A 55,622-nucleotide genomic window follows, 5' to 3' on the forward strand; every position below is an offset into this window, starting at 1 on the left:
CCCCGCTGAGCGGGCCCCTCCCTCCCCCCCCCCCCCTCCCCCCCTCCCCTCCCCTCCCCCCCCCCCCCCCCCCCCCCCCCCCACCTCCCGACGACCGCCCGCACCGTCCGCCGCGTCTCCTGGCCTGACCCGTCGTGCGATCGCCGTGATCTCAGACTGCCTCCGTCGGGCCGAGCCCGCTGAGCGCTGTGGACGACCGGCCCCCTGTGGAAAACTCGGCCACCCGCGCGAGGGACGACCCGCACGAGTGACGACCGTCCGCCGATCCCGTCACCCACCCTCACCAGCCACTTCTCCCCACCTCGCCAGCCACGTCTCCCCACCTCACCAGCCACTTCTCTCCCAGCGTCACCAGCCGCTTATCCCCCGCGCCGGCCAAGCCCTCCTCACCTCACCCCGCTCCCGGTCCGCACGACCCTCCCGTACTGCTCCCGTACCTCCCGGTACCGCAGCAGCTCCGACGCCACCGGATCGAGGACCCGGGCCCGGCCGCAGCTCGCCGCCGCCTCCCGTAGCCGGCGTTCCGCCTCCTGGCCGTAGCGCCGCGCGGGGCCCCGGGCCGCCATCCGGCAGGCCCACTCCACCAGCGGCCCGCCGATGATCCCGCACACCATGAGCAGCACCGGAACGCCCAGGTTGGGCGCCATCACCCCGGCGATCTGGCCCACGAGCCACGCGCCACCGGCGATCTGCAACAGGGTCATCGCCGCCTGGACCAGTACGGCCACCGGCCACCAGCCCGGCCGGGGCGGGCGGCCCGGCGGCAGTCCGGCCCGGGCCGCCAGGTCGTCCAGCGCCTCGGACAGCCCGTGGGAGCCGCGTACGGCCGCCTCACGGACCGCCTGGGCCCAGGGGGCGGGCAGCCCGGCCGAGGCCCGGTCGGACACCGTACGCACCGCCTGTTCGACGCTCTGCCGGGCCGTGGCCTCCTCGTCGGCCTGGGCGCGCACCGCGTGGCGGCCCGTCGTGGAGTCGCCACGGCCCTGGTACCAGCGCCACAACCGCAGCCAGGGCGTGCCGCAGGCGCGGTTGGCGTTGCGCAGCCAGGCGCGCTCGGCGGCCTCGCCCGCCGCGGTGGCGCCCACGGCGTCCGCGAGGCGCGCGGCGAACTCCTCGCGCGCCTCCTCGCTGAGGCCGACCCGTCGTCCGGTGGCGTAGACGGGCCGTAGCTCGGCCGCGGCGGTGTCCACGTCGGCCGCCACCCGGCGGGCCGCCGCGCCGCGCTCCGCCACGAACTGGCCGAGGGCCTCGCGCAGGTCGCCGACTCCTTCGCCGGTGAGCGCGGACAGCGCGAGCACGGTGGCGCCCGGTTCGCCGTGCTCGCCGAGCGCGATGCCGTCCTCGTCCAGCAGTCGCCGCAGATCGTCGAGGACCTGGTCGGCGGCGTCCCCGGGCAGCCGGTCCACCTGGTTGAGGATGATGAACATGATCTCCGCGTGGCCGGCCATGGGCCGCAGATAACGCTCGTGCAGGACGGCGTCGGCGTACTTCTCCGGGTCGACCACCCAGATGACCGCGTCGACCAGTTTCAGGATGCGGTCGACCTGTTCGCGGTGCTGTACGGCGGCCGAGTCGTGGTCGGGCAGGTCGACCAGGACCAGCCCGCGCAACTGTCCCTCGGTGTCCGGGCCGTGCAGCGGTCGGCGGCGCAGCCGGCCCGGGATGCCCAGCCGGTCGATGAGGCCCGCCGCGCCGTCGCTCCAGCTGCACGCGATGGGTGCGGCGGTGGTCGGACGTCGTACGCCGGTCTCCGAGATGGCCACTCCGGCGAGCGCGTTGAACAGCTGGGACTTGCCGCTGCCGGTCGCGCCCGCGAGGGCTACGACGGTGTGCCGCCCGGAGAGTTTGCGGCGCGCGGCGGCCTCGTCCAGGACGCGGCCGGCCTCGGCGAGGGCGCGGCTGTCCAGTCGGGTCCGGGAGAGGCCGACGAGTTCGCGCAGGGCGTCCAGGCGGGAGCGCAGGGGGCCGTCGTACGCCAGCGGGGCCGGGGTATGGCTGCCGGGCCCCCGGTGCGCGGGCTCACTGGCGGAGGCGCGCTCGGCGGCGAGGGCGGCGGCGCTGGCCTCGGTGACGCGCCGCGCGATGAGACCGTCGTCCCAGGCGTCGGAGGAGTCGGGCTTGGCTTCGGTGCCGGTGGCGGTGCCAGCGCCGGTGCCAGTCGCGGTGTCGGAGTCGGTCGCGGTGGTGGTCTTGGGGGGCGTGGCGTCGGATGCGGGGCGGGGCTTGGGAGAGTGCGGCTGCGGCCGGGGGACGGAGATGCCGCCCTCCTCGGCGCTGTGCCCGCGCGCGGGACGGTCACGTTCGGCCGCGCGGTCGCGGTCGCCGTTCCGGTCGCGGTCGCGGTCGCGGTCGCCGTTACGGTCCCGGTCGCGGTCGCGGTCGCCGTTACGGTCCCGGTCGCGCTCGCCGTTCCCGTCCCGGTCGCTGTTACGGTCGCGCTCGGCGTTCCGGTTCCGGTCGCTGTTACGGTCGCGCTCGGCGTTCCGGTTCCGGTCGCGCTCGGCCGCGCGGTCGCGCTCGCCGTTACGGTCCCGGTCTGAGTTCTCGTCCTTCACGCGCGCGTGGCGCCCGCTGGCGGCGTCCGGACCCTTGCCGTCGCCCCTCTCCGAGCCATCGTCCTTATCGCTGTCACCCCCTTCGGCCTTCCCCTTGCTCTCGTCCCCGGAGAGGCTGAGGACGGCAGGCCGTGGCGCGTCCGCAGGGCGATCGGGGCCGGGGCCGGCGGCCCCGCGCTCCCCTTTCATGAGGCTCAGGCGCGCTTCCGGGAGGCCGGCCGCGCGCTCGACGCGGTCCGGGGCGCCCGAGCCGGGGTGACCGCCGTGCTCCCTGGACCCCGCGTCGCCGCTGTCGGTGCCGTGGTCGATGCGCCTCATGTGCTCGGTGTGATCCCTGTGGTCCTGGTCAGTGACGGCGGTCACCGGTCACCTCTCCTTCTGCAGTACGGACAGCGCGGCGATGAGTCCGGCCTGGGGCTCCGGGTGGACGTCCAGGGCGTCGAGCGGGGCGAGGCGCCGCTCGCGTTCGCGGTGCATGACGCGATCCACGTGCTCGATGAGCAGCCGGCCGGCCCGGTCGCGCAGCCGCAGCACACCGTGGGCGCCGAGCCGCTCGGCGAGCCCCTCGCCGGCGGTGCGTGCCCGGCGTCCGCCCAGCACGGCCGTGGCGACGAGGGCGGCGACGACCTCCGGGTCGGGTGCGCCGGTGCGCTCCAGCACGCGTACCTCGTCCTCGGCGTACTCCTCCAGCTCGCGCCGCCAGCGCCGGGCCGCGAGCCCGATGCGGTGCTCGGAGCTCTCCAGGGACGCGTCCCGGTCGGCGAGCCCCGGGGCGTCGGCGGCGGGTTCGCGCCGCCATGCGTCGTCGACGCGCTCGTCGGCGGCGGTCACGGCACACAGCAGCAGGGCGGCCAGGCTGTCCACGAGGGCGTCGAGGAGTTCCCCGGCGGTGCAGTCCAGGGGGAAGGCGCGCCAGCGCTTGAGAGCGTCCCCGGCTAGTACGGCACCGGACTGGAGGCGCGCCCGCACGCGCGCGTGCTCCTTGTCGTAGGCGGTCTCCACTGCGGAGGTGAGCCGGAGGGCCGCCGCGTACTGGGCGGCGGCGGCGCTGGCCAGCTCGGGCAGGCGGGACTTGAGCGAGTCGAGGACGCCGTAGGCCGTACGGGCCATGACGTGGTGGCGGGCGGCGGGGTCCTGGGCGTGGTGGACGAGCCAGCTCTTCAGGGGTGCGACGGCGGTGGCGGGCAGCAGGCCGGCGCCCCAGGCGGACTCGGGCAGCTCGGGCACGGTGAAGCGGGGTACGTCGCCGAGCCCGGCCTTGGTGAGCAGGGCCGCGTACTGCCGGGAGACCTCGGAGACGACCTGGTGGGGCACCCGGTCCAGGACGGTGACGAGGGTCGCGTCGTACTCCTTGGCGGTGCGCAGCAGGTGCCAGGGGACGGCGTCGGCGTAGCGGGCGGCCGTCGTGACCATGATCCAGATGTCGGCGGCGCAGATCAGCTCGGCGGCGAGGACACGGTTGTCGGCGATCAGGGAGTCGACGTCGGGGGCGTCGAGGAGGGCGAGCCCGCGCGGGAGGGTGTCCGCGGTCTCGACGCGCAGCACGCGCGCGGGGTCCTCGTCGGTGAGCAGAAGCTCGTCGGCGGGGTCCTGGTGGGGCACCCACACGCGGGTGAGCTGCGGGAGCACGCGCATGCCGCTGAACCAGTGATGATCCTCCGGATGGCAGACGAGGACCGGCGTCCGGGTGGTCGGCCGCAACACACCGGCCTCGCTCACCCGTCGGCCGACGAGGGAGTTCACGAGCGTGGACTTGCCCGCGCCGGTGGAGCCGCCGACGACGGCCAGCAGCGGCGCCTCCGGCTCTCGTAGGCGGGGTACCAGATAGTCGTCGAGTTGCGCGAGGAGCTCGTCGCGGTTGGCACGCGCGCGTGGCGCCCCCGCGAGGGGCAGCGGAAAGCGTGCGGCGGCGACACGGTCGCGCAGAGCGGAGAGTGTGTCGAGCAGCTGAGGCCGTACGTCCAAGGTCACCACATGCGAAGAATGCCCAATTTTAGGGGAATTCTGAAGCATATAGACATGTCTGCGCGCCGACAGGACAGAACGGACGGAAGGGATGACCGGGACACGGGCACAGTCCAGGCATAACGAGTGCACAACACCCGGTGCGTCGGGCGCCAAAAGCGGTGCACGATTCGTACCTGCCTGCGATTATCAGGACCGCTTCACCGAACCTCCACATCGAGCCACGGAGGGGAAGCGACAGGGTCAAGGAACCGGGAGCCCTATCCTTGACCCCGGCAACGTCACGGATCAGCCCCCACCAGGGCACCGGACACGAGGCCACCCCACCGGCCCCCGTAGCTCAGTGGATAGAGCAGGCGCCTTCTAAGCGCTTGGCCGCAGGTTCGAGTCCTGCCGGGGGCGCCAGTCTCCGCCCTCCCGATTGGGAGGGCTTTTTGCTGGTCAGAGCGGTTGTCGGCGGGTACGACGAAGCCCCGGACGCCCTCTCGATGATCAAGGGTGGGATCCGGGGCTGTCCGGCTGTCACCGGGTTTTCGCGGGTGGCCGTGTCGAATACGTGTCGAAGTTCTCGACCGGGGCAGATCAGCCAGCGCCCGGCACCTCCGCCTCCGGAAGGTCACCCGCGGCTTCCAGCCGCCGCTTCAGGTCCGGCAGCTGCCCGTCGATGCACCGGGCATAGGTCGCCAGCAGCAGGGCCACGCTGTTCCCGGCCCACTCGGCCACCTGAGCGGGCGGGATGCCGTCGTTGAGCCACTTCGTCAGACGCGTGTTGCGGTTGTCGTAAACGCGCCGTCCGGTGGGTGACTCAAAGACGTGCGGGGGCAGTACGGCCTTACGCGCGCTGCGCCACGCCCGGCGGATGACGGAGCCGGCGAGGATGCCACCGAACTCACCCTGGAAGAGCAGATCACCCGGCTGGAGCTGTTCATCCTCGATGTGCTGCCGCAGGATGCACGTGAGGGCCGGATGCCCCGGCACCGTGCGCGTCTCACCCTCAGCGCGGCCCTTCAGGTCATGTTGCTCGTGAATCTCCCCTGTGTCGGTCCACTGTTTCCCGATCTCCGGGGTAGCTGTGTGGATAAGGAGTTCGCACCACTGATCGTCAGCGTCGTGTTCCGGCAGGGTCACGTCCTCCACTCGCATGGCTACGGCTTCCTCGGCCGGGGGCCGCAGTAGTACAGCGTGGCGAAGAAGGCATGGAGCCGCTTGCCGCCGCGCGGCCGGCGCCGGATCCAGTGGCCTCAAGCGGATCCTGTTCCGGATCGATCGCTTGGTCGGTCAGGCTGCCGTGCTCGTCCTCCAGGTGCTCCCAGCTATATCGGTGGAGCTGGCCCGCCGCAGTCACCTCGGCCTGCTTGATGACGATCAACTCGCCGCGGTCGGGTACGGCCTCGATCACCAGAGGCCGCCTTCTTCGTCAGCGTGGTGGAAGTGGTGCCGCTGAGTGGCGCCCTCGTCGATTGCTCGGTAGTACGCCATGATCTCTGCTGCGATGCGCTTCAGATCGTCCACGGAACCATCGTGCCAACGAGCAAGCGCAGTTGGGCCGTTCTGACATCCACAAGTGACATCAACGGCGCCGGACACCAGCACTCTCAGGCGGTCTGGCATGGCCAGTCTGACCGGGTCGCTCCCCGATGGTGCGGAGGAACGATCGAACTCCCAATGCGGTGCTCATGCACGAGCGCCCTCCCGGGCCGCCCTCGGGCCGTGGAAGGGCGCTCAATGGTGACCAACGTCGACAGGTGCCGACAGCTCGCAGCAGGTCAGAGCGGTGATCGATGAGGCGACCGCAGGTCACGGCCGCCGATGGTCAGTTGTGGCTGTGCTGAGGGGCTGCCGCATGGGTGCTCGGGTTCACCAGGAATGAGATCGCGTTCGACCGCGGCCGAGAAGTCTCCGGATTAGCAGGAACGTGCCCACGGTGATCAGGGCCACGCCCATAAGGATCAAGGCCACCCCGATAGCGATCAGAAGGGTCCCGATAAGGACGAGAAGTGCCCCAATCAGGACCAAGAGCGTCCCGATGACGAGGAGAAAGATCGCGAGGGCGGTCACGGTTGTCTCCTGTCCTCCCTCCCGCTCTGACACCTTCCCCGCTCCCGTGGGAACATTCTGCTTCACGATCACTGACGCTTGCAGGCAGCCAAGAGGTCGGCCCACGGTCCGCTGGCTTCAATCAGGACCAGCGCTGGGCCGTCTCTGGGCCGTGCGAGGGTGCCCGAGGCCGACCAACGGCGACCGACAGTGACAGTCGAGCCTCCGCCGCCAGCCGCAAAGCACTAGGTCAGAGCCCCGTGACGATACTTGTTTCCGCCCAGGGGTGGCGGTCGGGCAAGATGGGGCGCTTCTTTCCGCCGGACGGCCGCGCTGTCTGGCATGTCCTGGGGGACTTCCGTGATCATCGCTGTTTCGGACGGGCACGACCCGGCCTACCAGCTCCAGACGAGCCTGCTCACGCTGATCTTTGGCATAGCGCTCATCAGTGTCGGGCGGATGCTGCGGCGGACCGGACGGCTACCTGCGTATCTCGACTTCAGGCAGAAGACGTTGGACTCGCTGCTCCCGCAAGAGGGCAGGAGTGCCGGCGTCGGGAGGCTCGGCGCAGCCATGATCGCGGTGGGTGGGTTCTTCCTCTTGGGTACCGTCTGCCTCATACTCGGCGCGCTGGACGTGCTCGGTCCCTGAGGGCAGGCTCTGCGGGAGCAGCGCCAGCCTTCAGGTGAGTGTCTAACTGCGTGGCAACGCCGACAGACAACGGCGGACAAGCGCGGACGCCTGCGGACTATCGCAGCAGGTGGGAGGCACAACAGCCCAAGGTAGAACACTCCGGCGAGTTGCTTCGGGACGAAGAGGTCGTGGGTTCAAATCCCGCCACCCCGATGGAAAAGTATCGGCTCAGGGCAGTGGGGCAGCCGATCTACGAAGTGGGTTGGCTCTGCATCAGTGTTTCCACCGTCAGGGTTCCTGCCAGCGTGCCGGTCAGCCATTCTGCGAGGTTCACGCCCTGGGGCCAGCACTCGCCTTCGTGGCTGCACCACATGGCACCCGCCGGATCGCGGAAGTCGACGAGCGACCAGATGGCGCAGCCCCAGTCGTAGATCAGCACCAGGCCGGCCGGGATGCGGCCGGAAGGATCCGGGCCGTCCTGGTACAGCTCGGCGATGTCCGCAAAGTTGCCCTGCGCGGCCCCACCGCTCACTCCCAGGACTCCTTCGTCCGGGCCGAATCCGCCGTTGGCGACTTCGGCGTACAGGCGCCGCAGGAGAGGGGGCAGCGGGAACCCGATGACTTCTTCCGCCGCGACGACGGCCTCCGGTGTTGCGGGCGGTGGCAAAGTCCCCGCCCGGGCTACGATCCGCAACGCCTCGACAACCTCATCGTCAGTCACCGGCTCAGCCTCTCAGCCCGGGTGGTCGTACGTGCCGGGTGTGTGCCAGATCGTGCGGGGAACCACGGGGAACACCGGGGAACCATTCAACCGCCCACCGGGCACCGCTCCTCCGCAGGTCAGCTCCGGAGCAAGCCCTAGATGCGCTTAGCTTCCCAAGCTGATGGCTCACCGCCGGCCTCGACCTGATCGACCCGCTTCCCTTCACCAGGTACCGAACCGATCATGGGCTCATGGTGTCAAGCATCGTCGTTCAGTACACCGACCTCCTGAGGACCAGCGACTACGACCTGTGGAGCCGGTTGCGGGAACTCCTGAAGGGCCAGGGACTCGATCCGGACCGAACGATCGTCGTCGACCTCTTGCAGGAGGGCCCCGACCACGAGGACGGCCAAGTCATCTCCGAAGACGGCAGGGTCTACAAGTTCACCCTCTTCTACGACCAAGCAGCAGAGCACGGCGCGCGCAGCGCCTACCTTCACGGCTGGACCGACATCACCGATTCCTGGCGGATCGGATCGCTGGCTACCCGAACAGCAGACGCCCTCGCTTGGATGTCTTCGCCCACCGAGTCGGGTTGACGCCGGCGCCGGGGCGGTCAATCGCTAGCCCGGCTGAGTGTCTAACTGCGTGACAACGCCCACGCACAACGGTGGACGCGCACGGACGCCGGCGGACCGTCGCCGCTGGTGAGAGGCGCTTTAGCCGCAGGTCGAGGCCTTATCCGACTTGCTTCGGGACGAGGCGGTCGCGCCCTTAAGGTGCGCTGTGTGACCACCGACACCCCGCCCTGTCCCGAGTGCAACCAACCCATGCGGTCCAGCGGCCTTGTTCTCTCCGACCGGGAGGACGACGGCCGGCGGACCTGCCGGACACTATGGAGGTGTAACGGTCGGCATGTCTGGTGGCGCTGGGCCGACCGGCCAGACGAGCCTTTGGAGGTTTGCCCAGTCCCAGGGTTGTTCCGCTGACGTCCAACGCTGACATCAGCGACCCTGGACAGCGGCAACCAGTCGTGGCTCCGGCTCGCGACGCAAGCCGTGGCCAGGGTGATGGCAAAGCGGAGACGCGCTGCGGCAGCCGAACCGTCTCCGGGCCGTCCGAGGCCGCCCAGCAATGGCAGAAGCCCACGGCATGGTGTTCAGAACCGTGGGCTTCGTCGGGCTTCTTGTTCGGCGGGACAGACAGTCAGGAGACCGGCATCTCAGGTCGCACGCAGCAGGTCGCAGCAGAGGAAGCTGCCTCAGCCTCTGAGGCGACGCAGCGACCCCCTTCAGGGTCGATGAGGGTCGCTCACCGCCAGGAGGTGACCGCGGCTGACCGCAACGCGGAGAACATCCCGCAATGCCCTGGTCAGCTCCCTCGCCAGCCGTTGCCAGTCCTCCGGGCCGGCGTCCTGGTCGTCGAGGATGTCGGAGGCATGCTCCGGCAACTCGGCCGCCGTCCCCAGCTGCACCGCTTCGATGTTGTCTGCCAGCCGGGAGATGTAGCCGGCCTTGTCGTCGGCGTCCAAGTAGCAGGGCTTGCCCTCCGGCCCCGACCACGGGAGGAGTCGCAGTTCGTTCGGTGCCGTCATCGTTGGGTGCCCTTCTCATCGGTCACGTCGTAGGTGGTGAGGACCGCGTCGACGCGATCCCCTGGGAACACAAGTAGCGCGGCCTCGACGACTCGACCGGTGGAGTCGGTCGCGACCCGTGTGATCGCGAGGGCTGCCGCCGTTGGGCCGATCCGGAGGGCGGATGCCTCGTCCGGTGTCGGTGGACGAGCACATACCGTCTCCCGGACAGTTGCCGGTGCCGAGCCGAGGACGGCGAATCGCGTGGCCGTGTCCCGCCACGAGGAGTCGTCGCCCACCACCCCGGCCGGCGCCAGGTCGCGCGGGATGTAGATGCGGGCCAGTCCGTGCGGTGAGTCTCCCTCGTGGCTGATGCAGAAGAACTCAGCGAGAGGGCTGCCCGTCGGCACCCTCAACAAGGACGTCAGATGGCCATCTGCCAGCACGGTGGTGGTGCGAACAGTGACACGCATGGCCGCTTCCGCGGCGGTCCATGGATCCAGCGTTCCCCATCCCCCGAACCTTTGTATCGGTCGGCGAGGTCTGCCTCGGACAGCAGGCGTTCACCCGGTTTGACTGCGCCGGTTGTGATCTGGCGCCGGAGATCGTCGGCGATGTCGTGATGGCGTGAAGGCACGGATCGGGTCACCGCCTTCTCTGCACGCGAACGGCGGCGAGCCGAGTTCGCGTGTGTATGGTCAGCAGCTCGCCCGACTCGAAGAGGAGTCGTTTGGCCCCTTGAGGGAGTTGGATGAGGTCCATGACCCGGCACGCTCTGCCTCCCAGTTGGATGACGTCGCCACGCTGAACGGTGGTCGCCGTGACCTCGACCGTGGAAACCAGCGCGCCGCCCGGTGCCCAGCCGCTCACCGCTGCACCTCCCTGGGCTTTGAGTGGCCCGGGATCGAGTGACACGGGCACGCGCACGTCTCGTAGACAACCGGCAGGTCGATCGGCGCGGAGACGGGAGAGGACTCCGTGCAGAGCGGGTGTGTGCCGATACTGCAGGCGGTCGACCGGTAGGGGACGGCCGAGGCGTCGGTGACGCGGAGCTGTTGGCGTGGAGACATCAGCGTGCCCCCGCCAGGGTCGACCAGGCTTCAGCCGGCAGATGGGAAGCGACGACCACCGCCCGTGGCCGTACTCGTTGCCCCCGGGCCAGCACGTAGGGGCGGACGAGTGCGTTGTCCTCCCCTGCGAGCGGGAGTCGGTGCTTGGCGATGTCGGGGACCCGGCCCAGTGGCCGCCTCGACGCATCGGCGGACGCCGGGCTGGCAGGGGCGACCGTTGACCGGGAGGGCGTTAAGGGGCGGCGGTGCCTGCCCTTGGGGGCGTACCGCGCTCTGGTGAGCGAGACGGCACGGCGGATACGGTTGAGCACGCTGCTCAGCTCCTATCGCTGACGGCTCGGTCCCCCGACATCGCCCGTCGCGGGGACCGCTTTGTGTACGACCGCCCAGAGGGTGCGGCCGTCCAGGCTGGTGGCGAGGAGGCCGAACCGATCTGCCTCGGCCACGACTTCCAGGGCCTCCCGCCATAAGTCAGCGGAGAGCGCTTCCGGTATCTCCGCTTCGACCGACGTGTAGCGGTCGTACTCCTCCACGCGCGTGGGAAGTCCGACGGCGGACAGCCGGGCGACGATGGCCGCCACGCGAGATCCCGAAGCGGGCACTGGGCAGCCTCCGTCAACCGGCGATCACTTTCAGTGAAGCTAGTTAACTAGGTTAGAGCTAGGGACTAGATTTTCCATATGCCTGAGCAGCCGCCCTATCTCCGCATCGCCGACGAACTCCGGCGCCGGATCGCGGAGCACGTATGGGAGCCCGGGGACCGTCTGCCGTCCCGCGCCCAGATCGGCCAGGAGTACGGGGTCGGCGAGAACGTTGTTCGCCGGGCTCAGGAGCTGCTGATCTCCCAGGGTGTGCTGGAGGGCCGCGCCGGTTCGGGCACGTACGTCGCCGAGCCCCGGCAGCGGGTACGGGTGGTCCGTTCGTCCGCCCGTGAGCGGCCCGACGGGTCGCCGTTCCGGGCGGACATGAAGGCCGTGGGCAGGCAAGGGGATTGGGAGAGCCGGACTGAGGCCAAGGTGCCGGCTCCGGCGGACATCGCGGCGCGACTCGGCATCGCCGAAGGTGACCTGTGCGTCCGGACGACGTACGAGTTCCTGGCCGACGGCAGGCCAGTGCAGTTGTCGACAAGTTGGGAGCCGTACGACCTCACCGCCGGCACTCTCGTCGTCCTCCCGGAGGGAGGGCCGCACGCCGGGGCAGGAGTCGTGAACCGCATGGCCGCTATCGGTGTCACCGTCAGCCACGCCGTCGAGCAGCCTGAGCCGAGGCAGGCTACCGCCGAGGAAGCGTCACTTCTGGGCATCCAGAAGGCCGCGCTCGTCACGCACATCCGGCGGACGTACTACAGCGACAAGGGACGGCCCGTGGAGACGGCCGACATCGTGGTGCCCGCCGCTCACTGCGAGATCGTCTACGAGATTCCGATCAACCGCTGATCGATCACCCCCTGCAAAACCTCATTGCGGGATGCATGATGACGGGCGTGGGGATCGATGTGGAACTGCACTCTGCTCGGCCGGCTCGCAACTGGAAGAAGTCTCGCGCGACGTTCTTGCGCGGGTGCCACGGGAACGCCGATGCGTTGGCCGACGCCTTGGGGGCGCTTCACTATCTCGGTGTCCCTGGTCGACTCACCGCTGTCGACCTCTACGGGGACACGATGATGAACGAGCAAGAGGCCGAAGCCGCCCTCGCCGAAGTGCCCGGTTTGAGGGAACAGTGCACGGACGAGCGGCAGCGCGCGGCGTTGGAAGATCTTGCCGCGGTCTTGCAAGAGTGCGTCTCCACCGCGGGCAGTTACGTGTGGTTCGCCGGAGACTGACTAGCACCCGGGTACCGAAGCGCTGTCCAATCCGTGTCGAAGGCCAGGCACGAGAAGAGGTGCAGGTAATCAAGGGTGCGCCGGTCGTCACACCAGGCGCCTTCTAAGCGCTTGGCCGCAGGTTCGAGTCCTGCCGGGGGCGCCACCTCCTCCCTGCAAAAACACCCCGGAGGGGATCTTCCCTCCAGGGCGTTTCGTGTCTTTGACGGCTACGCTGACGGTAACGAGCCCGTCACTCTTCGGCCGGGAGATCCCCCAGCCCTGTCGAGGGCAGCCCGCCTCTCGGTCATGTCGGCCACCGCGTAGATGTTCATGGTCACGTCCAGCGCGCTGTGACCGACGATGTCACGCACGATGTGCGGCGGGATGCCGACGCCGGGCAGCAGGGTCACGCAGTGTGCCGTAGATCATGGAAGCGCAGGTTCAGACCCAGCCGCTCGCGGATCGGGGAGAAGTGTTGGTTGAGGTTCCGCGGCTCGATGACCGTGCCGAGCCGCGTGGTGAACACGAGCCTGGTCTCACGCCGCGGCCCGCCGGCCCAGTGGAGACCGAGCAGCTCCCCACGCCGGCGTCCGAGGTGGAGGGCGAGGGCGTACGCGGCACCCAGACGGTCGTCATCCACCTCGGTGAGGAGCCGCCTGGCCTCCGCAACCGCCAGGCCCCGGCCGACGCGGTGCCGCGGAGTCCGGACCTGCACCGCTTGGCAAGGCGGTCAGCCGATGGCCGGCTGAGTGTCCACTGCGCGTCCACCGTCCTGGCGTGGCGAGTTTGCCGTTGATGTGAGCGGCAAGGCGATGTCCATGAGCCAATCGAACAGCGGCACGAATCAGAGTTCCGAATCCAAGCGGAGTGCGTCTGCCAAAGCCCGGCAGGCCACGGCGAAGGCGACTGCTCCCGCGTCGCAGGCGGCAGACAAGGCGGCCGACAAGGCCGGTGACGTGACGTCAGCGGCCATGGATGGGGCCGAGCGTACAGCCGGGGCGAGCACCACGGTCGTGCACAGCGCGGCCGAGCGTGTGCAAGCCGGCCGCCAAGCCGTCATCGCGGCCTCGGGACAGGCCGTGAACTTCACCAAGACGGCATGGACGCTGATCGCCCAACGAAAGCTCCTCGCCGCCGGTGTGGGTGCGGGCTTGTCGGCGTTGGGTGCCACGTCATACATGGTGGGTCGCCGCGCGGGGCGCCGCACGCTCGGTCCCCTTACCCGTCTGACCGGCGGGCGGATCTGAGCGGTGATCAGAAGTGCGGCGGGGCCGCGCGGGCTCTGACGTCTTTCGCGTCCCCCGCCCGGGCTTCCGGATGTCATCGGCGGCTCGGGGTGACAGGGAAGTGGCAGGGGCCAGAGGGCCGCACGCTACAGTCCCCGGCAGGGAGGGAGATCGCGTGCGACTTCGCTGTGTGGTGCTGGATGACTTCCAGGGTGTGGCCACCCGGTTGGCCGACTGGTCGGTGATCGAGGAGGACGTGGAGGTCGTCGCGCTGCGCGAGCACCTTGACGGAGAGGACGCCGTCGCCGCGGCGCTCGCCGACTACGACATCGTCGTCACCCTGCGCGAACGCGTCCCCTTCCCCGGCTCGCTGATCACCCGTCTCCCCCGGCTGAAGCTGCTCATCGCCTCCGGGATGCGCAACAGCGTCATCGACTACGCCGCCGCCGAGGCGCACGGCGTCACCGTGTGCGGTACGGCGAGTTCCAGCACCCCGCCGGTCGAGCTGACCTGGGCGCTGCTGCTCGGGCTCGCCCGTGGGATCGTCCAGGAGAGCAACGCGCTGCGCGGCAACGGGCCCTGGCAGTCGACCGTCGGCGCCGATCTGCACGGCCGCCGGCTGGGTCTGCTCGGGCTGGGGAAGATCGGCAGCCGCGTCGCCCAGGTCGGCCTCGCCTTCGGCATGCGCGTCAGCGCGTGGAGCCAGAACCTCACCGAGAAGCGCGCCGAGGAGGTGGGCGTCGAACTCGCCGCGTCCAAGGAGGAGTTGTTCCGCGCCAGCGACTTCGTGTCCGTCCACCTCGCCCTCGGCGACCGCACCCGCGGTCTCGTCGGCCCCGCGGAACTCGCCCTGATGAAGCCGACCGCCTACCTCGTCAACACCTCCCGCGCCGCGATCGTCGACCAGGACGCGCTGCTGGCCGCGCTGCACGAGGGTCGTATCGCCGGCGCCGGCGTCGACGTCTTCGACATCGAACCGCTGCCGGCCGATCATCCGATGCGCACCGCGCCGCGCCTCCTCCCCACGCCCCACCTCGGCTACGTCTCCCACGCCAACTACACGACGTACTACAGCCAGGCCGTGGAGGACATCCAGGCCTATCTGGCGGGCTCCCCCGTACGACGGCTGCCCTGAGGGCGGACCGGTCAGGACTACCGGGTCAGGACTACCAGGTCAGGACTACGGTCAGGCCGCCCGGCCCGGCACGCGTACGTACACGCCCTCGCTCCGGCGCAGCTCGTGCAGGTCGACGAGGTAACGCCGGAGCGTCACATGGTCGATCTCGTCGGAGCCCTCGCACCATGCCCGCAGGCGCTCGTTCACGACCCGCTCCGGGTAGGCGACCCCCGGCTCGAAGGTCCGTTCCGCGATGTGCCGCAGCACCTGCTGCTTACGGGTCCACTGGGCCGGCAGCCGGAGCAGACGGCCGTCCCGGACGAAGGTGTCTACCGCATCACCCACGGCCGGGCGCGCCGGGCGCTCCGGCCGGGCCAGTTCGCGCAGGAGGTCGTGGGCGACGGCCAGGCCGTCCTCCGGTCCGCCGGTCACGGCTCCCTGCTCGCGCAGTCTGAGCAGCGCGACGGCCGTGTCCTTGGGCGGCAGGCCCGCCGTCTCGGCGACCTGCCGGGTGTTCCGCGCGCCCAGCGCCACCGCCGCGAAGGCCCGCAACCTGTTCTCCTCGGCGAGCAGACCGATCAGCCGCCGCGACCGCTCACGCGCGTCGGGACCGGTGCCGGGAACGCTGTCGGGAACGTTGTCCGTGTCCATACCCGGAGCGTAGGGGCGGGCCCCGGCCGACGCCCGTGAATAAACACCGGCAGCCCGGCGGCGCCCACGTTAAACGAGTGATCCCCCGCTGGTCACCGTGACCAGCCTGATGCGGCGCCGTTGAACGGGAAGTGCGGTGGCTGCTCCGCCGTCGCACTTCCCGAGCTACAGAAGGAGAATGTGATGTCTCGCATCGCGAAGGCAGCCGGTGTCGCTCTCGGCACCGGTGCCGTGGTGGTCAGCGGGGCCGGACTGGCCCTGGCCGACGCGGGTGCCGAGGGTGCGGCCCTCGACTCGCCCGGCGTGGTCTCCGGCAATGCGATCCAGGTTCCGGTGCACATCCCGATCAACGTGTGCGGGAACACCGTGGACATCATCGGGCTGCTGAACCCGGCGTTCGGCAACGCCTGCGCCAACGACGGCAGCCACGGCAAGACCGGCAACCCCGGCCCTGGCGGCTACGGCAACTGAGCGGATCGACCCCCACAGACAAGAGCCCCGGCACTCCGAGCGCCGGGGCTCTTGCCGCATGCGGACACGTCCCCGTTCACACGTACCGGTAGATCCGGCTCACGTCCTCCAGCTCGTCCGGCGTCTCGTCCCACGGCGGCAGCTTCTCGTGCCGGGCGACGACCCGCCGGTGTTGCCGGTCGGAGGTGCCGGGCGGCTCGGCCGGGAGGTAGCGGTGGTTGCGGTGGGCCCGCTGCCAGCGGTACCACTGGAGGTCGAGGAAGGCGTGGTGGAGCCAGAACACCGGGTCGTTGACGGACGCGCCGCCGAGCATCGCCCCGCCGACCCAGCGGTGCACCCGGTTGTGGTTCTTCCAGGAGCCGCTGCCGCTGCCGGCCCCCCAGCCCTCCAGCTTGTTGCGGAAGCCCCTGCGGACGGTGGAGTCCCAGGGCCAGGCGTCGTAGACGGGGTCGTCCAGAGCCCACTGCAGCTCGCTCCGGGTGGGCAGTCGGAGAGGTGCGGCGGAGCGGCCGAGGTCCCGGGTGAGGAACGTGCCGTCGGTGACGCCCTCCTTGAGGGTCCAGTGGCCCGCCGCATAGGCGAACGGACCGGTCATCACCTGCCGGTCGGAGCGCCGGCCGTTCCCGCCGAGCAGGTCCTTCGTCCACGGCACGGAGGCCGTCGTACGGTCCCGGGTCCAGTCCCAGTACGGCACCGTCACCGACGAGTCGACACGGCGCAGCGCCCGCTCCAGTTCCAGCAGGAACCTGCGGTGCCAGGGCAGGAAGGACGGCGCCATGTGGGCGGTGCGCAGCCCGTGCTCGCCGTCGGTGGTGTAGAAGTCGATGTGCAGGCGCACGAACTCGTCGTACTCGCCCCGCCGTTTCAGCGTCAGCAGCGCGTTCACGAACCGTCGTCGCTCGCCCGCGGTGAGCGTGCTGACGTTCCTACGCACGTACGCCATGCGGGCCCCCCTGGTGCGCCTCTTCCCCGGTGCGTGCGCCGAAGTGTCCGACGAGTGGGCGCGGCGCCAGGTCGCGCAGCCGCCGGCCGGGCCCGATCTCGTCCACGGCCGCCCTGGTCGCCTCCAGCGGCGTCCGGTACGACGTGTAGTGGTCGATCATGCTCAGCCAGGTGCCGTCGGCCCGGCGCATCAGGTGCAGCGGCCTGCCGTCGATGGTGATCCGCCACTCGATGTCGGCCTCCTCGCGGCCCGCGGCGGGTACCAGGGCACCGCGGATACGGCGGCCCCGGTAGGTCTCGTCGAAAGAGCTGTCGCCGGGGCCTTGGGCCGGTGGCGCCGGCCGGGATGCGGCGACGAGCGGTGCCAGCGCCAGCGCGGTGGCGGAGGCCAGCAGCCCCCGCGCCATCTCCCGCCGGGACGGTCTGGCCGCCCCCGCCCCGGCCCGCCGCTCCGCACCGACCCCGACTCCGCCCATACCGACGACCATGCTCGCTCCTCGTCCGGTTCACATGTCCGTACCGGCTAACCGGCCGGGAGCGCGCGGAGTCACCGCCAAGGAGCCATACGGCGGGTACGGTCGTGCGCGGTCACAGTCCCGGACCCGTGCCCACGTTGCCGTCCGCGACGGTCCGCACGACCGGGGGGAGGACACCGGCCTGCGGGACCCTGACGCCCGGCAGACCGGCGTCGCCCCCGGCGGGTGCGGTCAGGGGGGCGTCCAAGGACAGGCCGGGAGTGAGGGCTCGCAGGTCGCCGGTGGGTGAGTCCACGTCGACGTGGTCGTAGCCGTCATCCAGGAGGTGCGGCAGCGGGGCCCTGGCGTCGAGGCCGGGCAGCCCGCTGCTCACCGGGAGCTGGGGCAGGGTCCGGTCGGGGAGGAGCCGGCCCGTGACGTACCGGGGCCCGTCGGGGGCGCCGGGCTTGAGCAGCGGCAGTTCGGCGCCGACCCTGGGCACCTCCATGCCGAGCGACCGGGCGGCGCCGCCCAGGGGCACGGGGACGGGGACCGTGCCGGATGCCGCGGCGGGGGCTGCGGCGCCCACGGTGACCGCGACGCCCGTGACGACGGCGGCAAGGGTTCCTCGGGTGGTCGGCTTCATGTCAGGTACGGTCCCTTCAGGAATTGCGGGGGTTCGAGGTCCGTACCGGGTAACGAGCGGAAAACGCCTTCATCTCGAAATTCCCCCGAGTGCCGTAATAGTCGGCTCGTCCAGAAGTCTCACCGACGGGTCGGCGACGGCGCCCCGACCACGCCGAGGTGCGAAACGCACTCGTCCGCGGCGACGACCAGCGAGGCGAGCAGGCCGGCGGCCCGGGTGAGGACGAGCGAGGGGGCGGGGCCGCGGCTTCCGTCCGCGTACCGGAGCGTCAGGCGCGCAGGCTGCGGGCGGGCAGGTAGACGTGCGCGGCGGAGTTCGTCGTTTCCGGGGCTCCCGCGAACGCGGCCAGCTCCGGGCCCGCGACCGGCCGGCGGGGGCCGGTCGTGGGGCAGACGCGCGTGGTGAACATGAAATAGGTGTAACCGAGGTTCCCGACCGCCTCCAGCCACTCGGCCGGCGGCGTGACCTGAGTGGTGACGTTCGGCATCTGCAGGACGATCTGGCCGGCGACGACCAGCATGCTGACCTTCAGACTCGGCCGGGTCGTGCCGTCGACGGGATCGCCGCCCACCGGCAGCCGCATGTCGTCCAGAAGCCGCGCCACGGCGGCGGACGCGCCCTCCGGGCCGCCCGGCCCGTCGCCCAGGGAGCAGGCGAGCAGGCAGGGGGTCCTGCCGGTACCCCCCTCGTTCCTGGCCATCCAGGCGAGCAGGGCGAGCGTCCCGAGGTCGGCGGCGCGGAAGGGGCGGATTTCGCTGGGTACTGAGGTCACCGCGCGACCCTATCGACGGGCCGTGGTGCGCCCTGACGGCTTGTCACCCTTCCGGAGCAGCGTCCGAAGCGACTCCACACGATCGGGGGACCTGCCCCCGTCATACGCCGACGGGCCGGTTCCGCGTGGCTGCGGGACCGGCCCGTCGGGGGCGGAGGGCGTCAGCGCTTCAGGGGCAGCCCGCCGAGCAGCGGCCGGCCGTTGACGGACGTGGTGACGTCCTTCAGGTGGCTCAGCACGGAGTCCTTGTTCTCGGTGTCGAGCGCCTTCGACTGGTGCTGTAGCGGCATCAGGTCCTTCACCTTGGGTGGCTTCTCCGCGAGCTGGGCGAGCGCGCCGTTGACGCTCATGGGCGGCAGGTGGTGGGCGTCGTAGGCGAACGCGGGTGCGGCGACGCCGGCAAGGGCCACGGAACCGGTGACTACGGCGGCGGCCTTCAGGGACTTCATCGTGTTCCTTTCTTCGGCAACTCACGTCACCCAGGGGTTTCTGACGCCGTGCCTAACGATGTCCGGCCGGGTCGGAAACTCCGCATCGAGAAGACATATGAAATTGCCGTGCAGCCGCCGGGAACCACACGCCTCAGCCGGTCGCCGACTGGCTCGGCTCCGCGGGGAGGCTGGGCAGTGAGGGCAGGGATTCGACGCTGGGGGCGGGCGTTTCCTCGCCGAGGAGGGTCGCACCCACAAGGTCGACCAGGCCGGACACCACGTCGGTGGCGGACGACAGGAGCTGGTCGAGCTGCCCGGTGACCGCCTTCACCAGATTGTCGATCGCGGTCTGCAACGCGGAGAGCGCGTCACCGGCCAGGTCACGGGACGAGGGCGGGCTGACGATGTCCGCGTGCCGCTTGGCCGCCTGCACGGTGAGGGCCGCCGGGACGCCGGAGACGGCGGGGGCGGAGGCTGACGCGGAGGCGGGCGGTGACGCGGGGGCCGACGGTGACGCGGGGGTGGTGGGGCTCGCGGGCTTGGCAGAGGCCGCCGGTGACGCAGGAGCGGTCGGGGACGCAGGAGCGGTCGGCGTGGCGGTGGTGACCGGCTTGGTGGGCTTCGGCGCCACCGGGGAAGTCGCCGGCACCGAAGGAGCCGCGGGTTTCGCGGTGGTCGCCGGAGAAGCGGGTGCCGCAGGCTTCGCCGCAGCCACGGGCTTCGCCGGTGCGGTAGGAGACGCGGATGCCGTCGGCGTCGCCTGAGCCGCGGGCTTGGACGCCGTCGCAGGAGACGCGGATGCCGTCGGCGTCGCCTGAGCAACGGGCTTGGACGCCGTCGCAGGAGACGCGGATGCCGTCGGCGTCGCCTGAGCCGCGGGCTTGGACGCCGTCGTAGGAGTCGCCGCCGTGGACGTCACGGGAGCCGCGGGCTGCGCGGACGCCGCCGGCTGAGTGGGCGCCGGCGGCCGGGAGGGGGCCGACGGGCGCACGGGGGCCGTCGCCTGGGCCGGAGCCGTCGGGGCGGCCGGTTTCGGGTCGGTGGCGGCCTTGACGATGGCCTGCTTCGCCGCCTCCCCCAGTCGTCTGGCCTCGTCGGCGGGCAGCTTGCCCTTCTCCAGCGACTGGTTGAGCAGGTCGACGACCGGATCGAGGACGGCCCCGGCGGTGCCGAGGGTCCTGACCTGTGCGAGCAGCTTCTCCTTCTCCGCTGCCGGGACAGGCGCCCGGGAGGCGGCACGGTCGTGCTCCCGGGACGCGTCGGCGGCGACCGCGATCGGGCCGGTGATGCCGACCAGAACGGACGCGCACAGGACGGTGGACGCGAGACGCCGGACAGGCAGATCACGCATGGGTGTTCCTTTCGGTGAACAGTGGGGACCTGTGCCCACCGTCGATTCACCGATCTCCGTGCGCAACCGCTCGCATACGGAATGTGATCCGTTCGGAGGAGCGCAAAACCGGCCGCCCGCCCCGCGACGAGCGCGCGAGGCGGACGGCCGGCCGAAGGGTTGCGCCCCGACGTCAGTCGTTGACGCAGGCGTTGCCGAACGCGGGGTTCAGCAGGGCGATGACGTCGACGGTGTTGCCGCACAGATTGATCGGGACGTGGATCGGGGCCTGGATGACGTTGCCCGACAGCACGCCCGGCGACTTGGCGGCGGCGGCGCCCGCACCGGCGTCGGCGGAGGCAACGCCGGCACCGCCGGCGACGGCCGCGACGGCGGCGGAGGTCAGGACCAGGCCCTTCGCGATACGCGACATGGAGAGGTGCTCCTTGGGATCGACACAACATCCGAGCGGACGCCCGGCGCAGTGTCAACGCACGGCACTGCCGGGGGTTGTGCCGCCAATGGGGTGATGTAAGGACGGGACGCCTTCACCTTTCCAACACACTTGCCAATCTTGTCCGCATTTGTAGGTATATCGACTAGAGTTGCGAATCTCTTCGGGACGTGCGAAAGGGCACCGCCGGTCATGCGCAATCTCCTGGGTCCGCTGCTGCGTACAACGGCGGGCGCCCTCGCCTCCACCACCCTCGCCGTCCTCCCGGTCCTGACGACCCCGGCCGCGGCCCGGACAGGCGCGGCACCCTCCCCCGAGGCCGCACGCCAGGTCTTCGCCCCGCGTCACCACGCCGTGCAGCACGGCGGCTTCGTCCGCGCGGCCAACGCCTCCGTCAGCTGCCGCGCGTCGGAGGCATCCGCATGCCAGGCGGTGCGGGCAGGACGGACCGCGGCGAACGGCGACTTCGACATGGTCTACGTCGACGTCGACAGCGACCCCCGCACCTACAACTCCTCCCGGGCCGAGCTCCGCGTCCCCGAGGGCGGCCGGGTGACGTACGCCCGGCTGTACTGGGGCGGCAATCCGCGCGCCGGCGAGCAGAATCCGCCGCGCGACAACGGGCGGGTACTGATCGCCGGACCGGACGGCACGTACAGGGAGGTCCTCGCCGACACGGTCGAGGGCCACCGGGAGGCAGCCGGCGCGGACGCCTTCCAGGCCTCGGCCGACGTCACCCGGCTGGTACGGGAAAGCGGTTCGGGACTGTACACCGTCGCCCAGATCAACATCGCCGGGGGCAGGCCCGCGGCCGGGGCGTGGGGCGGCTGGACCCTGGTGGTGGGGTACGAGAACCCCGCGGAACCGCTGCGCGAGCTGGCCCTCTGGGACGGCTTCGAGGCGCTGGACACCCCCGTTGACGTCCGGCTCACAGGGATGCGCGTACCGGCGGGGGCGGGCGGACGCGTCGGCCTGGTGGCGTACGACGGCGACCGGGGCAGCGTGGGCGAGACGCTCACGCTCTCCGTCGGCCCCCGGCGTACGCCCGTCGCACTGCGCGACTCCGCCAATCCCCCGGACGACGTACTCAACTCCACGATCAGCGAACCGGGTGACGTACCCGCCCGGCGGATCCCGGCCTACGACAACACGCTCGGCTACGACTCCGACGTGTTGGATCTCGGCCGGGCTCTGCGGCGCGGTGGTGACCAGCCTGGCTTCCGGCTCGTTTCCCACGCGGACGCGGCATGGGCCGGCGCGCTCTTCGCCGCCGTGGACGCCCGTAAGTAGGAGCCGCGTTCACGACCGCAGTCCCGAGCGTCCCCCCTGAGCGAGGTAACCCGCGCATGCACCAGCCAGCACCCGACCTTCGGCCCCGGCTCCTGCACCTCGCGCAACCCGTCGACGGCGGTGTCGCCCGGGTCGTGCTCGACCTGGCGCGGGCCCAGCTCGCGGCGGGCCTGCGGGTCACGGTGGCCTGCCCGGGCGGCGCACTGGCCGCCGGCCTGCGAGAACTGGGCGCCGACGTCCGGGACTGGCGGGCGGGCCGGTCCCCGGGTCCCGGACTGCCGGGCGAGGTACGACAACTCGTACGCCTGATCGACGAGGTACGGCCCGAACTGGTGCACGCGCACAGCGCCAAGGCCGGCCTGGCGGCGCGGCTCGCGGTCCGTGGGCGCGTCCCGACCGTGTTCCAGCCGCACGCCTGGTCCTTCGAGGCGGTCGGCGGCCTCACCGCGGCGCTCGCCCTGCGCTGGGAGCGGTGGGGGGCGCGCTGGGCGGACCGGGTGGTGTGCGTCAGCGAGGCGGAGCGCGCGACAGGTCTGCGTGCCGGGGTGCGCGCCGCGTACACGGTCATCCCGAACGGCATCGACACGGCCCGTTTCGCACCGGCCCCCGTCACCGACACACCGTCAACTTCCGCGCGCCGCGCCGGAGACGACCCCCTCGTCGTCTGCGTGGGCCGCCTCTGCCGGCAAAAGGGCCAGGACGTCCTGCTGCGCGCCTGGCACGACGTCCTCGGCGCGGTGCCACGGGCGAGACTGGTACTGGTCGGCGACGGCCCGGACCGGGAGGCCTTACGCCAACATGCGCCCCCGTCCGTGCGGTTCGCCGGCGCCGTCCCCGATCCCGTGCCCTGGTACCGGGCCGCCGACCTGGTGGTGCTGCCCTCGCGCTGGGAGGGCATGGCGCTCGCCCCGCTGGAGGCGCTGGGCTGCGGCACCCCCGTCGTCCTCACCGACGTCGACGGCGCCCGCGAGAGCCTGCCGCCCGCACTCGCCGCGCGGTGCCTGGTGCCGCCGGAGGACCCCGTGGCGCTGGCCGACGCGGTCACCGCACTGCTGTCCGACCCATCCCTGCGCGCGGCGCTCGGCGACCAGGGCCGCCGGCACGTCCTCTCCACACACGACGTACGGCACACAGCCGAACGGATGGCGACCCTCTACGCCGAACTCCTCGGCACCGCCGACACCAGCCCCAACGCCGGCGATCCAGGCCCCGGCGTCCCGGCGGCGGGCGCCGAATCAGCCCAGCTCGTGTCCTCCGAGTGCAGGGAGTCCATCCACTCGTGACTGCGGAAAGCACCGTTCCCTCCCCCGGCTCGCAGCCATGGGACCACGGATTCTCGCCCGTCTCGGTGCTGCCGGCCCGCGCCGCCGGCGGCTTCCGGTCCCCGGTGCGGCGCCCGCCCGCGCGGCCCGCCTCGTCGCTGCCGCTGCTCGCCGCCGACCTGTCCGCCGCGCTGGTGGGCGCGGTCGTGCTGGACGAGGCCGCCCGCCGACCGGTACTGGTCGCCGCGCTGGTGTCCGGCGCACTGCTGCTGCGCCCGCACTCCGCGCGCCCGGTGCCCGGTGTGCTCGACGAACTGCCCACGGTGTGCGGGCGGATCGCGGTGGTCTGGCTGGGCCTGGCCGCGCTGATCGCCGCGTACGACCCCGAGCGCGCCCTCACCACCCGGACCCTGTTGCTGGGCTGGGCGCTCCACGCGGCGGCGGCCGGTGCGGGCCGGGGCGCGGTCTACTGGCGGCGCCGGGTCCTACTGCGCCGCCACCCGCGTCCCGCCCTGGTGATCGGGCCCGCGGCGACCGCGCAGCGGGTGGCCGCCGCGCTGCTTCGGCAGCCGGGCTGCGGGGTGCGGCCGGTGGGCGTGGTCGCGGAACACCAGGACGGCGCCGGCGGGCTGCCGGTGCTCACCACCGGCGAGGAGGTGGAGCGGGCGCTCATCCAGAACGGGGTGCGGATCGTCCTCACCGTCCACCCGGCCGTGCGCACCGAGAAGGAGCCGCTGCTGCGGGCCCTCGCCGAGTCCGGCTGCACGCTGCGGGAGGTGGACGCGGACAGTCCGGCGTACGAGATGCGCGACCAGCTCGCCGGGTTCGCCGTGCGCCGTCTGGACCTGGGCGCGCGGCGGCGGACGAGCGTTGCCAAGCGGCTGCTGGACATCGTGGTGTCCGGGGCGCTGCTGGTGCTGGTCAGCCCGGTGCTGCTGGCCTGCGCGGTGGTGCTGCGGCTCACCGACGGGCCCGGGGTGGTGTTCCGGCAGGAGCGCATCGGCAAGGACGGCCGCCCCTTCACGCTGCTGAAGTTCCGCACCCACCGCCCGGTCGACGAGCACGAGGCGGCCACCCGGTGGAGCGTGGCCGGCGAACGGAGGATGAACCCGTTCTGCCGGTTCCTGCGGCAGGCCTCGCTGGACGAGCTGCTCCAGCTGTGGAACGTCGTGCGGGGCGACATGAGCCTGGTCGGCCCGCGCCCCGAACGGCCTTATTTCGTCGCCGAGTTCAGCCGGACCTACCCCGGTTACGCGGCCCGCCACCGGATGCAGACGGGCATCACCGGGCTCGCCCAGATCAACGGGCTGCGCGGCGACACCTCGATCGAGGACCGGGCCCGCTTCGACAACGCCTACATCGACAACTGGTCGCTGTGGCAGGACGTCTGCATCATGCTGCGCACCGCCGCCGCGCTCGTACGGTCCACGGGGAGCTGACCGATGGCCCTCAGCCTGCCGTTCCACCGCCCCGCGCGACCGTCGCCGTTGCTGCCGGTGCTGGCCGTGGTCGCGCTGCTCGCGCTGCCGGTCGCCTCCGGCGACGAGGGCGGTGCGGGTCCCGCCGACGCCTTGTCCGCGTTGGTCGTCCTCTTCTGCGCGGTACGGCTGCTGCGGGCGCGCCGCCGCCCGCTCACCCGCACCGCCGCGCTGGTCCTCGCGCTGCCGGTGGCCGGTCTCGCGCCGGCCGCGCTGCACGCGGTGGCGCCAGACGCCGCGATCACCGGGCTCGGCCGTTACCTCCAGGTCTTCGTCCTCGTTCCGGCCGCCGTCGTCCTCCTCGTCCGCGGCCGGGCCGACTTCCGGCTGCTGGCCTGGTCGGTGGTGGCCCTCGCGGGGTGGCAGGGGACTTTGGGCGTGCACCAGTACGTCACCGGCACCGGTGCCTCCTACCAGGGCCAGGACATCCGGGCGGTCGGCACCTTCGGGGCGACGGACGTGATGGGCATGGCGACGGTGGTCTCCTTCGGGCTGGTGTGCGCCGTGGGCCTGGCGCTCGGCCGGTCCATGGGACGGGAGCGGGCGTTCGCCGCGTGCTGCGCGCTCGCCCTCGCGGTTCCGCTCGCCCTGTCCTTCAGCCGGGGCGCCTGGATCGCGACCGCGGTCACCGTCACCGTCCAGCTGGTCCTGGCCGGCCTGCGCCGGGCACTGAAGGCGGGGGCTGCCGTGCTGGCCGCGGGTTTGGTACTGGTGGGCGGGTTCGGGGTGGGTACGACGATGCTCCAGGAACGGTTCGACAGCATCACCCAGGTCACCGACGCGCCCGACCAGTCGGTCACCGACCGGTACACGATGTGGGCCGCGGCCGTCGACATGTGGCGCGAACGCCCGCTGACCGGCGTCGGTCTGAAGGGCTTCCCCGAGCACCGCGACGGACACGCCTCGCTCGCGCTGTCCGCGGGCAGCGACATCGCGGGCGCGGGGGCCGCCTACCGTCGGCAGCCGCTGCTCTCACCGCACAACATGTACCTGCTGGTCCTCAGCGAACAGGGTCTGCTCGGACTGCTGTGCCTCGCGGGCTCCTGGCTCGCCCTGCTGGTGTGCGCGCTGCGCGGCCTGTGGCGGGCCCGGGCGGCCGGCGGCCGGAGCCTGGACTGCGCTCTGATCGCGTGCGGCCTGCTGGTGTGGCAGCTCGTGGACTTCGCGTATGCCGACATCGGCGGCCCGTCGACCGTCCTGACGGCGGTGTGTTTCGGTCTGGTCGCCTGGTGGGCGCTGGTCGGCGCGGACCGGGCCGTTTCCTGCGGCAGCACCCTCTCCCCCGTCACGCGGGAGAGGGTGACAGGGGAGGCGGCCCTGCGATGACGGTCATCCACCCGGCCCGAAGGCGACAGCCGACACCCCACCGGACGCTACCCCACCGCAACCGAAGGCCGATGAAATGACGCGCTCCGGAACCGGCGGCGCACCGGGGCCGCGGCCCGGTACGGCATACGGGCCGACGGTGGACGCGAGACCCGGGACGGGCGGTGTCGCTCTGCCGGTGGCCCGGTCGGCCGAACCCCCCACGGTGAACCCCGCCCCCACAACGGGCCAGGCCCACCTGCCGGCACACCCCGCCCCCACCGGGACGAACCCCGCGGCGACGCCGGTACCGCCGCCCCTCGACCCCACCCCCACGCAGCAGCCGCCTGCCCCGGCCCAGCCGCCGCTCCCCACTCCGGCCCCCACCCCCCCGGCCCGTGAACACGCCCCACCCACTGGGCGTTTCCTCGCTCACGCCACCCTCGTCACCGCCTGCCTCTCCATCGCCGCGGCGGTGCTCGGGCTGGTGCGGGACCAGTCACTGGCCCGGCTGTTCGGGGCCGGGCCGGACACGGACGCCTTCCTGGTCGCGTGGACCGTGCCGGAGTTCGCGGCCACGCTGCTGATCGAGGACGGGCTGGCCTTCGCGCTGATCCCGGCGTTCAGCATGGCCCTGGCCCGCCGCGCGCGGGGCGCCCCGGGGGATCCCGTGCGGTCGCTGGTGGCCGGCACCCTGCCCCGGCTGGCCCTGGGATTCACGGCGGTCGGAGCGCTGCTCGCGGTGGCCGCGCCGCAGTTCGTCACCGCGCTCGCACCGGGCCTGCCCGACCCCGCTCTCGCCGTGGACTGCACCCGGCTCACCGCGACGTGCGTGCTCAGCTTCGGCCTCGCCGGGTACGCCAGCGCGGCCCTCAGGGCGCACCGCCGCTTCCTGGCACCGGCCGCGATCTACCTCGCGTACAACGTCGGCATCATCACGGCGATGTACACGCTCGGCGGCCGGTGGGGCGTGCGGTCGGCCGCGTTCGGGGTGGCGGTGGGCGGCTGCCTGATGGTGGCGGTCCAGCTTCCCTCCCTGGTACGGCAGTTGCGCCGCCGCCGGATCAGCGGGACGCAGGCCGGAGCCGCCGCCGCGGCGCAGCCGTTGGACGTGCCGCTGCTGGCCACGGTGCTGTTGTTCGCGCTGTGCCGGCAATCGCAGGTGCTGATCGAGCGGTTCCTCGCCTCCGAGCTGCCCGCCGGAGCCATCTCGCACCTGAACTACGCGCAGAAGGTCGCGCAGATCCCGATGACGCTGTCCATGATGCTGTGCACGGTCACCTTCCCGGTGGTGGCGCGGGCGCTGGCCGACGGCGACACCGAGCGGGCCCGGAACCGGGTGGAGCAGGACCTGGCGCTGGCCGGCTGCCTGGTGCTGCTCGGTACGGCCGCGGTCGTGGCCTGCGCACCGCAGCTCATCGAGTTGCTGTTCCAGCGGGGTGCGTTCACGGCCCAGGACACCGCGGCGACCGCCGGCGTGATGCGCGTGTACGGGATCGGCCTGCTCGGCCAGACCCTGACCGGCGTCCTGGTCCGCTCCTACTTCTCGGCGGGGCGCGCCGCCTGGTACCCGTTGGCCGCGATGACCGCGGGCATCGTCGCGACCTCCTGGATCGGCGCCTGGACGCTCGGTCCCTGGGGGGTCACCGGGATCGCCGCCGCCAACGCCACCGGCATCACCCTCACCGCCCTCCTGCTCCTCGCCGGGATGCGGCGCCGCAGCGTGCCCATCCGGACCGGGCCGGTGCTGCACGAGCTGAGCCGTCCGCTCCGGGCGGCGGTGGTGGCCACCGTGGCCGGCGGGTTCGTGGGGAGGCTGCCGTCGGCCCCGCTCGCCGGGCTGGCCGCCGGCGGCGCCACGGTGACCGTCGTGTTCCTCCTGCTCGGTTGGGCCCTGGGCGCCCAGGGCTTCGCATCCGCACTCCGTTCCGTACGCACCCTCACCCGAAAGCTCGCCCATGCCGTCCTTCCTTGAGTCCCCGGCCCCCGCCCGGCACCTCACCCCCGGCCCGGTCCCGTGGATCGCCATGTACCACTCGGTCGGCGACTGCTCCGACGACCCGTACCACATCACGGTCAGCCCGGACCGGCTGGAGCGGCAGCTCCGCTGGCTGCGCCGGCGGGGGCTGCGCGGGGTGTCGGTCGCCGAGCTGCTCGCCGCCCGGGCCCGGGGTCAGGGGCGGGACCTGGTGGCGCTCACCTTCGACGACGGGTACGCCGACTTCCTCGACAACGCCCTGCCGCTGCTGGACGGTTGGGGGTGTACGGCGACCCTGTTCGTGCTGCCCGGGCGGCTCGGCGGCGACAACGCCTGGGATCCCCTCGGCCCGCGCAAGCCGCTGCTGACCGCCGACGGCATCCGGCGGGCCGCCGCCGCCGGCGTGGAGATCGGCTCGCACGGCCTCACCCACGTCGACCTCACCCGAGCCGACGACATCGCGCTGAAGGCCGAGACCGCCGAGAGCCGGGCGGAGCTGGAGGAGCTGACCGGCACCCCGGTCACCGGCTTCTGTTATCCGTACGGCACGGTCGACCGGCGTGCCGTTGAGGCCGTACGGGAGGCCGGTTACGCCTACGCCTGCGCCATCGACCCCGGTGAGCTGACCGGCCCGCACGTCCTGCCGCGCGTGTACATCGGTGAGAACGACACCGCCGTGCGCCTGTTCCTGAAGTACCGGCTGCACCGGTTGCGCCGTCGGCCCGTCGAGGGGCTGCGGTGAGGGCCCTGCACATCATCACCGGTCTCGGCGTGGGCGGCGCCGAACAGCAACTGCGTCTGCTGCTGCGGCATCTGCCGGTCGCGTGCGAGGTGGTGACGCTGACCAACCCGGGGCCGGTGGCCGACGGGCTGGCGGCCGACGGGGTACGGGTGACCCACCTCGGGATGACCGGGAACCGCGACCTGGCCGCGCTGCCCAGGCTGGCCCGGCACATCCGGCGCGGCCGGTACGACCTCGTGCACACCCATCTCTACCGGGCCTGCCTGTACGGCCGCGTCGCCGCCCGACTGGCCGGGGTCCGTGCGGTCGTCGCCACCGAACACTCCCTCGGCGACTCGCAGATGGAGGGCCGGCCGCTCACCGCGGGGGTCCGCGCCCTGTATCTGCTGGGCGAGCGGCTGGGCGGGTCCACCGTCGCCGTCTCCCCCACGGTCGCCGCCCGGCTCGCCCGCTGGGGGGTGCCCGAGCCGCGCATCGCGGTGGTGCCCAACGGCATCGACCTGGCACGGTTCGCCTTCGACCCGGACGTCCGCCGGCGCACCCGCGACCGGCTCGGGCTGCCCGCCGACGCGTTCGTCATCGGCGGTATCGGCCGGCTCGTCCCGGGTAAACGCTTCGACGTCCTGATCCGCGCCCTCGCCCGCCTCCCCGCCGACTGCCGGCTGCTGCTGGTCGGCGGCGGCCCGGAGGAGCCCGCGCTGCGGCGGGCCGCGCGGGAGGCGGGGATCGCCGGCCGGGTGCTGTTCGCCGGGGAGCGGCCGTACCTGCCCGACGGCTCGTCCGGCCCCGACCTGCCCGCGCTGGCCGCGGCAATGGACGTGCTCGCCGCGCCCTCCCCCGAGGAGGCGTTCGGCCTCGCGGTCGTGGAGGCGCTGGCGGCCGGACTGCCGGTGCGCTACGCCTCCTGTCCCGCCCTGGAGGATCTGCCGCCCGGGGCCGCCCCGGACGCGGTGCGTGTCCCGTGCGACGCCGGTGCCTACGCCCGCGCGCTCGCCGAGGTCCGCGCCGCCGGGCCCGGCCCGCGCACCGCCCCCGAGGCGGCCCGCCACTACTGCATCACCCGCAGCGCCGCCCGGCTCATGGATGTGTACACGGCGGCGTTCACCCGCACGGTCCCCCCGTCCCGATCCCTCGAGGGAGTCAGCCCGTCATGACCGAGAACCACGTCCCGCACCGCCGAACCTCCCGCCTCCGCGCGCTCCCACCCTGGTCGCTGGTGGCGGCCGGTGTCCTGGCGGGCGGCCTGCTGGGCGGCGGGTACGGCGTGCTGAAGTCCCCGGAGTACACGGCGACCAGCTATGTCGTCGCCGTCCCGGGTGAGCGGACCGACACCGCCACCGCGCTCGGCTTCGCACAGGCCTACGGCCGGGTCGCCACCCAGGTGGGGGTGCTGGGCGACGCCCAGGTGTGGGCCGGGGTTCCGGTGCGCACCCTGCGCGACAGCGTGCGCACCGCGACATCACCGGACGCGCCCATGGTCGCCGTCTCCGCCACCTCCGTCCACCCGGAGCAGGCCGCCGACATGGCCAACGCCGTCGCCCGCGCGCTCATCCACCACGCCGACGCCACCAAGGCCGACACCCACGTCGGACTCCTGCAGTTCTCCCGCGCGGGGAAGCCCAGCGCGCCCAGCTCGCCGTCCCCTGCGGTGACCGGACTGGTCGGCGCGAGCGCGGGCGGGCTGTTCGGCGCCCTCGCGCTGCTGGTACGCCCGAAGCGGCGTGCGCAGGAGGAGATCACTCGGTCGCCCTCGGTGCCCGGTCCGGCCGTCGCCGCCGACGTACACGGCCAGCGGTGATCTCCACGTATCCGGCGGGCGCCACGCGCACCGCCCGCGCCACGGGACTGATCAGCGAACTCGTCACCGACGGGGAGAGGTTCGCCGCGCTGGCCCCCGCCTGGGGGCGGCTCTTCGCGCGGTGCGCCGCCGCGACGCCGTTCCAGAGCCACGCCTGGCTGCACTCGTGGTGGCTGTCGTACGGTCTGCCCGGGCGGCTTCGGCTGCTGGTCGTACACGCCGGAGGGGAACTGGTGGCCGCCGCGCCGCTGATGCTGGTGTGCCGGCCGCTGCCGACGCTGGTGCCACTCGGCGGGACGATCTCCGACTACGCCGACGTGCTGCTGGACGACGGCGACAACGGGCGGGCGGCGGGCGCGCTCACCGAGGCGCTCACGGTCGCGGCGGGTACGGCGCTGATCGACTTCCGCGAGGTACGCCCGGGCGGCGCGGTGGAGCGGATCTACGACCGCTGGCGCGGGCCTCGCCGCACGGTGGACGACTCGCTGTGCCTGGAACTGCCCGCCGTACCCATGGACGAGCTGATCGCCCGGCTGCCCTCGGCCAAAGCCGGCCAGCGGGCGCGGGCGAAGCTGCGCAGGCTGACCGCCCTGGGTGTCCAGCGGCGGGCGGTGGGCCCGGACGAGGTGGACGCGGCGATCGGCCGGCTGCTGGAACTGCACCGGCTGCAATGGCAGGACCGGAAGGTGACGAGCGAACATCTGCGACCCCGGTTCCGGGAGCATCTGGTGCGGGCTGTCGGCCCGATGGTGCGTTCGGGGAACGCGGTGGTCACCGAGTTCCGGATCGACGACGAGGTGGTGGCCGTCGATCTGACCCTCGTCTCGGGCAGCCTGGCCGGCGGCTACCTGTACGGCGCGCATCCGGACCTGCGCCGGCGGAAGGTGGACGTGGCGGTGATGCTGCTGGACGCCTGCGCCGAGTACACCGGCGGCAGCGAGCCCCGCACGCTGAGTCTGCTGCGCGGAGACGAACCGTACAAGCGGCACTGGCGGCCCGAACAGGTCGTCAACAGACGGCTGCTCATGGCCCGGCGGCGCACCGCCCCGCTGCTGATGGCCGCGCTGTGCGACGCGAACGCCCGGCAGCGGGGGAGGGAAGTGCTGCTCCGGTGGCGGGAGCAGGCCCAGCGCTGACGGCTCCGCGTCCGTCAGTCGAAGGGGATGCAGAGTCGCTCGCCGAGCCAGTACTCGACCCAGTCGCCCAGGGCCGGAGGCCGGCAGCGGTCCGGGGGTTCGGTGGTGGGCGCCGGCTCGCGTGCGGGCGCCGGAGTCGGCGTGGGCACCTGGGCCGGCTGCTCGGTGCGGCCGTACAGGGCGGCCCGGTAGATCCGGGACGAACGGGGGTTGGCCGAGCACTGCCACACGCCGTGCGGGCAGTAGTCGGTCAGCGTGTTGTACAGCGGTTTGTGCTCGTCGATCCAGGCGAGCATGCGCCGCATGTACTCGGTGTTGTCACCGTTGCGGAAGAGCCCCCATTCCGGATAGGAGAGGGCCTTGCCGTGGGCTCGGGCGAAATTCACGTGCTGCTGGAGACCGTAGGGCTCGGTGACCTGTTCGTCGAACGACAGTCCGCTGGGCTGGTCGTAGGCGTCCATGCCGATGATGTCGACCGTGGCGTCCCCGGGATAGCACTCCGTCCACGGTACGGCGTCCCGGCCACGGCTCGGCGTGAAGTCGAACCGGAAGTCCTGCCCCGGCACCGAGCGCATGGTGGCGACGATCCTGTTCCAGTACGTCTTCCAGGCCTCAGGGTCCGGTCCGCAGCGGTGGGTGTAGGTGGTGCCGTTCATCTCCCAGCCCAGCACGATCACCGTGTCCGGCACCTTCAGCTCCACCAACCGCTCGGCCAGGGCCCTGAAGTGGTGGTCGAACGCGCCGTCCGCGGCCTGCAACAGCAGCCACCGCACCTGGACGTCCGAGAGGTTCTCCTCGTTGCGCTCCTGCATCGGCACGTTGAGGACGAGCGTCCGGTCCGCCTTCTCACGCCGCCACTGCGCCCACACGTCCAGGAAGCCGGGCGCCCCCTCGATGTCACGCCAGCGCCCCCCGGGCAGATAGGTGTGGGCGACCTTCAACTCCGTTCCGCCGAGCCAGTGACTCAACTCGGCCATGCGAGCGACGCCACGCGGCCCGGAGTCGAGAAACGCCCCGAAGTCCGCGACAGGGCGGCCGGAGCCGGTGGGCACGGGGGTCTGCGACGGCGTCGGGAGGAGGGGGACGGGGGGCGTGGCCGACGTGGGGGCTGTTGGAAGGAGTGGAGGTGACGGCACTGCCGGGGTCGTCGGGGTCGTCGCCGGAGCCGTCGGGACCGGAGTGGCCGGGACGGCGGCCCGTGACGGTCCCGGGTGGTCCACGGCGAGGCCTGGGCCGGCCGCCAGGGTGGCCGACACGAAGAGCGCCGCCGCGATGACGGTGGCCGGCCACCCGGCCCGGGCCCTGCGCTGTTGCGGAGCCATGCCCGCTCCCTTCTGCACTCGCCACTCGATGTCGCGGCGTCGCGTCACCCGGCAACCGGCAACCGGTGCGCAGTCATATCAATACGACTGATGCCGGTGCGCATATCGCTTTCGGCCTGCCGAACCCCCGCACGGGTGAACGGGCACACGCTGCACGGGCAAGCGGGCCGCGGTCGGAGCGGGACCGGTACCTGCGCGCTGGGAGGCGGCCGGACACGGCGGGTGTCGGAGTGGCGAGGCGCAGGGTGCGGGAGCATGCCGCAGCCTGCGAGGCGTGGGCGTGGCAAGTGACCGGCCGCGATTGCCGGGAGCGACGAGATGCGCGGAGCCGCCACGCGCCGGGCACGGGAGCGCGACGTGCGCGGCGGGAGGCGGAAGGGCGAAGCGGCGGGGGCGCCCAGGTGCCGGGCGCTTGATCCGGCGCCCTGTGCGCTGACGGCGGGAGGCGGAACGGCCCCGCCGGTACAGGATCGCCCCGGCGGCGATCAGGATGGCGCCGGCGGCCGATGTCGCGATCACCGCCGGGCCGGCACCACCGGTGTGCGGCAGCGTGGGCGGCTGCCCGGGGGACTCCCCGTCCCCACGGCCGGGCGGCGGGGTGTGACCGGTGACCGGGGCGTGGAGTGGTCGCCGTCAGGGCCGGCCGTCCGCCGGAGTGGTCGGCGCCGCCGTATCCGGAGTCGCCCGAGTCGCCGACCCCCGAGTTCGTAGAGCCACCGCACCCGGAGTCCTTCGAACGGCCGTGTCCCGAACCGTCCGTGCCGGCGTGACCCGAGTTCTCCGCACCCCCATGACCCGAGTCGTTCGAGCCGCTGTGCGCCGGAACCCCCGAACCACCGTGGCCCGGATCACCCGAGCCGTCGTTCCCCGAGTCGGCGGGTTCTTCAGGAGGACAGCCGACACCTCGGCCCGGTCGGTCGTGGGCCGTCGTGGTGGCACAGGAGTTGGCGAACGCCAGGTTCGGCGCCGCGGCCGCGCCGACTGAGTCGCCGCAGACGTCGACCGGGAGGGGCGCCGGCCGCGACCGCTGCGAAGGCCGGTCCCGGAGCGCGGAATCGACGGATCGGCGGTCCGGGGCCGGCCAGTCCGCAGCCCGGGGGCTGGTGCCTTGTGCCGCGTCGTCAGTTCTTGTGGACGTCGCCGTTGACGCAGGTGTTGCCGGCCGCCGGGTTCAGCGCACCGATGACATTGATCGTGTTGCCACAGATGTTGATCGGAACGTGGATCGGGACCTGGATGACGTTTCCGGACACGAGGCCCGAGGAGTTCGTGGCGGCGCCATTGGCCCCGGAGTCGGCGAAAGCGGGTCCGGCCAGCCCCAGGGCCAGAATGGCGCCCGTAATGACAGCAGCGGTCTTCTTCATGAATGTTCCCTTCTCCGGGGTCATGCCCCAATGACGGCCAGAACCGTGTGAGCACGACGTGAACGGTCGCGGCACGGAACGAGAGATAGACACATTGGAAGGCCACAGAACGCGAAAAGCGCGAGAATCACCCGATCGCACCCCTTCCTCACACGCTTTCTCTCCTACCGGTTTCACGAAAAGAGCCCGGGCGGCCCGCAGTCGGTGCAGCGGACGGCCCGGGCCGACAGACCGGCTCAGCTTTCGCCGTTGGCCGAGAGGACCGACAGGTCCTCCAGGACATGGGAGAGCCCGCCGTCACGCTTGGCGTTCGCGGAGTTGTCGGAGCACTGCTGCTGCAGGTGGTCCGAGAGAACCGGGATGTCCTGGATCGTGCCGCCGATGGCCGCGTCGACAGCGACGTCGACGTCCTGGACACCGAGGCAGGGCTTGTTGAGCGAGCCCTGCACCAGGGAGAGCTGCGGGCTCATGTTGCCCTTCGTCGCCGAGTTGCCGAACGACGACAGGGCGCCGTTCCCGTTCGCGACGGTCGGCCCGTCGTCGTTGCCGATGGCAAGCGCCTGCGGCGCGGCCGCCACCGCCATTCCCACGACAGAAGCGGCGGTCGCGGCGGCGACCATTGCCTTCTTGAGCACTTCGCGTTCCTTTCCTCGTAGCGACGCATGCCCTACGGCCTCATCAACCCGGCGTATCGGGAATGGTTCCGCTGATTCACTCGGTTGGAGCGCAATGCCCTTGGGAGGTGACGAGAAGTCATCAATCCGAAAAGCACACCACCAGCCCACCACATCGGCCGACGGAGTGAACGGGAGAAACCAGGAAAGGTCCGCGGAGTTGACCAGTGCGCTCCGGTGGACGGGGTTTCCTCAGAAAGGACTGGCCAGTGATCAAGAAGATTGTTGCCACTGCGGCCGTCGCCGCTTCCGCCATGGGCGCCTCCGCCGCCGCGGCACCGCAGGCGCTGGCGCTCGGGAACGACGACGGACCGACCGTCGCGAACGGCAACGCGGGATGGCAGACCTACGGCAACTCGGCCACGTACGGGAACATGAGCCCGCAGATCGCCCTGATCCAGGGTTCTTTCAACAAGCCGTGCATCGCGGTGAACGACATTCCGGTCGGCGTCGGCGCCCTCGCCGGTGTCAACGTTCACGACATTCCGATCCTGTCGGACCACATGCAGCAGCAGTGCACCGAGAACTCCTCGAACGTCAAGCGCGACGGTGCGCTGGCGCACCTGCTGGAGGACGTGTCGGTCCTCTCCCAGAACGGCGAGGGCTGACTCGGTGAGCGGAGCGGGTCGCCGAGTGACTCGGCGGCCCGCTTCGGCCTGTCATCGGCGGTACAGCGCCTCGATCTGCTCCGCGTACGCGGCCGTCACCGCGTGCCGCTTGACCTTCAGCGACGGGGTGAGCAGCCCGTTCTCCTCGGTGAACTCGCCCTCGACCAGCGCGAAGGCGCGGATCGACTCGGCGCGGGAGACGGCCTCGTTGGCGTGGTCGACCGCTTTCTGCACCTCGGCGCGCATCCGCTCGTCGTGGACCAGCGCGGACAGCGGGGTGTCCGGCGGCAGCTTCCGTACGGACAGCCAGTGGGCGACCGCCTCCGGGTCGAGGGTGATCAGCGCGGCGACGAAGGGCCGCTTGTCGCCGACGACCAGGCACTGGCCGACGGGTGAGCGGCTGCGCAGCCGGTCCTCCAGGACGGCCGGCGAGACGTTCTTGCCGCCGGAGGTGACGAGGATGTCCTTCTTGCGGCCGGTGATGCTGAGATAGCCGTCGTCGTCCAGCGCGCCGAGGTCACCGGTCGCGAACCAGCCGTCGTGGAGCACGGCGTCCGTGGCGGCCGGGTCGTTCCAGTACGACCCGAAGACCACCCCGCCCTTGATCAGCACCTCCCCGTCGTCGGCGAGGCGCACGGAGACGCCCGGCACCGGCCGGCCGACCGTGCCGGGGCGGGGGCTGAGCGGGGGCACGATCGTGGCGGCGGCGCTGGTCTCGGTCAGGCCGTAGCCCTCGTAGACGACGATGCCGGCCCCGAGGAAGAACAGGTTGAGGTCGCGGTCCAGCGGGGATCCACCGCTGATGGCGTACCGCATCCGGCCGCCCAGCTCCTTGCGGACGCGGCGGTAGACCAGCAGGTCGTACAGCGCCCAGGCGGCGTACAGTCCGGGCCCCGGGCCCTTGCCGGTGCCGAGGAACTTCCGCAGGTGGGCCTCGCCGAAGCGGACGGCGACGCGCTCGGCCCGGTCGAAGGAGGCGGCCCGGCCGAGTTTCTCCGCGGTGGCCCGCCCGGTGTCGTGGATCTTCTCGAAGAGGTACGGCACCCCGACCAGGAAGGTGGGCCGGAACTCCTTGAGCGCGGGCCGCAGTTCGTCGGGCTTCACGCTCGGGAAGTGGCCGGTCTCGATGCGGGCCAGCAGGCAGGCGAGCTGGAGGGTGCGGCCGAGGATGTGGGCGAGCGGCAGGAAGAGCAGGGTGGACGCGGCCTGACCGGTGACGGCCTGGAAGACCGGGTGCAGCAGTTCCACGGTGCCCGCCGCCTCCGCGTGCAGGTTGGCGTGGGTGAGGACGCAGCCCTTGGGGCGGCCGGTGGTGCCGGAGGTGTAGCACAGGGTGGCGATGGTGTCGGGGCCGAGCGCGCCGCGCCGCTTGGCGAGTTCCTCGTCGGGGAGGTCCCGGCCGAGGACGGTGAGGTCGGTCAGGGCGCCGGCGTCGAGTTGCCACAGGCGCGGGGAGTGCGCGTGGCCGGCCGTGCCGGTGGTGACGGTGGCGGCGTTCGCGGCGGTCTCGGTGACGACGAACCGGGCGCCGGAGTCGCGGACGATCCACTCCACCTGCTCGGCGGAGGAGGTCGGGTAGACCGGCACGGACTGCCCGCCGGCCGCCCAGACCGCGAAGTCCAGGACGGTCCACTCGTAGCGGGTGCGGGACATCACCGCGACCCGTCCGCCCGGTTCGAGGCCGACGGCGACGAGCCCCTTGGCGACGGCGGCGACCTCGGCGGCGAAGGCCGCCGCCGTGACCGGGCGCCAGGCACCACCGCGGTCGCGGCGGCGCAGCAGCACCGCGTCGGGGGTCTCGGCCGCGTGCGTGAACGGCAGGTCGGCCAGGGAACCGGAGGTGAGCGGGGGTGCCAGGGGTGCGGCGCGCACCTCGCGGACCTCGCCCGTGGCGTCCCGGACGATCTCCACCGCGGCGCGGTCCGCGAGATCGGTGCGCTGCCGTGCCCGTTTCAGATCCCTGCGTACGCCCATGCCGGCTCCCGGTGGCGGTGCGTGGCCTCCAAGGTCCCTACCGAAGAGTCAACTTACTCGTAAGTAAGGAAAGGTCAATGGGGGCCGCGCGGCTCACTCCACGGTCTGACTCCGCGGTCTCACTCCACGGTCTCACTCCGCGGGCTCGGTGCCGCCCGCCTGGCGGATCGCGTCGGCGAGGTCGCGCACGTCGGCGTCCTCGGTGGTGACGGCCAGCCCCGCGGCCCTGCGGGCGAGACCGGTCAGGCCCGGGGCGCCGGGCAGGGCCCGGCCGTCCGTGGAGCCGGAGCGCAGGGCGTCGGCGAAGTACGCGGCGACCGCGGTGACCTGGAAGCGGGGGCTCGCCCGCCAGACCGAGCCGGCCAGGGCCCCGGTCTCCAGGGCGCCCGACGCCTCGTGCGGGTCGCGGGTCTCCGGGTCGAGCCAGCGGACGGTGGCGGTGGCGAGGTGACCGTGGGCACCGTGCCGGGTGTGGACGGCGTACAGGGCGGTCACGGTGTGGCCGGGACCGACCTCGCCGCCGTCGACCCGGTCGTTGCGGAAGTCCTGGTCGGCGACCTTGCGGTCGTCGTAGCCGATGAGGCGGAAGTCGGTGACGGTGTGCGGGTCGAAGGCGACCTGCGCCTTGGCGTCCCGTGCGGTCAGCTCGATGTTGCGCGGAAGCTGCCCGGCGAAGACCTTGTCGGCCTCGCCGGGGTCGGAGACGTACACGGTGTGGCCGTCTCCCCGGTCGGCGAGGCGCTCCATGAGGGAGTCGCCGTAGGTGCTGCCGACGCCGACGCCGAAGAGGGTGATGCCGTGTTCGCGGCGGGCGTCGTCGATCCGGCGGAGGATCGCGTCCGCGCTGGTCTCACCCGTGTTGGCGAGGGCGTCGGAGACCAGGACGACCCGGTTGGTGGCCCCCTTGCGCGCGCCCTCCACGGCGGTGGCGTACCCCTCCTCGACGCCCGCGCCGAGGTTCGTGGAGTTCTGGGCCTCCAGGCTGGCGATGGCGTCGCGGACCGTGTCCCGGTGGCCGCCCAGCCGGGTCATCGGCAGCACGGTCTCGGCGTCCTCGCTGAAGGTGACCAGGGCGACGGAGTCGTCGTCGCGCAGCCGGTCCGTCAGCGTGCTCAGGGCGTGCTGGGCGAGGTCCAGGCGGCCGGGTTCGCCCATGGAGCCGGAGACGTCGATGACGAAGGTGAGCGCGGCGGGCGGGCGGTGCGCGTCCGGCGCGGCGGGCCGGGTGGCGAGGCCGACCCGGACCAGGGACCAGTCCGGCTCGCCGGTGCGGGCGCCGTCGACGGTGACAGTGAAGCCGTTGCCGTCGGGCCGCCGGTAGTCCTGGCGGAAGCTGTTGACGAACTCCTCCGGGCGCACGGCCTGCGGATCGGGCCTGCGGCCGTCGGCGAGGGTGCGGCGCGCGTAGGTGTAGGAGGCGGTGTCGACGTCCAGCGCGAAGGTGGACAGCCGGCCGTCGGCGTCCTCCCGGACCGCTCCGGACCCGCCGCCACGGTCCTTGCCGTCGGCCGTCTGCGCGGCGTCGCCCGCGCTACAGGCCGCCAGCAGCAGTCCGGCCGCGGCCGTGAGCGCGAGCAGCGCCCGCCGTGTCCGGTGTTCCCCGTACCGCTCCACCTGGTCCTCCCCGTCGGCCTGTTGGCGTCGGACGTGTGCGTCCGCTGCCGACTGTGACGGGGCAGAGGTCCGGAACGTGCGCCCCGGGGCGTTGCGGATCGATCTCGGACGGGCCACGGCGGCGGCCCGCCGTGACCGGTGAGTGACGTGCCGGTGACCTAGGAGACGACGTCCTTGCGGGCGAAACCCCGGAAGGCCAGGGCGAACTGCACCAGGGCGTACGTTATGGAGAGCGCGGTGCCCTGGATCATGCCGGACCACTCGGGGCGGGGCTGGACGGCGTCGGCCCAGGCGAACTGCCAGTGCGCGGGCAGGAAGTCGCGCCAGTGGCCGAGGGCGGTGACGGCGTCCAGGACGTTGCCGACGATGGTCAGGCCGACCGCGCCGCCGACCGCGCCGAGCGGGGCGTCCGTCTTGGTCGACAGCCAGAACGCCAGCCCGGCGGTGACCAGCTGGGACACGAAGATGTACGCCACGGCCACCACGAGCCGCTGGGCCGCCGTACCCGTGTCCAGCGCGCCGCCGGTCGGTATCTCCAGCGGGCCCCAGCCGTAGGCGGCCGTGCCGACGGCGAGGGCCACGAGGGGCAGCAGCACCATCGCGGCGAGGCTCATCCCGAGCGCCACCACGAGCTTGGACCACAGCAGCCGGGCCCGGGGCACCGGCGCGGCGAGCAGATAGCGCAGCGAGGACCAGCCGGCCTCCGAGGCGACCGTGTCCCCGCAGAACAGGGCGACCGGGATCACCAGCAGGAAGCCCGCCGAGACGAAGAGGTTCACGGCGGCGAAGTTGGCGCCGGACGCGGTGGCCGTGTCCATCAGGGTGACCTGGTTGTTCCGGCCGCCCGGGTCGCCGCCGATCGCGAACGCGATCAGCAGCACGAACGGCAGCACGGCCAGGATGGCGCCCATGACGAGCGTGCGGCGCCGCTTGAGCTGGCGGACCAGCTCGACCCGCAGGGGCAGGGTGCGGCCCGCCTGGTAGCCGGAGGCGACCTCGGTGAGCGTGCTCATGCGGAACCTCCGATCAGGGTGAGGAAGGCGTCTTCCAGACGGCGGTGCGGGCCGACCGAGGCGACCGGCACCTCCAGCCGCACCAGCTCCACGATCAGCCGCTCGGCCGAGCCGCCGGGTTCGAGCCGGATCAGCAGCCCGTCGTCGGTGCGCACGGCGGAGGCGACGCCGGCCAGCGCGCCCACCTTCTCCGCCACCGGCTCGTCCACCGGTGTGGCGGTGCCGACCAGCAGCGTGTCGCCGGAGCCGACGATCTCCCGGACCGGGCCCGCCTGCACCAGCCGGCCGCGGTCCATCACCACCAGATGGGTGCAGGACTGCTCCACCTCGGCGAGGAGATGGCTGGAGACGATCACCGTACGGCCACCGGCCGCGTAGCGGATCATCACCTCGCGCATCTCGCGGATCTGTGGCGGGTCCAGGCCGTTGGTGGGCTCGTCCAGGATGAGCAGGTCGGGCAGGCCGAGCATGGCCTGGGCGATGGCGAGGCGCTGCCGCATGCCCTGGGAGTACGTGCGCACCGCGCGGGCGAGCGCGTCGCCGAGCCCGGCGATCTCCAGGGCCTCGTCCAGGTGGGCGTCCTCGGGCGGGCGGCCGGTGGCCCGCCAGTACAGCTCCAGGTTCTCCCGGCCGGACAGGTGGGGCAGGAAGCCGGCGCCCTCCACGAACGCGCCGACCCGGGAGAGCACCGACGCGCCGGGCCGGATGGCGTGGCCGAAGACGCGGATCTCGCCGGCGTCCGGCCGGATGAGGCCCATCAGCATGCGCAGGGTGGTGGTCTTGCCCGCGCCGTTCGGTCCGAGCAGGCCGAGGACCTGGCCCTTCTCCACCCGGAAGGAGAGGTCCCGGACCGCGTACCGGTCGGTGGAGCCGGCGTACCGCTTGCTCAGGTCCGTGATCACCAGCGGGACCTCGGCCAGCTCCGGGTCGGGCGCGGGGGCGGCCGTCCGGCGGCGGGTGGTGAGCAGCAGGGCGAGGGCGGCGACCGCGCCGGCCACCGGCAGCCACCAGACCCAGGCGGGCAGGGGTGCGGCGGCGGTGGTGACGGCGGGGGCCGTCGGGACGCTCAGGTCTCCCTTCAGGGAGACGGTGTAGGTGGCCGGGGCGGCCGGGGAGGCGTAGCCGAGGTCGGTGGAGGCGAGGACCAGGCGGAGCCGGTGGCCCTTCTGCACCTCGTGGTCGATCGCCGGGAGCGTGACGGTGACGTCCTTGCCCGTCTTGGCGCCGGTCACCCGGAAGGGGGCGACGAGCTGGGCGGGCAGCACCTGCTGCGTGCCGTCGGGGCCGACGTCGTAGACCTTGCCGAACAGGACGGCGTCGTCGCGGGTCGAGGTGATGTGCACGGTGGCGGTGGGGGTGCCGGTGATGCGCAGGTCCCGGGTGAGGGGCGCCGAGTCGAACCGCGCGTACTGGCCGGGGAAGTCCAGGGAGACGCCGACGCCGAGCGCGGAGAGCTGGGCGAGGCCGCCCGAGCCGCCGAGGCCGGGCAGGGCGGAGACGCCGGGCGGGCTCGCCCCGGCCGGGTTGGCGACGCGCTGTGTGCCGCCGGTGAGGGCGATGGAGCGCGGATGGTCGCGCAGGCCGGGGTAGGCGGCGGCGCTCGCGCCGCGCAGCTGGGCGGTGCCGTCGGTGGAGTCGATGCCGCCGGTGCGGGTGATCCGGAAGGCCGGGCCGGTGTCGATGCCCTTGTCGCCCTTCAGGTACCGGTCGAACCACGCACGCACACGTGCCTCGACCCGGCTCGTCTCCATGTCGCCGCCGTCGTGCCCGCCGGCGATCCAGTCGACGTCGACGGGGGCGCCGTTCGCCCGGATCGCCTTCTCGGCCGCGTCGGCCTGGCCGAGGGGGAACAGGGAGTCCGTCTGCCCCTGCACCAGCAGCGTGGGCACCTTGACGCGGTCGCCGACCGCGGACGGTGAGCGCTCCTGGAGCAGCTTCCGGGCGGCCGGGTCCGGGGTGCCGGACTCGGCGACCCGGTCGTACATCCGGCACAGCGCGGGCTCGAACTTCGCGCAGCCGCCGCCGGTGTTGACGAAGACGCCGGCCCACAGCTTCTTGAACACGCCGTTCGGGAACAGGGCGTCCGCGAGGTTCCAGTAGGTGATGGCGGGGGCGATGGCGTCGACCCGGTCGTCGTGTCCGGCGGCGAGCAGGGAGATCGCGCCGCCGTAGGAGCCGCCGGCCACGCCCACGCGCGGGTCGCCGGGCTTGTCGAGCCGCACCTGAGGCTGCCTGGCCAGCCAGTCGATGAGCCGGGAGACGTCGGCGACCTCGCCCTTCGGGTCGTTGAGGCCGATCTTCCCGGTGGACCCGCCGAAGCCGCGCGCGGACCAGGTCAGGACCGCGTAGCCGTCGCCGGCGAGGTCCTCTGCCTGGCGGCGCATGTCGGCCTTGCTGCCGCCGAAGCCGTGGGCGAGCAGGACGGCGGGGTGCCGGCCGGTGTCGGCCGGGGTGAAGTACGACGTGTCCAGGCGGACCCCGTCGACCGCCATCACCTGGTCGCTGCGGCGCACGGCCTGCGGGTCGTCGGAGGCGACGGCCGCCGTCCAGGTGCCGGCGCCTGCGAGCACCACGACGGCGGCCGCGGCGGCGGTGAGCCGACGGGGCCGCCGCAGCAGGTTCCGCAGGGCGGGCAGTCGAAGATCCATGCGTCAACGGTACGGGGCGGTGCTGACAATCGCTGCCGACCTGGGGTTGAACGGCCGACCCTTCCCTGGGAGTACGGGTCGGCCATTTCGTACCGCGATCGTGGTACGGCCACCGGCTCGGTCGCTCCTGTGATCCGCCGACCGCCGGTTCGTCGTGGCTTGTCGCGCAGTGCCCCGCGCCTCTTCGGGGCGCTGCCCATACGGGGTGATCAGACCTGCGCGTCCTCCGGGATCGACACCAGCCAGTGGGTGTCGCGGCGCGGGCGCAGGTACAGGGCCCAGTACAGGGTGGCGGCGGCGGTGATGCCGCCGGTCCACAGGAGGTAGCTCGTCTCCTGCTGGGTCAGGATGTAGGCCAGGACGGCGATCAGCAGGACCGGCATGACGGGCCACAGCGGCATCCGCCAGGCTGCCGTGTGCTTGTGGGAGCCGCGGCGGGCGAGCAGGGCGGCGACCGCGACCAGCAGGTACATGCCGGTCACCGAGACGCCGGTGACGCCGTACAGGGTGTCCAGGTTGACGAAGCAGAGCACCGCGCCGGGGACGCCGACCGCGAGGGTGGCGACCCAGGGGGAGCCGAAGCGGCCGAGCTTGGAGAAGACGGTGTTGACCGGGCCGGGCCAGGCCTTGTCGCGGGCGGAGGCGAACAGGACGCGGGAGTTCTGGATGACCATGACGATGCCCGCGTTGATGATCGCGAGGGCCACGCAGAGGCTGACGAAGGTGCCGACCGCGGAGTTGGACCAGGCCGTGACCATGGAGCTGATGTCGCCGCCGGTCAGCTCCTGGAGGTCGGAGGCGCCCATGGTGATGGCGGCGACCGGCACCAGGATGACCACGGTGGAGATGGCGAGGGTGGCGAGGACCGTCCGGGCGACGTTGCGGCGCGGGTTCTCCAGTTCCTCCGAGAGGTAGACGGCGGTGGAGAAGCCCTGGGTGACGAAGAGGGCGATGGCGAGCCCCGAGACGATCAGCATGGCCGTCACGGTGTCCGTGTGGCCGTGGGCGCCGGCCACCTGCATCGAGACCAGGCTGCCCACCCCGCGGTGGCCGTGCGAGAAGCCCAGCAGGGCGACGACCCCGGCGGCGATGACCTCCAGGACCAGGAAGATGCCGGTGATCCAGGCGTTGGCGCGCAGGTCGAGCAGGCCGGCGAGGGTGGCCAGCAGCATCACTCCGGCGCCGGTCATGGACGGGTCGAGGTGGACCAGCGGGGCGAGGTAGTCCGCGGTGCCCATCGCGATCACCGGGGGCACGATCATCACGACCAGCAGGGAGAGCACGAAGACCAGCCAGCCCGCGAGGCGGCCGGCCATCGTGGAGACCATGGCGTACTCGCCGCCGGCGCTGGGGATCAGGGTGCCCAGTTCGGAGTAGCAAAAGGCCACGGCGATACAGAGGAGGGAGCCGATGGCGATCGTCAGGGCGGTGGCGGTGCCGAGGGAACCGAAGAGGTCGGGGACGACGACGAAGAGCGTGGAGGCGGGCGTGACGCAGGAGAGCGTCAGCAGGGTGCCGCCGACGACACCGATGGAACGCTTCAGCCCCGGTGCGGGGGCCGTCGCGGTGTCTACCACGGACTTCTGGAGCGTGTCGGTCATACGGCGGTTCCGTTCGACGTGAGCGGCTGAGGGTGGGGTCGGGAGCGCTATCGCCTCCGGCGGATCGTCGTACGTTCGTCTCGTCCGCTCCCGGCGCTGCATAGAGAACCCCGACGAAAACCGCCACGTCAATGGCCGTTTACCTTCGGAATCCGCACATCCGGATGACCATGCGCCGCATCACTTTCCCAGGCCGTGACGCCCTATAGGTGCATCCATCAAACCCATGGCCGATGTGACCTTGCTTTCAAAGGTCATCCGTAGGCAATCCCTTCGTCACCCGTTTCGTCCGCCCTGAACGGGAACCGCAGCCAAGGTTTCAAAAAAATGTCAGCCGTCCGGTATCCGGACGGGTAACCGGTCGCGTCCATGTCAGTGACGGCCGATAGAGTGCGCCCCGCACAACAGACACACAGCTCTCGGGGTGGGGACATGAAGAAGAGGCACACCGCCGCATGGGTGGGATTCACGGCGGCAGCGCTGGTGGCGGCCTCCGGCTGCGGCACGGAGAGCGCGAAGACGGCCGTCAAGGCGGTCGACAGGGCCGACCAGGCGATGGCGGCACTGACCAGGGCGACGGACCGGACGGAGCAGCTGGGCTCGGCCGAGGTGCGGATGACGACCGACACCGGCACCAGCGGCCCGATCTCCATGAAGGGCACGTACTCCTGGGGCGGCGGGTACGCCTTCGACGTGGAGATGGACACCGAGGCCGCGAACATGCAGGCCATGAACCACTCCCCCACGACGCACGTCCTGTTCGTCGACGGCGTCTACTACTACGACGTGGACCGCTTCCCCTCCGGCCCGTACCAGGGCAAGGACTGGATCAAGGTCGACGGCTCGGTCCTCTTCGGTGAGAAGGGCGCCCAGGCCCTCAGCGGGGACAACGGCAGCCCCTCCGCCTCCATGAAGGGCCTGAAGTACGCCAAAGACGTCCAGAACCTCGGCACGCAGACCGTGAACGGACGGCACACCACCCACTACCGCGGCGTGATCGACAGCGCGCACATGGGCAAGCTCAAGGACGTCTACGGCGAGGGCAGCCCCATGAGCAAGGTGACCGGCGCGAAGTCGATCGTCATGGATGTGTGGGTCGGCCCCGACGACCTGCCGGTGCGGCTCAAGGAGAAGATCGGCATCATGACCATCAGCATGGACTTCGACAAGTTCGGCAGGACCGCCACCGTGAAGGCGCCGCCCGCCGGGCGCGTCGCCGACCTCACCGACATGATCAAGAAGCAGCAGCAGCGCTGAGCACACCGGTGCCCCGCCCTCTGTCAGGCAGAGGGCGGGGCACCGTGCTGTCCGGGTCAGTGGTTGCGCGGGAAGCCCAGGTCCACGCCCGCCGGGGCGTCGGCCGGGTCGGGCCAGCGCGTGGTGACGACCTTGCCGCGGGTGTAGAAGTGCGTGCCGTCGTTGCCGTAGATGTGATGGTCGCCGAAGAGGGAGTCCTTCCAGCCGCCGAAGGAGTGGTAGCCCACCGGCACCGGGATCGGCACGTTCACGCCGACCATGCCGGCCTCGATCTCCAGCTGGAAGCGGCGGGCGGCGCCGCCGTCCCGGGTGAAGATCGCGGTGCCGTTGCCGAACGGCGAGGCGTTGATGAGGGCCACGCCCTCCTCGTACGTCTCGGCGCGCAGCACGCACAGCACCGGGCCGAAGATCTCGTCCTGGTACGCCTTGGCGCTGGTCGGCACCTTGTCCAGCAGCGAGATACCGATCCAGTGGCCGTCCTCGAAGCCCTCGACGGTGTAGCCGGTGCCGTCGAGCACCACCTCGGCGCCCTCGTCGGCCGCACCCGAGACGTAGGAAGCCACCTTGTCCCGGTGCGCCTTGGTGATCAGCGGGCCCATCTCGGACGTCGGGTCGTTGCCCGGGCCGATCTTGATCTTCTCGGCGCGCTCGCGGATCTTCTCCACCAGCGTGTCGCCGATGGCGCCCACCGCCACGACCGTCGAGATGGCCATGCAGCGCTCGCCCGCGGAGCCGTAGGCCGCGCTCACGGCCGCGTCGGCCGCCGCGTCCAGGTCGGCGTCCGGCAGGACCAGCATGTGGTTCTTGGCGCCGCCCAGGGCCTGCACGCGCTTGCCGTTGGCGGAGGCGGTGGTGTGGATGTAGCGGGCGATCGGGGTCGAGCCGACGAAGGAGACGGCCTTGACGTCCGGGTGCTCCAGGAGGCGGTCGACGGCCACCTTGTCGCCGTGCACGACGTTGAAGACACCGTCGGGCAGGCCGGCCTCGGCGAGCAGCTCGGCGAGGCGGACCGACGCCGACGGGTCCTTCTCGGACGGCTTCAGCACGAAGGTGTTGCCGCACGCGATGGCGATCGGGAACATCCACATCGGGACCATCGCCGGGAAGTTGAACGGCGTGATGCCGGCGACGACACCGAGCGGCTGGCGGATCGAGGCCACGTCGACGCGGCTGGCGACCTGGGTGGACAGCTCGCCCTTCAGCTGGACGTTGATGCCGCAGGCCAGGTCGACGATCTCCAGGCCGCGCGCGACCTCCCCCAGCGCGTCCGAGTGCACCTTGCCGTGCTCGGCGGTGATCAGCTCGGCGATCTCGTCGCGGTGGGCGTCGAGCAGCGCGCGGAACTTGAAGAGGATGGACGTGCGCTGGGCCAGCGAGGACTGGCCCCAGGTCGTGAAGGCGTCCTTGGCCGCCGCGACCGCCGCGTCCACCTCCTCGACCGACGCGAACGCGACCTTCGTGGTGACCGCGCCGGTCGCCGGGTCGGTGACCGGCCCGTACGCACCCGACGCGCCTTCGACGGTCTTCCCGCCGATCCAGTGGTTGACGATCTTCGTCATGCCCAGAGACTCCTTCTCACAGATGGCGGCGTCGGGTGGAGACGTGCCGTTCGTACAGCTCACGTGCCTTGACCGCGGACGGTCGGGTCGCGGTCTCGGCCACAGGAACATCCCACCAGGCCTGCGCCGGAGGCGCGCCCGACACAGTGTCGGACGTTTCGGTCTCCACGTAGACACATGTGGGAGTGTCGGCGGCCCGCGCCTCGGCGAGCGCCGCGCGCAGGTCCCGTACGGTCTTCGCGCGCAGCACCCGCATGCCCAGGCTGGCCGCGTTGGCGGCGAGGTCTACGGGCAGCGGGGCGCCGCTGAACGTGCCGTCCTCGGCGGTGTAGCGGTAGGCCGTGCCGAACCGCTCGCCGCCCACCGACTCCGAGAGCCCCCCGATCGAGGCGTACCCGTGGTTCTGCACCAGCAGGATCTTGATCGCGATGCCCTCCTGCACGGCGGTCACGATCTCCGTCGGCATCATCAGATACGTGCCGTCGCCGACCAGCGCCCACACGTTCCGCTCGGGCGCGGCGAGCTTCACACCGAGGGCGGCCGGGATCTCGTAGCCCATGCAGGAGTAGCCGTACTCCAGGTGGTACTGGTCGTACGACCGCGCCCGCCACAGCTTGTGCAGGTCGCCCGGGAGCGAGCCGGCCGCGTTGATGATGACGTCCGACTCGTCCACCAGCGCGTCCAGAGCGCCGATGACCTGCGGCTGGGTGGGCCGTACGTCGATCTCGTCCGCCTCGAAGCAGGCGTCGACGCGCTGCTCCCAGCGCTCCTTGTCCTCGGTGTACTCGCTGACGTAGGAGTCGGCGACCCGGTGGCCGTGCATCTCCAGCCGCTCGGTCAGCTCTTCCAGGCCGTTGCGGGCGTCGGCGATCAGCGGGAGTCCGGCCAGCTTGTGGCCGTCGAAAGGCGCGATGTTGAGGTTCAGGAAGCGGACGGCCGGGTTCTCGAAGAGGGTGCCGGAGGCGGTGGTGAAGTCGGTGTACCGGGTGCCGACGCCGATCACCAGGTCCGCGGTGCGGGCCAGCTCGTCGGCGGTCGCCGTGCCGGTGTGGCCGACCCCGCCGACGTCCTGCGGATGGTCGTACCGGAGTGAGCCCTTCCCGGCCTGCGTGGAGGCGACCGGGATGCGGGTCACCGCGGCGAACTCGGCGAGGGCCTCCTCGGCGCGGCTGTGGTGGACTCCGCCGCCGGCGATGACGAGGGGCCGTGCGGCGGAGCGGATCACCCGGACCGCCTCCGCCAGCTCGGCCGGGTCCGCGCCCGTCCGTCGTACGGTCCACACGCGCTCGGCGAAGAACTCCTCCGGCCAGTCGAAGGCCTCCGCCTGCACGTCCTGCGGCAGGGCGAGGGTGACCGCGCCGGTCTCCACCGGGTCGGTGAGGACCCGCATGGCCTGGAGCGCGCTCGGGATCAGGGCCTCCGGCCGGGTGACGCGGTCGAAGTACCTCGACACCGGACGCAGGGTGTCGTTGACCGACACATCGCCCGCGTACGGCACCTCCAGTTGCTGGAGGACCGGGTCGGCGGGGCGGGCGGCGAAGACGTCGCCGGGCAGGAGCAGCACCGGGAGGTGGTTGATGGTCGCGAGGGCGGCGCCGGTGACGAGGTTCGTCGCGCCGGGGCCGATCGACGTCGTGACCGCGTGCGTGGACAGGCGGTTCGACTGGCGGGCGTAGCCGACCGCCGCGTGCACCATGGACTGCTCGTTGCGGCCCTGGTGATACGGCATCACGTCGGCGTACTCGACCAGTGCCTGGCCGATGCCGGCGACGTTGCCGTGCCCGAAGATGCCCCAGGTGGCGCCGATGAGCCGCCGGCGCTCGCCGTCCCGCTCGGTGTACTGGGCGGCGAGGAAGCGGACGAGCGCCTGGGCGACGGTCAGCCGGATCGTCATCGGTATCCCCCTGTGCTTTCTACGTGGTCGGGGTGGAAGCAGATCCGCCATTCCCGGGTCCGGCCCGGGCCCGCCATGACGTTCAGGTAGTACATGTCGTGCCCGGGCTGGGCGATGGACGGGCCGTGCCAGCCGTCGGGGACGAGGACGGCGTCACCGGAGCGGACCTCGGCGAGGACGTCGGCACCGCCCTCCCGCGAGGGGAACACCCGCTGGTAGCCGAGCCCGTTCGGGCCGTCGATCTCGAAGTAGTAGATCTCCTCCAGCTCGGACTCCTCGCCCGGCCGGTGCTCGTCGTGCTTGTGCGGCGGGTACGACGACCAGTTGCCGCCCGGCGTGATCACCTCCACGGCGATCAGCTTGTCGCAGGCGAAGGAGTCGGCGGAGGCGAAGTTGCGCACCCGGCGGGCGCACGTGCCGCTGCCGCGCTCCTCGACGGGGACCTCCGGCGCGGGGCCGTAGCGGGCGGGGAGTCGTCGCTCGCACTTCGCTCCTGCCAGGGCGAAGCGGCCTCCCGCGCCGGAGGCGATCAGGACCCGGGCGTCCCGGGGCACGTACGCGAAGTCGGAGACATCCGCGAACACGCCCTCCCGGCCCAGGAGTTGAAACTCGTTGTGCTCCGTTTGTACGGTACATCCGCCTTCCAGCGGAAGCACGATCCACTCACTGTCCCCGGTGGTGAACGTATGGCTGCCACCGGGCGCCAACTCGACGACACGCAGGCTGCTGTGTGACCAGCCGGCCAACTTGGGATCGATGTCGACGGCGTACTGGGGATTCGCGGTGGCACCCCGGGGCAGATGCAGGTCGGTGCTGGTCATGCGGCCCTCACAGCAGTCCTACGGCGGTGTCCACGGCGGCGGCCACATCGCCGTCCGCCGGGTACAGCAGCGAGCGGCCGACCACCAGGCCGCGCACGGTGGGGAGTTGGAGCGCGCCGCGCCACTTCTCGTACGCGGCGACCTGGTCCTCGGGCGAGTCGCCGATGTCCCCGCCGAGCAGCACGGCGGGCAGCGTGGAGGTCTCCATCACCCGGGCCATGTCGTCGGGGTTCTCGGTGACCGGCACCTTCAGCCAGGTGTAGGCGGAGGAGCCGCCGAGGCCGGAGGCGATGGCGATGGACCGGGTGACCGCCTCGGCGGACAGGTCGTTCGCCACCTTCCCCTCGGGGGTACGGCGGCTGATGAACGGCTCCACGAACACCGGCAGCCGGCGCGCGGCCATGGCGTCGATGGCACGGGCGGTGGACTCCAGGGTGGTCAGGGAGCCCGGGTCGCTGTAGTCGACGCGCAGCAGCAGCTTGCCCGCGTCGAAGCCGAGGCGCTCGATGTCCTCCGGGCGGTGGCCGGTGAACCGGTCGTCCAGCTCGAAGCTGGCCCCTTGCAGGCCGCCACGGTTCATGGAGCCCATGACGACCTTGTGGTCCAGGGCGCCGAGCAGGAGCAGGTCGTCGAGTATGTCGGCGGTGGCGAGGACGCCGTCGACACCGGGCCGGGACAGCGCGAGGCAGAGGCGTTCCAGCAGGTCGGCGCGGTTGGCCATGGCGAGCTTGCGGTCACCGACGCCGAGCGCGCCACGGGCCGGGTGGTCGGCGGCGACGATCATCAGCCGCCCGCTCTCGTTCAGCAACGGCCTGCGAGCCCGACGGGCGGCGGCCTCGGCGATCGCCTCGGGATGCCGGGTGCGGACACGGACGAGTTCGGCCACGTCGACCCGGCGACGCGGGGTGCCTGCGGCGCCTCTGCGGGGGGCGGTGCCGTCGGGGTGGGGTGCGGTGCCCTCGCGGGAAGCGGGCGGGGTGCCTTCGCGGGGAGTGTCCGCGGTGGCTTCGGGGCCGGTGCCGGCTCCGCCCTCGGGGTGCGTGCCTGTGACGCGGCCGGCCCTCACAGCACCGCTCCGGCGTCGAGCGCGGCGGCCACTTCGTCCGGGGTCGGCATCGCGGAGGAGCACTCCAGGCGGGAGGCGACGATGGCACCGGCCGCGTTGGCGTGCCGCATGATCGTCTCCAGGTCCCAGCCCGCCAGCAGGCCGTGGCAGAGGGAGCCACCGAAGGCGTCCCCGGCGCCGAGTCCGTTGAGTACGGTGACGGGCAGGGGCGGGACCTCGGCGGACTCGCCCCGCTGGTTGACGGCGAGGACCCCCTTGGGTCCCTGCTTGACGACGGCCAGTTCGACCCCGGCGTCCAGCAGGGCGCGGGCGGCGGCATGCGGCTCGCGCACCCCGGTCGCGACCTCCACCTCGTCCAGGTTGCCGACGGCGACGGTGGTGTGGCGCAGGGCCTCGGCGTAGAAGGGGCGGGCGGTGTCGGGGTCCGACCAGAACATGGGGCGCCAGTCGAGATCGAAGACGGTGATGCCCGCCTTGGCCCGGTGGGCGAGGGCCGCGAGGGTCGCCGTACGGCTCGGCTCCTCGCTCAGGCCGGTGCCGGTGACCCAGAAGATCCGGGCCTCGCGGACGGCGTCCAGGTCCAGCTCGTGGGCGTCGATCTCCAGGTCGGGGGCCTTGGGCCGCCGGTAGAAGTAGAGCGGGAAGTCGTCCGGCGGGAAGACCTCGCAGAAGGTGACGGGAGTCGGGAGGCCGGGGACGGGGGTGACCCAGCGGTCGTCGACGCCGAAGCCGCGCAGCGCCTCGTGGAGGTAGGTGCCGAACGGGTCGTCGCCGGTGCGGGTGATCACGGCGGTGTGCCGGCCGAGGCGGGCCGCGGCGACCGCGACGTTCGTCGCCGACCCGCCGAGGAACTTGCCGAAGGACGACACCTGGGCGAGCGGGACACCGGTCTGTAGCGGGTACAGGTCCACTCCGATCCGCCCCATGGTGATCAGGTCGTAGGCCATCGGCTTCCCTTCGTCATGGCTCTCCCCGGCTTTCTAGTCCCGCATGCCGAGCCATGTCAATGTTTTGTCCAGACATTCGGACCAGATCCCTCCGGAGGTTGGGCGGGGCCGCCCGCGAGGGTTGCGCTTTGTGATGGGTGTGTCACAAACACCCCCCTCCCGTCACACATGTCACGAGTACGCGGGTTCTCGGTCACACCCGGTCGACAGGGGAGTTCCGTCGGTCACTCTGTGTCGTTCACCGGGCACAGGCTTGATGATCAGCGCAGCGCCCGGTCCCCCCGGCGGCCCTCCCCGGTCGTCGCCGTGGTGCGCGCGGGGAGGTGCAACGCATGGCCGACCGAAGGCTCTGGTCCTACAAGGAGATCGCGGCGCACATCCGGGTGCAGCCGGACACCGTGCGGTCCTACCGCAAGCACGGGCTGCTGCCCCCGCCCGACCATGTCGAGGGCGGCAAGCCCTACTGGTACGCCGACACCGTCCGCGCCTGGGTCGCCTCCCGCCCCGGCAACCGCGGCCGCAGAGACGACTGACGCGCTCTCACGGACACGGTGCCGGGCAGCGGGCCTCGGGGGGAAGCGGTGGTGGGTGCTGAGCTGTCAGCTCCAGGGCTCGATGACCGTGACGCCCGCGCCCGGCGCCGTGTCCATCGCCGCCAGGGCCGCCGGAGCCGCGTCGAGCGTGATCGTCCGGGTCACCAGGAGATCCGGACGCAGCACGCCGGAGCGGACCAGGTGGAGCATGCCGGGGTAGGTGTGGGCGGCCATGCCGTGGCTGCCGAGGAGTTCCAGCTCCAGGGCTGTCGCGCGGGCCATCGGGACCGGGGTGGTGCCGTCGGGCGAGGGCAGCAGACCGACCTGGACGTGCCGGCCGCGACGGCGCAGGCCGTTCACGGAGGCCGCGCAGGTGGCGGGCGAGCCGAGCGCGTCGAGGGAGAGGTGGGCGCCGCCGCCGGTCAGCTCCCGGACGGCGGCGGCCGGGTCGGACACGCCGGTCGCGTCCAGGCACTCCGCGGCTCCGAACGTCCGCGCCAGCTCCAGCGCTCGAGGTGACACGTCGACCGCGACCACCCGGGCCCCCGAGGCCGCCGCGATCATCACGGCGGACAGGCCGACCCCGCCGCAACCGTGCACCGCGACCCACTCCCCGGCCGCCACCCGCCCCTGCTGCACCACCGCCCGGAACGCGGTGGCGAAGCGGCAGCCGAGGGCGGCGGCGGTGGCGTACGTCATGTCGTCCGGCAGCGCGACGAGATTGACGTCGGCGTGGTCGAGCGCCACGTACTCGGCGAAGGAGCCCCAGTGGTGGAAGCCGGGCTGGGTCTGCCGCTCGCACACCTGCTGGTCGCCCGCCGCGCAGGACGGGCAGCTGCCGCAGGCGCAGACGAACGGCACGGTGACCCGGTCGCCGGGCCGCCAGCCAGTCACCCGCGCGCCCACCGACTCGACCACACCGGCGAGTTCATGCCCCGGCACGTGCGGCAGCGTGATGTCCGGGTCGTGCCCCATCCAGCCGTGCCAGTCGCTGCGGCAGAGGCCGGTGGCCTCGACACGGACGACCACGCCATGGGGGGCGGGGCGGGGGTCGGGCACGTCCGTCACCTCGGCTGGGTCGCCGTACCGCTCGAAGACCACGGCTCGCATACACGCTCCTTCCGGGAACCTGTGCGAAGGCTAGGTCAGGGGAGAGGGTTCCCGGTCGCCACCGCTGAAAGTCGGTGTGACGACGACGAGTTCGTACGACCGCGTTCGTGCCACGATTCCGGTGGCGAACACCGTACGCGCGCGGCCCGGTTGCCGTCGGGAGAAGAGTCGCTTCGCCGTTCGAGACGTCACACATCCCGATGAAAAGCCGACGACACAGCGACCACTGCTCGCACACGGCTCCGCTCTGATCAAGCTGGTGTCTTCTGCGAAGGAGACGCCACCGTGCGAATTTCTGACATCCAGCGCTCCGAGGTCCGGCCGGGACGGCTCGTCGAGTGGACGTTCAGCCCGGCGACCATCACGGCGGCGTCAGCACTGCCGGCGGACCCGCGGCCGCCGGCGTACATCCAGGAGTCACACGTCAGAACGGCACGGTCGGTGCGCGCGGACGGACTGTTCGTACCGACGTGGCTGGGCACCGCGTTCGACCTGCCGGGCCGAGCCGACCTCGACGCACTCGAACAGGCGCTGCGCCGCTGGACGGTGCGGCACGAGACACTGCGCAGCGGCTTCCGGTGGGCGGGCGACGAACTGCGCCGGTTCACGCTCGCCGAGAAGGACGTGTCGCTGCGCCGCGAGGTGATCGGCGACTTCACCGACGCGAAGGCTCTGGTCCGGTACATGCAGGACCGGTTCGATGTGGCGGCGGACGCGCTCGGCTGGCCGAACCTCATCTACGCGGCCGTCGTCCGCGACGACTCCACCAGCGTGTACGCGGTGTTCGACCACACCAACGTCGACGCCTACTCCCTCCAGCGCATCCCGGAGGAAATCCACGAACTGTACACGGCGGACGTCACGGGCCAGCCCACCACCGGTACATCCGTGGGGAGTTATGTGGACTTCTGCGAACAGGAGCGGGCGGACGCGGACGGGATCGACGACACACACGCGATCGTCGCGCGCTGGCGAGAGTTCATCAGCCGGTGCGACGGGAGGCTTCCGGAGTTCCCCGTCGACCTCGGCCTGCGACCCGGCAGCACACTGCCGGCCCAGAAGCTGATGTGCGAGCCGCTCCTCGACGCGGGCGCGGCCGCCGCCTTCGAGGAGCGCTGCCGACCCCATGGCGGCAGCCTGGTGGGCCTCCTGGCCGCAACCAGTCTGATCGTCCACGAGCTCGGCGGTCAGCCGTACTACCGCACGGTCGTCCCGTTCCACACCCGGCTGAAGCCCGCTTGGTCAGATTCCGTGGGCTGGTACGTCGGCGGTGCGCCGATCGAGGTGCCCGCGACACGGGACTTCGACGACGCGCTCACCGCCGTCCGCGCCGAACTGCGGGCGAACCGCTCGCTTGCGCGCATCCCGCTGGCCCGCGTACTCCGCCTGCTCGGCGCGGACTTCCGCCCGACCTCACCCGACCTGTACTCGATCGTCTCGTACGTGGACGCCAGACTCACTCCCGGCTCGGCCCGCTGGACCGAGAGGAAGGCGTACGGGCTGATCCGGGTGTCGTACGGCGACCAGGTGTGCGTCTGGGTCAACAGGCTGCACGAAGGGCTGTGGCTCGCCTGCCGTTACCCGGACACCGACGTCGCCTGCAAGAACGTACGACGGTACGTCGAGGGACTGCGGGACCTGATCCTCTCCGCGTCGGCAGGAGACGGCCTCCGGGTCGCGGAGCCGGCTTACTTCTGACGCAACCACCCCTTCCCTGCCCCTCGTTGACGCTCGCGCTGCACTTCACCCGCACGAGCTCATGTGACCCGACGCCCGACACCGGGCGACAACGG

Annotated in this window: 52 protein-coding genes, 2 tRNA genes and 1 pseudogene; 22 read left to right on the forward strand and 33 right to left on the reverse strand. The window is 72.0% G+C overall.

Annotated features, from left to right (window positions below; genetic code table 11):
* Positions 1-386: 386 nt before the first annotated feature.
* Together ACZ4WH_RS24550 and ACZ4WH_RS24555 are read right to left on the reverse strand one after the other, a co-directional pair.
* Complete coding sequence (locus tag ACZ4WH_RS24550) at positions 387-2,918, reverse strand: GTPase (RefSeq protein ID WP_468183951.1); 2,532 nt, start codon at positions 2,916-2,918, stop codon at positions 387-389.
* Positions 2,919-2,921: 3 nt separating this feature from the next.
* Positions 2,922-4,529 carry a dynamin family protein gene (locus tag ACZ4WH_RS24555; protein ID WP_468183954.1) on the reverse strand — a complete coding sequence of 536 codons (1,608 nt, stop codon included), beginning with the start codon at positions 4,527-4,529 and terminating at the stop codon, positions 2,922-2,924.
* A 320-nt stretch (positions 4,530-4,849) separates the two neighbouring features.
* Between ACZ4WH_RS24555 and ACZ4WH_RS24560 the strand changes: the two genes are divergently transcribed.
* Positions 4,850-4,925, forward strand: a tRNA-Arg gene (locus ACZ4WH_RS24560).
* A gap of 177 nt (positions 4,926-5,102) precedes the next feature.
* Here the strand turns inward: ACZ4WH_RS24560 and ACZ4WH_RS24565 are convergent.
* The 3 genes from ACZ4WH_RS24565 to ACZ4WH_RS24575 form a co-directional block, all read right to left on the reverse strand.
* Complete coding sequence (locus ACZ4WH_RS24565; protein ID WP_468183957.1) at positions 5,103-5,663, reverse strand: hypothetical protein; 561 nt, start codon at positions 5,661-5,663, stop codon at positions 5,103-5,105.
* Positions 5,623-5,919, reverse strand: coding sequence for a hypothetical protein (locus ACZ4WH_RS24570; protein WP_468183960.1), 297 nt, complete (start codon positions 5,917-5,919; stop codon positions 5,623-5,625). The genes ACZ4WH_RS24565 and ACZ4WH_RS24570 overlap by 41 nt, the downstream gene beginning before the upstream one ends.
* Before the next feature lie 458 nt (positions 5,920-6,377).
* Positions 6,378-6,644 (reverse strand): hypothetical protein, encoded by a 267-nt coding sequence (locus ACZ4WH_RS24575; protein WP_468183963.1) that lies wholly within the window; start codon positions 6,642-6,644, stop codon positions 6,378-6,380.
* Positions 6,645-6,917: 273 nt separating this feature from the next.
* Here ACZ4WH_RS24575 and ACZ4WH_RS24580 point away from each other — a divergent pair, with 273 nt between their 5' ends.
* Entirely contained in the window at positions 6,918-7,208 is a 291-nt protein-coding gene (locus tag ACZ4WH_RS24580; protein WP_468183965.1) for a hypothetical protein, read from the forward strand.
* A gap of 232 nt (positions 7,209-7,440) precedes the next feature.
* Here the strand turns inward: ACZ4WH_RS24580 and ACZ4WH_RS24585 are convergent, their stop codons facing one another.
* Positions 7,441-7,911, reverse strand: coding sequence for an SMI1/KNR4 family protein (locus ACZ4WH_RS24585; protein WP_468183968.1), 471 nt, complete (start codon positions 7,909-7,911; stop codon positions 7,441-7,443).
* Between the two features lie 233 nt (positions 7,912-8,144).
* Here ACZ4WH_RS24585 and ACZ4WH_RS24590 point away from each other — a divergent pair, with 233 nt between their 5' ends.
* Positions 8,145-8,492: a hypothetical protein gene (locus tag ACZ4WH_RS24590; RefSeq protein ID WP_468183971.1), complete on the forward strand. Its 348-nt coding sequence runs from the start codon at positions 8,145-8,147 to the stop codon at positions 8,490-8,492.
* A 692-nt stretch (positions 8,493-9,184) separates the two neighbouring features.
* Here ACZ4WH_RS24590 and ACZ4WH_RS24595 read toward each other — a convergent pair.
* From ACZ4WH_RS24595 to ACZ4WH_RS24610, 4 genes and pseudogenes are all read right to left on the reverse strand, one after another.
* Positions 9,185-9,487, reverse strand: a complete 303-nt coding sequence (locus ACZ4WH_RS24595; protein WP_468183974.1) for a hypothetical protein — start codon at positions 9,485-9,487, stop codon at positions 9,185-9,187.
* A pseudogene (locus ACZ4WH_RS24600) lies at positions 9,484-10,115 on the reverse strand (GntR family transcriptional regulator). Before ACZ4WH_RS24600 ends, ACZ4WH_RS24595 begins: the two are co-directional and overlap by 4 nt.
* Complete coding sequence (locus ACZ4WH_RS24605) at positions 10,112-10,336, reverse strand: hypothetical protein (protein ID WP_366750503.1); 225 nt, start codon at positions 10,334-10,336, stop codon at positions 10,112-10,114. The pseudogene ACZ4WH_RS24600 and the gene ACZ4WH_RS24605 overlap by 4 nt, the downstream one beginning before the upstream one ends.
* A gap of 523 nt (positions 10,337-10,859) precedes the next feature.
* Positions 10,860-11,138 (reverse strand): hypothetical protein, encoded by a 279-nt coding sequence (locus ACZ4WH_RS24610; RefSeq protein WP_468183977.1) that lies wholly within the window; start codon positions 11,136-11,138, stop codon positions 10,860-10,862.
* Positions 11,139-11,216: 78 nt separating this feature from the next.
* On the opposite strand from ACZ4WH_RS24610, the gene ACZ4WH_RS24615 reads away from it, so the two are divergent.
* The 3 genes from ACZ4WH_RS24615 (at position 11,217) to ACZ4WH_RS24625 (ending at position 12,503) form a co-directional block, all read left to right on the forward strand.
* A complete protein-coding gene (locus ACZ4WH_RS24615; RefSeq protein ID WP_468183980.1) occupies positions 11,217-11,972 on the forward strand; it encodes a GntR family transcriptional regulator in 756 nt (251 codons plus the stop codon).
* A 38-nt stretch (positions 11,973-12,010) separates the two neighbouring features.
* Positions 12,011-12,358, forward strand: a complete 348-nt coding sequence (locus tag ACZ4WH_RS24620; protein ID WP_468184152.1) for a hypothetical protein — start codon at positions 12,011-12,013, stop codon at positions 12,356-12,358.
* A gap of 73 nt (positions 12,359-12,431) precedes the next feature.
* Positions 12,432-12,503, forward strand: a tRNA-Arg gene (locus ACZ4WH_RS24625).
* A 243-nt stretch (positions 12,504-12,746) separates the two neighbouring features.
* Here the strand turns inward: ACZ4WH_RS24625 and ACZ4WH_RS24630 are convergent.
* Positions 12,747-12,980, reverse strand: coding sequence for a hypothetical protein (locus ACZ4WH_RS24630; RefSeq protein ID WP_468183983.1), 234 nt, complete (start codon positions 12,978-12,980; stop codon positions 12,747-12,749).
* Positions 12,981-13,152: 172 nt separating this feature from the next.
* On the opposite strand from ACZ4WH_RS24630, the gene ACZ4WH_RS24635 reads away from it, so the two are divergent.
* Together ACZ4WH_RS24635 and ACZ4WH_RS24640 are read left to right on the forward strand one after the other, a co-directional pair.
* Entirely contained in the window at positions 13,153-13,587 is a 435-nt protein-coding gene (locus ACZ4WH_RS24635; RefSeq protein WP_468184155.1) for a hypothetical protein, read from the forward strand.
* 154 nt (positions 13,588-13,741) lie between these two features.
* Positions 13,742-14,701 (forward strand): D-2-hydroxyacid dehydrogenase family protein, encoded by a 960-nt coding sequence (locus ACZ4WH_RS24640; RefSeq protein WP_468183986.1) that lies wholly within the window; start codon positions 13,742-13,744, stop codon positions 14,699-14,701.
* Positions 14,702-14,752: 51 nt separating this feature from the next.
* Here ACZ4WH_RS24640 and ACZ4WH_RS24645 read toward each other — a convergent pair whose 3' ends face one another.
* Positions 14,753-15,334, reverse strand: a complete 582-nt coding sequence (locus tag ACZ4WH_RS24645) for a DUF2087 domain-containing protein (protein ID WP_468183989.1) — start codon at positions 15,332-15,334, stop codon at positions 14,753-14,755.
* Between the two features lie 183 nt (positions 15,335-15,517).
* On the opposite strand from ACZ4WH_RS24645, the gene ACZ4WH_RS24650 reads away from it, so the two are divergent.
* Entirely contained in the window at positions 15,518-15,805 is a 288-nt protein-coding gene (locus ACZ4WH_RS24650; RefSeq protein WP_468183992.1) for a chaplin, read from the forward strand.
* Positions 15,806-15,881: 76 nt separating this feature from the next.
* Here ACZ4WH_RS24650 and ACZ4WH_RS24655 read toward each other — a convergent pair whose 3' ends face one another.
* From ACZ4WH_RS24655 to ACZ4WH_RS24685, 7 genes are all read right to left on the reverse strand, one after another.
* Positions 15,882-16,748 (reverse strand): tyrosinase family protein, encoded by an 867-nt coding sequence (locus ACZ4WH_RS24655; protein ID WP_468183995.1) that lies wholly within the window; start codon positions 16,746-16,748, stop codon positions 15,882-15,884.
* The gene (locus ACZ4WH_RS24660; protein ID WP_468183998.1) at positions 16,732-17,235 is read right to left on the reverse strand and encodes a tyrosinase family oxidase copper chaperone; all 504 of its coding nucleotides are present in this window, start codon (positions 17,233-17,235) and stop codon (positions 16,732-16,734) included. Before ACZ4WH_RS24660 ends, ACZ4WH_RS24655 begins: the two co-directional genes overlap by 17 nt.
* Positions 17,236-17,335: 100 nt before the next feature.
* On the reverse strand, positions 17,336-17,848 hold the full coding sequence (locus ACZ4WH_RS24665; protein ID WP_468184001.1) for a hypothetical protein: 513 nt from the start codon (positions 17,846-17,848) through the stop codon (positions 17,336-17,338).
* A gap of 268 nt (positions 17,849-18,116) precedes the next feature.
* Positions 18,117-18,620 (reverse strand): DUF5949 family protein, encoded by a 504-nt coding sequence (locus ACZ4WH_RS24670; RefSeq protein WP_468184003.1) that lies wholly within the window; start codon positions 18,618-18,620, stop codon positions 18,117-18,119.
* 161 nt (positions 18,621-18,781) lie between these two features.
* A complete protein-coding gene (locus ACZ4WH_RS24675) occupies positions 18,782-19,069 on the reverse strand; it encodes a hypothetical protein (RefSeq protein ID WP_468184006.1) in 288 nt (95 codons plus the stop codon).
* Between the two features lie 133 nt (positions 19,070-19,202).
* Complete coding sequence (locus ACZ4WH_RS24680) at positions 19,203-20,402, reverse strand: hypothetical protein (RefSeq protein ID WP_468184009.1); 1,200 nt, start codon at positions 20,400-20,402, stop codon at positions 19,203-19,205.
* A 172-nt stretch (positions 20,403-20,574) separates the two neighbouring features.
* Entirely contained in the window at positions 20,575-20,814 is a 240-nt protein-coding gene (locus ACZ4WH_RS24685; protein ID WP_468184012.1) for a chaplin, read from the reverse strand.
* A 213-nt stretch (positions 20,815-21,027) separates the two neighbouring features.
* On the opposite strand from ACZ4WH_RS24685, the gene ACZ4WH_RS24690 reads away from it, so the two are divergent.
* From ACZ4WH_RS24690 to ACZ4WH_RS24730, 9 genes are all read left to right on the forward strand, one after another.
* Positions 21,028-22,125 carry a DUF3344 domain-containing protein gene (locus ACZ4WH_RS24690; protein ID WP_468184015.1) on the forward strand — a complete coding sequence of 366 codons (1,098 nt, stop codon included), beginning with the start codon at positions 21,028-21,030 and terminating at the stop codon, positions 22,123-22,125.
* A gap of 56 nt (positions 22,126-22,181) precedes the next feature.
* A complete protein-coding gene (locus tag ACZ4WH_RS24695; protein WP_468184018.1) occupies positions 22,182-23,408 on the forward strand; it encodes a glycosyltransferase family 4 protein in 1,227 nt (408 codons plus the stop codon).
* Positions 23,405-24,826 (forward strand): exopolysaccharide biosynthesis polyprenyl glycosylphosphotransferase, encoded by a 1,422-nt coding sequence (locus ACZ4WH_RS24700; RefSeq protein WP_468184021.1) that lies wholly within the window; start codon positions 23,405-23,407, stop codon positions 24,824-24,826. Before ACZ4WH_RS24695 ends, ACZ4WH_RS24700 begins: the two co-directional genes overlap by 4 nt.
* A gap of 3 nt (positions 24,827-24,829) precedes the next feature.
* Positions 24,830-26,191, forward strand: a complete 1,362-nt coding sequence (locus ACZ4WH_RS24705) for an O-antigen ligase family protein (protein ID WP_468184024.1) — start codon at positions 24,830-24,832, stop codon at positions 26,189-26,191.
* 238 nt (positions 26,192-26,429) lie between these two features.
* Positions 26,430-28,145 carry a murein biosynthesis integral membrane protein MurJ gene (murJ, locus tag ACZ4WH_RS24710; protein ID WP_468184157.1) on the forward strand — a complete coding sequence of 572 codons (1,716 nt, stop codon included), beginning with the start codon at positions 26,430-26,432 and terminating at the stop codon, positions 28,143-28,145.
* 52 nt (positions 28,146-28,197) lie between these two features.
* Positions 28,198-28,890: a polysaccharide deacetylase family protein gene (locus ACZ4WH_RS24715; protein WP_468184159.1), complete on the forward strand. Its 693-nt coding sequence runs from the start codon at positions 28,198-28,200 to the stop codon at positions 28,888-28,890.
* Entirely contained in the window at positions 28,887-30,044 is a 1,158-nt protein-coding gene (locus tag ACZ4WH_RS24720) for a glycosyltransferase (RefSeq protein ID WP_468184027.1), read from the forward strand. The genes ACZ4WH_RS24715 and ACZ4WH_RS24720 overlap by 4 nt, the downstream gene beginning before the upstream one ends.
* Positions 30,041-30,688, forward strand: coding sequence for a YveK family protein (locus tag ACZ4WH_RS24725; RefSeq protein WP_468184030.1), 648 nt, complete (start codon positions 30,041-30,043; stop codon positions 30,686-30,688). The genes ACZ4WH_RS24720 and ACZ4WH_RS24725 overlap by 4 nt, the downstream gene beginning before the upstream one ends.
* Positions 30,685-31,824 carry a GNAT family N-acetyltransferase gene (locus ACZ4WH_RS24730; RefSeq protein ID WP_468184032.1) on the forward strand — a complete coding sequence of 380 codons (1,140 nt, stop codon included), beginning with the start codon at positions 30,685-30,687 and terminating at the stop codon, positions 31,822-31,824. The genes ACZ4WH_RS24725 and ACZ4WH_RS24730 overlap by 4 nt, the downstream gene beginning before the upstream one ends.
* Positions 31,825-31,838: 14 nt before the next feature.
* Here ACZ4WH_RS24730 and ACZ4WH_RS24735 read toward each other — a convergent pair whose 3' ends face one another.
* The 3 genes from ACZ4WH_RS24735 to ACZ4WH_RS24745 all read right to left on the reverse strand — a co-directional run bounded on the left by ACZ4WH_RS24735 (position 31,839) and on the right by ACZ4WH_RS24745 (position 35,145).
* Positions 31,839-33,146: a glycoside hydrolase family 26 protein gene (locus tag ACZ4WH_RS24735; RefSeq protein WP_468184035.1), complete on the reverse strand. Its 1,308-nt coding sequence runs from the start codon at positions 33,144-33,146 to the stop codon at positions 31,839-31,841.
* Positions 33,147-34,267: 1,121 nt separating this feature from the next.
* Positions 34,268-34,510 (reverse strand): chaplin, encoded by a 243-nt coding sequence (locus ACZ4WH_RS24740; protein ID WP_468184037.1) that lies wholly within the window; start codon positions 34,508-34,510, stop codon positions 34,268-34,270.
* 236 nt (positions 34,511-34,746) lie between these two features.
* A complete protein-coding gene (locus ACZ4WH_RS24745) occupies positions 34,747-35,145 on the reverse strand; it encodes a rodlin (RefSeq protein ID WP_468184039.1) in 399 nt (132 codons plus the stop codon).
* 248 nt (positions 35,146-35,393) lie between these two features.
* On the opposite strand from ACZ4WH_RS24745, the gene ACZ4WH_RS24750 reads away from it, so the two are divergent.
* Positions 35,394-35,792 carry a rodlin gene (locus ACZ4WH_RS24750; RefSeq protein ID WP_468184042.1) on the forward strand — a complete coding sequence of 133 codons (399 nt, stop codon included), beginning with the start codon at positions 35,394-35,396 and terminating at the stop codon, positions 35,790-35,792.
* Positions 35,793-35,843: 51 nt separating this feature from the next.
* On the opposite strand, the gene ACZ4WH_RS24755 is transcribed toward ACZ4WH_RS24750, so the two are convergent.
* From ACZ4WH_RS24755 to ACZ4WH_RS24775, 5 genes are all read right to left on the reverse strand, one after another.
* Positions 35,844-37,766 (reverse strand): AMP-dependent synthetase/ligase, encoded by a 1,923-nt coding sequence (locus ACZ4WH_RS24755; RefSeq protein ID WP_468184043.1) that lies wholly within the window; start codon positions 37,764-37,766, stop codon positions 35,844-35,846.
* 132 nt (positions 37,767-37,898) lie between these two features.
* Positions 37,899-39,380: a vWA domain-containing protein gene (locus ACZ4WH_RS24760; protein ID WP_468184045.1), complete on the reverse strand. Its 1,482-nt coding sequence runs from the start codon at positions 39,378-39,380 to the stop codon at positions 37,899-37,901.
* 158 nt (positions 39,381-39,538) lie between these two features.
* Positions 39,539-40,393, reverse strand: a complete 855-nt coding sequence (locus ACZ4WH_RS24765) for an ABC transporter permease (RefSeq protein WP_468184048.1) — start codon at positions 40,391-40,393, stop codon at positions 39,539-39,541.
* Entirely contained in the window at positions 40,390-43,041 is a 2,652-nt protein-coding gene (locus ACZ4WH_RS24770) for a CocE/NonD family hydrolase (RefSeq protein WP_468184050.1), read from the reverse strand. Before ACZ4WH_RS24770 ends, ACZ4WH_RS24765 begins: the two co-directional genes overlap by 4 nt.
* Before the next feature lie 209 nt (positions 43,042-43,250).
* Positions 43,251-44,642, reverse strand: a complete 1,392-nt coding sequence (locus tag ACZ4WH_RS24775) for an APC family permease (protein ID WP_468184052.1) — start codon at positions 44,640-44,642, stop codon at positions 43,251-43,253.
* A 432-nt stretch (positions 44,643-45,074) separates the two neighbouring features.
* On the opposite strand from ACZ4WH_RS24775, the gene ACZ4WH_RS24780 reads away from it, so the two are divergent.
* Positions 45,075-45,899 carry an SCO4651 family lipoprotein gene (locus tag ACZ4WH_RS24780; protein WP_468184055.1) on the forward strand — a complete coding sequence of 275 codons (825 nt, stop codon included), beginning with the start codon at positions 45,075-45,077 and terminating at the stop codon, positions 45,897-45,899.
* 56 nt (positions 45,900-45,955) lie between these two features.
* On the opposite strand, the gene mmsA is transcribed toward ACZ4WH_RS24780, so the two are convergent.
* The 5 genes from mmsA to iolC all read right to left on the reverse strand — a co-directional run bounded on the left by mmsA (position 45,956) and on the right by iolC (position 52,186).
* On the reverse strand, positions 45,956-47,458 hold the full coding sequence (mmsA, locus tag ACZ4WH_RS24785) for a CoA-acylating methylmalonate-semialdehyde dehydrogenase (RefSeq protein WP_468184058.1): 1,503 nt from the start codon (positions 47,456-47,458) through the stop codon (positions 45,956-45,958).
* 16 nt (positions 47,459-47,474) lie between these two features.
* A complete protein-coding gene (gene iolD / locus ACZ4WH_RS24790; RefSeq protein WP_468184060.1) occupies positions 47,475-49,352 on the reverse strand; it encodes a 3D-(3,5/4)-trihydroxycyclohexane-1,2-dione acylhydrolase (decyclizing) in 1,878 nt (625 codons plus the stop codon).
* Complete coding sequence (iolB, locus tag ACZ4WH_RS24795; protein ID WP_468184062.1) at positions 49,349-50,173, reverse strand: 5-deoxy-glucuronate isomerase; 825 nt, start codon at positions 50,171-50,173, stop codon at positions 49,349-49,351. Before iolB ends, iolD begins: the two co-directional genes overlap by 4 nt.
* Before the next feature lie 7 nt (positions 50,174-50,180).
* Entirely contained in the window at positions 50,181-51,059 is an 879-nt protein-coding gene (locus ACZ4WH_RS24800) for a Cgl0159 family (beta/alpha)8-fold protein (RefSeq protein ID WP_468184162.1), read from the reverse strand.
* Between the two features lie 176 nt (positions 51,060-51,235).
* On the reverse strand, positions 51,236-52,186 hold the full coding sequence (gene iolC, locus ACZ4WH_RS24805; RefSeq protein WP_468184065.1) for a 5-dehydro-2-deoxygluconokinase: 951 nt from the start codon (positions 52,184-52,186) through the stop codon (positions 51,236-51,238).
* Between the two features lie 332 nt (positions 52,187-52,518).
* Between iolC and ACZ4WH_RS24810 the strand changes: the two genes are divergently transcribed.
* Positions 52,519-52,719, forward strand: a complete 201-nt coding sequence (locus ACZ4WH_RS24810) for a helix-turn-helix transcriptional regulator (protein WP_030993109.1) — start codon at positions 52,519-52,521, stop codon at positions 52,717-52,719.
* Positions 52,720-52,785: 66 nt separating this feature from the next.
* Here the strand turns inward: ACZ4WH_RS24810 and ACZ4WH_RS24815 are convergent, their stop codons facing one another.
* On the reverse strand, positions 52,786-53,829 hold the full coding sequence (locus ACZ4WH_RS24815) for a zinc-dependent alcohol dehydrogenase family protein (protein WP_468184068.1): 1,044 nt from the start codon (positions 53,827-53,829) through the stop codon (positions 52,786-52,788).
* Between the two features lie 285 nt (positions 53,830-54,114).
* On the opposite strand from ACZ4WH_RS24815, the gene ACZ4WH_RS24820 reads away from it, so the two are divergent.
* Positions 54,115-55,527, forward strand: coding sequence for a condensation domain-containing protein (locus tag ACZ4WH_RS24820; RefSeq protein ID WP_468184070.1), 1,413 nt, complete (start codon positions 54,115-54,117; stop codon positions 55,525-55,527).
* The last annotated feature ends 95 nt before the right edge of the window (positions 55,528-55,622 follow it).

Source organism: Streptomyces sp. NPDC029138 (assembly GCF_055564375.1).

Excerpts from the sequence above, each read along its gene's own strand:
- ACZ4WH_RS24565 (WP_468183957.1), bottom strand. The coding sequence starts at position 5,663 with ATGCGAGTGGAGGACGTGACCCTGCCGGAACACGACGCTGACGATCAG.
- ACZ4WH_RS24590 (WP_468183971.1), top strand. The coding sequence starts at position 8,145 with ATGGTGTCAAGCATCGTCGTTCAGTACACCGACCTCCTGAGGACCAGC.
- ACZ4WH_RS24595 (WP_468183974.1), bottom strand. The coding sequence starts at position 9,487 with ATGACGGCACCGAACGAACTGCGACTCCTCCCGTGGTCGGGGCCGGAG.
- ACZ4WH_RS24615 (WP_468183980.1), top strand. The coding sequence starts at position 11,217 with ATGCCTGAGCAGCCGCCCTATCTCCGCATCGCCGACGAACTCCGGCGC.
- ACZ4WH_RS24620 (WP_468184152.1), top strand. The coding sequence starts at position 12,011 with ATGACGGGCGTGGGGATCGATGTGGAACTGCACTCTGCTCGGCCGGCT.
- ACZ4WH_RS24635 (WP_468184155.1), top strand. The coding sequence starts at position 13,153 with ATGTCCATGAGCCAATCGAACAGCGGCACGAATCAGAGTTCCGAATCC.
- ACZ4WH_RS24645 (WP_468183989.1), bottom strand. The coding sequence starts at position 15,334 with ATGGACACGGACAACGTTCCCGACAGCGTTCCCGGCACCGGTCCCGAC.
- ACZ4WH_RS24650 (WP_468183992.1), top strand. The coding sequence starts at position 15,518 with ATGTCTCGCATCGCGAAGGCAGCCGGTGTCGCTCTCGGCACCGGTGCC.
- ACZ4WH_RS24655 (WP_468183995.1), bottom strand. The coding sequence starts at position 16,748 with ATGGCGTACGTGCGTAGGAACGTCAGCACGCTCACCGCGGGCGAGCGA.
- ACZ4WH_RS24660 (WP_468183998.1), bottom strand. The coding sequence starts at position 17,235 with ATGGTCGTCGGTATGGGCGGAGTCGGGGTCGGTGCGGAGCGGCGGGCC.
- ACZ4WH_RS24665 (WP_468184001.1), bottom strand. The coding sequence starts at position 17,848 with ATGAAGCCGACCACCCGAGGAACCCTTGCCGCCGTCGTCACGGGCGTC.
- ACZ4WH_RS24675 (WP_468184006.1), bottom strand. The coding sequence starts at position 19,069 with ATGAAGTCCCTGAAGGCCGCCGCCGTAGTCACCGGTTCCGTGGCCCTT.
- ACZ4WH_RS24680 (WP_468184009.1), bottom strand. The coding sequence starts at position 20,402 with ATGCGTGATCTGCCTGTCCGGCGTCTCGCGTCCACCGTCCTGTGCGCG.
- ACZ4WH_RS24685 (WP_468184012.1), bottom strand. The coding sequence starts at position 20,814 with ATGTCGCGTATCGCGAAGGGCCTGGTCCTGACCTCCGCCGCCGTCGCG.
- ACZ4WH_RS24690 (WP_468184015.1), top strand. The coding sequence starts at position 21,028 with ATGCGCAATCTCCTGGGTCCGCTGCTGCGTACAACGGCGGGCGCCCTC.
- ACZ4WH_RS24695 (WP_468184018.1), top strand. The coding sequence starts at position 22,182 with ATGCACCAGCCAGCACCCGACCTTCGGCCCCGGCTCCTGCACCTCGCG.
- ACZ4WH_RS24705 (WP_468184024.1), top strand. The coding sequence starts at position 24,830 with ATGGCCCTCAGCCTGCCGTTCCACCGCCCCGCGCGACCGTCGCCGTTG.
- ACZ4WH_RS24715 (WP_468184159.1), top strand. The coding sequence starts at position 28,198 with ATGTACCACTCGGTCGGCGACTGCTCCGACGACCCGTACCACATCACG.
- ACZ4WH_RS24725 (WP_468184030.1), top strand. The coding sequence starts at position 30,041 with ATGACCGAGAACCACGTCCCGCACCGCCGAACCTCCCGCCTCCGCGCG.
- ACZ4WH_RS24735 (WP_468184035.1), bottom strand. The coding sequence starts at position 33,146 with ATGGCTCCGCAACAGCGCAGGGCCCGGGCCGGGTGGCCGGCCACCGTC.
- ACZ4WH_RS24740 (WP_468184037.1), bottom strand. The coding sequence starts at position 34,510 with ATGAAGAAGACCGCTGCTGTCATTACGGGCGCCATTCTGGCCCTGGGG.
- ACZ4WH_RS24755 (WP_468184043.1), bottom strand. The coding sequence starts at position 37,766 with ATGGGCGTACGCAGGGATCTGAAACGGGCACGGCAGCGCACCGATCTC.
- ACZ4WH_RS24765 (WP_468184048.1), bottom strand. The coding sequence starts at position 40,393 with ATGAGCACGCTCACCGAGGTCGCCTCCGGCTACCAGGCGGGCCGCACC.
- ACZ4WH_RS24770 (WP_468184050.1), bottom strand. The coding sequence starts at position 43,041 with ATGGATCTTCGACTGCCCGCCCTGCGGAACCTGCTGCGGCGGCCCCGT.
- ACZ4WH_RS24775 (WP_468184052.1), bottom strand. The coding sequence starts at position 44,642 with ATGACCGACACGCTCCAGAAGTCCGTGGTAGACACCGCGACGGCCCCC.
- ACZ4WH_RS24780 (WP_468184055.1), top strand. The coding sequence starts at position 45,075 with ATGAAGAAGAGGCACACCGCCGCATGGGTGGGATTCACGGCGGCAGCG.
- mmsA (WP_468184058.1), bottom strand. The coding sequence starts at position 47,458 with ATGACGAAGATCGTCAACCACTGGATCGGCGGGAAGACCGTCGAAGGC.
- iolD (WP_468184060.1), bottom strand. The coding sequence starts at position 49,352 with ATGACGATCCGGCTGACCGTCGCCCAGGCGCTCGTCCGCTTCCTCGCC.
- iolB (WP_468184062.1), bottom strand. The coding sequence starts at position 50,173 with ATGACCAGCACCGACCTGCATCTGCCCCGGGGTGCCACCGCGAATCCC.
- iolC (WP_468184065.1), bottom strand. The coding sequence starts at position 52,186 with ATGGCCTACGACCTGATCACCATGGGGCGGATCGGAGTGGACCTGTAC.
- ACZ4WH_RS24810 (WP_030993109.1), top strand. The coding sequence starts at position 52,519 with ATGGCCGACCGAAGGCTCTGGTCCTACAAGGAGATCGCGGCGCACATC.
- ACZ4WH_RS24815 (WP_468184068.1), bottom strand. The coding sequence starts at position 53,829 with ATGCGAGCCGTGGTCTTCGAGCGGTACGGCGACCCAGCCGAGGTGACG.